This is a genomic window from Pseudoclavibacter sp. AY1F1 (assembly GCF_002931075.1).
GTDB lineage: Bacteria > Actinomycetota > Actinomycetes > Actinomycetales > Microbacteriaceae > Pseudoclavibacter.
The window spans coordinates 113,168-170,838 of sequence record NZ_PSTQ01000006.1; the positions used below are offsets into that span (position 1 = coordinate 113,168).

The following is a 57,671-nucleotide window of genomic DNA, read 5'->3' on the forward strand; positions in this document are numbered from 1 at the left end:
GCGCCGTTCGGTCCGAGGAGGGCGTGGACGGAACCGGCGGGGATCTCGAGGTCGACGCCGTCGAGCGCGGTGAAGTCGCCGAAGCGCTTGCGCAGGCCGCGAATCGAGATCACGAGACCGCCAGGTCGCGCTCGCGGACTGGCGTGATGTCCCGCCAGTTCTCGGTCACGTAGTCGAGGCAGGCCTGCTTGGGGGCCGGTCCGTAGACCACGACCCACCCTGCTGGGACGTCGGCGAAGTCTGGCCACAGGGAGTGCTGCTGCAGATCGTTGACAAGAACTCGGAACTCTGCGGATGTGTCATCGAACGGATTGGTCATGATGTTCCCTTCTCTCGTCACGCGGGGGTTCGTGATGGAGGTGGCGCGAATGGTTCTCCAAGTGCTTCGGAGCCCGTTCGCTATCGGTTGGGGAATTGCGCGTGTGAATCCGACATGAGGCGGTCGAGTTCCGGAGCGACCTCGCGCAGGGCGGCTTCGTCCAGGAGGGCGGAGTGGCGCGCGTGCACCGGGCTCGATGTCACCGTGCCGGTGGTGTGCGGTGCCCAGGCGTTGGGTCCTGGCCGGTCAGCCGGGACATCGACGTTCGCCTCGAACACGTGCAGGTCGCCGTCGAAGGTCGGCACGGGTGTCGTGTCGAGGAGGGCGCCCACGCGCAGGAAGCCGCGCACCATTCGCTCGATACTCGCCGAGGGGATGTCTGCGAGCGGGTTGCGTGCTCCTGCGAGCAGGGTGCGGACCGCATCCGCATCCAGCTTGTCGGCGGGCGCCTCCACCTCGTTCGCATCGAGGAAGGCTCGCCACATGCGGTCGCCACCGTCGACGCCAGCGACCGAGGAGTGCTCGGTCGGGTAGGCGTCGAGGATCGCGAGCAGCGCGACCTCGTCGCCGCGGCGCTGCAGGTGGGCGGCGAGGTGCTGCGCGAGGCGGCCGCCGAACGACCATCCGATGATCCGGTACGGGCCTTGGGGCTGCACGGTCTTCATCGCGTCGACGTACTCGTCCAGCAGTTCGGCGAGCGTGTTGTGGTCGGTCTGCTCCCCGTCGTCAGGGGCGATGCCGGGCAGCTGGAGTCCGTAGAGCGGGCGGTCGCCCTCGAGATGCGCGAGTAGCCCGGCGAACTTCCAGGAGATCCCGCTGGCTGGGTGCACGGCGAAGAGCGGTTCGGCGGCGGCTGACGCGCCCTGGTCGCGGGCGGCCCGCAACGGCAGGATCGTCCGGAGGCTCTCCGCGATGTTGCCACCTCCGCTGCTGGCGAGGGCAGCGAGCCCCTCGACCGAGGGTGCCTGGAACATGGCCTGCACGGGCAGGTCAGTGCCGAGGGCCTCGTTGATGGCCCGGACGGTCGGCTGCGCCACGAACGAGTGACCGCCGAGCGCGAAGAACGAGTCGTCTGCCCGCACGTCATCGACGCCAAGCACCTCGGCGAAGGCCGCCGCGACCGCCAGCTCGGCGCGCGTGCTCGGCTCGCGGCCGGCCCCGCCCGTCGTTTGGAACTGCGGCAGCGCATCCCGATCGAGTTTTCCGTTCGGGGTGAGGGGGATGCGCGGGATGATCTCGAGGCCCACGGGATGCATGTAGTCGGGCACCTTGCCGCGCACGGCATCGAGCACTCGGCTCGCGAGCTGTGCTCGGGCCTCGCGGTCTGCGTCCGGGTCGCCGCTTGCGATGCCAGGCGCGCTCGGCACGATCCAGGCACCGAGGGCGAGTTGCCCGGCCGAGTCGACGGGCAGGACCACGGCGTTCGCGACGCCCGGCTGGGCGCCGATCACGCGAGCCAGCTCCTCCGGCTCCACGCGGTGGCCGCGGATCTTGAGCTGGGCGTCGCTGCGGCCGAGTGACACGACCGGGCGCGGTTCGCCGTCGAGCGCGTCCCGCACGACGACGAGGTCGCCTGTGCGGTACATGCGACTGCCGTCGCGGGCGAACGGGTCGGCGACGAACCGCTCTGCGGTGGCCTCCGACCGGCCCGTGTAGCCGTCGGCGAGCTGGGTACCGGCGAGCCAGAGCTCGCCGACACTGCCGACGGGGCTGGGGTGCAAATGTCCGTCGAGCACGTAGCCGACGACGTCACCCGTCGTCGCCCCGAGCGACGGGGCCGCCGTCTCGCCGACGTCGGCGAGCATCGAGTCAACGCCGACCTCCGTCGGGCCGTAGAGGTTCCACGCCCGAACCGTCGCGCGTCCACGCAGCCAGGTCCACAGCTCAGCGGTGATCGCTTCGCCGCCGAGCAGCATCGTGAACCCGTCGGCATCTGGGAGGGCATCGAGCCAGCTCTCGAGCCGCGTCTGCTTCGTGAGCGCCTCGACGTAGCTCGGGGTCGTCTCCCACGCGCCGATTCGCCGATCGGCGAAGAGTTGCACGAGCGCCTCGGGGTCACGGCGCACGTCGTCGGCGATGATGTGCAGCTCGTGTCCGCTCGCGAGCCACAGGATCGGGTCCATGGCGGCGTCAAAGCCGACGCCCGTGGTGTGCGCCACGCGGATGCGCTGCTTCCGCGAGTCGGGCAGGAGGGTCGAGCGGTGGCTGCGGAGCAGGCTCGCGAGGGCGCGGTGGGGCACCTGGACGCCCTTCGGCACGCCGGTCGTTCCTGAGGTGAAGATCAGGTAGGCAGGGTCGTCGAGCGACACGTCGGTGAGATTGGCGGTCTCATGCTCCCCGGAGCCGTCTGCGAGCAGCTCCTCGAGCCCGCCGTCGAGGATCAGGGTCGGTTCTGCGGCCTCGATCATGGCGTCGACGCGCTCGCTCGGGTATTCGGGGTCGATCGGCATGGCGACGGCGCCGGCCCGCCACACGGCGAGCAGGGCGGCGGCGGTGTCGACCGAGCGCGGCAGGCGGTAGGCGACGACGTCGCCGCGGCCCACGCCGCGGCGGCGGAGCGCACCGGCGAGCTGGTCGACGCGAGCCGTGAGCGCACCGAAGTCGAGCGCTCCGTCTGGGGCCACGACCGCCAGTTCCGTGGGCGTGCGCGCGGCCGAGGCGGCGAGGGCGTCGAGTACGGTGCTCGGCTCGGACGTCGTGCCGCCGTCGCGCTCCGCCTGGATCTCCGCCTGCATCTCCGCCTGGAGGGGCCAGGCACGCAGATGCCCTGGCGTGCCCGGCACCTGGATCGCCTCGAGGGGCGCGTCCGGCGTCTCGGTGGCCGCCGCGAGGTAGGCGAGGAGCCGCTCGACGAGGCCGCTGGCCGCGGCTGCGCTGAAGAGCGCCGAGTTGTACTCGAGCACGCCTGGCACGTCGGCGCCGGCCTCTGCAGTGCGCAGCGTGAAGGACAAATCGAACTTCGCGCCGCCCGTGCTCTCCGGAGCGACCGGGGTGACGGCGACGCCTGGCAGGGCGAGGGGGAGCTCGCTCTGAGCCTCGACCGCGAGCATCGTCTGGAAGAGGGGGTGTCGTCCGAGGACACGCTCGGGGGCCATCGCCTCGACGATGCGCTCGAACGGCACCTGCTCGTGGTCGATGCCGAAGAGCGCGGCCGTGCGAGCCGCTTCGACGGCGTCGGCCAGCGTCGCCTCGTCGCCGAGCTGCACGCGGAGCGGCAGCGTGTTGACGAAGAATCCGACGAGGTCGCTGAGATCGGGGTCCTGGCGGCCGGCGGAGGGGGCCCCGATGACGAGGTCCGTGCCGGCACCGGTCCGCGCGAGGAAGCCGGCGATCGCGCCGAGCCAGCCGTGGAAGGCGCTCGCCGACCTGCCGGCCGCGACTGAGCCGAGCGCGCCCGCGACCTTCGCGGGGATGCTGAAGTCGAGCTGGCCAGCAGGCTGTGCGCTCTGCGCGGCCCGCGCGCCATCGGAGGGGAGCTGGAGTACCGACGGAGCGCCGTCGAGGTGGTCGGTCCACGCCGCGACCTGGCCTGCCTCATCCGCTGGCTCTTCGCTTGTCCGGAGCAGGCGCGCGAAGTCGGCGAACTGGGCGGGCAACGGGCGCTGGAGCGGCACCGAGCCGCTGCGCCGTGCCGTGTACGCCGTAGCGAGGTCGTGCGCCAGCGGCGCGAGCGACGCACCGTCCGTGGAGATGTGGTGGAGCACGAGCTCGAGCAGCCACGAGTCATCGCCGGCGGGGGTCAGGCCGGCGCGCAGCGGCAGCTGGCTCGTCAGGTCGAATCCGGCAGACGCGTCGACCGGCTTGTGCTGGAGCACACCCGCGGCGGGTTCGTGGATGCGCTGCACCGGAGCCCCATCGACTTCGGGGTAGGTGGTGCGCAGCACCTCGTGCCTGGCGACGAGGTCGTCAACCGCGCCGGACAGCGCCTCGAGGTCGAGGTCGCCGTCGAGGCGAGCGCTCAGCACGACGTTGTAGTCGCCGGATTCGGGGGCGAGCTGGTTCAGGAACCAGAGGCGTGCCTGGCCGGGCGAGAGCGGCAGGTGTTCGCCGTCGACGCGCGGGTTGGCTGCGGTCCACTCGTGGAGCGACGGGCGCGAGCTCGGCCCGCCGGCGGGGTCGGCGTCCGGGCGCTCGCCTGTGCGGCCGAGCACGGCAAGGAGGCCGGCCGGCGTGGGGGCGTCGAAGATCGCGCGCAGGGGAGGGGCGGCGCCGAAGCGCTGGCGCAGCTCTCCGGCGAGCGCCACGGCGAGCAGGGAGTGCCCACCGAGCCGGAAGAAGTCATCGTCGAGCCCGACCTCATCGAGGCCGATGACGGCGGCGAACGCCTCGCACATGCTGTGCTCGTCGGTCGTCTCGGGCGTGCGGGAACCCGCTGCCGACTCCGGGGCGGGGAGAGCGGCGTGGTCGACCTTGCCGTTCGGGGTCAGGGGGAGCCGCTCGAGCACCGTGACGGTGGCCGGAACCATGTAGTCCGGCAGCTCGGCGCGGGCGAGGGAGAGGACGGCCTCGGCGTTGGCTGCCCCGGCGACCCAGGCGACGAGCCTCGCGCTGTCCGGGCCGGCCGGCGCGTGGATGGTCGCGACGGCGGCCTCGACGCCTGCGGTGCGCTCGAGGCTGCGCTCGACGTCGCCGAGCTCGATGCGGTAGCCGCGGAGCTTCACCTGGTCGTCGTCGCGGTGGAGGAATTCGAGTTCGCCGGAGGGGTGGCGGCGGACGATGTCGCCGGTCCGGTAGAGGCGGGTGCCGTCTCCCGAGGGGTCGGCGATGAAGGCGCTTGCCGTCTCGGCGGCGCGTCCCAGGTAGCCGTGGGCCTCGGAGGCGCCGGCGAGGTGGAGCTCACCCGGCACGCCATCCGGCACGTCGCGGAGGTAGCCGTCGAGCACCCGAGCAGTCACGTTGGCGACCGGGCGGCCGATGCGGACACCTCCCGGCTCGGTCAGGCGCGTCACGACGGAGTCCACCGCGAACTCGCTCGGACCGTAGAGGTTCCAGGCCTCGATTCCGTCAGCACGGAGCAGGGCGTCCCAGAGGTCGGACGAGACGGCCTCGCCGCCGAGGGCGACGAGGAGCGGCGTCTCGCGTTCGGCGCTCTGCTCGAGGAGGCCGGTGCCGATGAGCTGGCGCACGTATGACGGCGTCGTCTCGAGTACGTCGATCGCGGAACCGGAGACTCGCTGCACGAGCTCGTCGGCGTTGCGCCGCGTGGCGTCGGATGCCATCACGAGGCTTGAGCCCGCGGCAAGCCAGAGGATCGGGTCCCAGGCGGCGTCGAAGCCGAGGCCGGCCACGTGCAGCACGCGCGGCGGGCGCCCGCCGAGGAGCTCGCGGAGCGGGGAGATCATCGCGTGCAGGTGCTGCGCAAGCACGTTCGCGAGGGCGGAGTGCGGCACCTGAACGCCCTTGGGGGCACCGGTGGTGCCGGAGGTGAACACGAGGTAGGCGGGCTGCTCGGGGAGTGGCGGGGCCGGCAGGTCGAGGTTCGACTCGCTGGAGCCCAGCTCGACGAGCGAGGTGGGGGCGACGGTGCGAGTCCCTGATTCCTCGGCGAGGGAGCCGAGGCGCGCCTCGTCGACCGCGACGAGCAGCACGGGGGTGCTGGCGTCGAGGATCTGCGTGATGCGGGCGTCCGGGTAGTCGATGTCGACGGGCACGGCAATGGCTCCGCTGCGGAGCGCCGCCAGCACGAGCGTCACGGCGTCGCCGGAGCGGGGCAGCGCGATGGCCACCCGGTCTCCGGGGCGCACGCCAGAGGCGACGAGGCCACGGGTTGCGGCGTTGATGCGCTCGCCGAGCTCGGCGAAGGTGAGGGGTTCCGCGTCGTCCTCGAGGGCCAGCTCTCCGGGGAGGCGGCGGATGCTCGTGGCGAGCTCATCGAGGATGGTCCCGTCCACGGGCAGGCGCTCGCCGTCGGCCTGCGCGTCGATCCGGCGCTGGGTCTCCCGGTCGAGGGCCGGAAGTTCGGAGAGGGTGAGCCCGACGGTGTCGATCATGGCGGAGAGCATGCGGTCGACGGTGTCGCGCATCCGCCCGATCGTCGACTCGTCGAAGAGGGCGAGGTCGTAGGCGAGGGCGGCCTCGAGCGGGCCTTCGTCGCCGGAGGGGGTCGAGAAGTCGAGCATGAGGTCGGTCTTCACGCCGGCGGTCGTGACCTGGCTCGGGACGGTGACGACGACCTCGCCGAGGTCGAGCTTCGCCGGCTCGGTGTTCTGGAGCGTGAGGAGCACCTGGAAGACGGGGTGGCGGTCGGCCACGCGCGGCGGCCGGAGGGCGTCGACGACGGCATCGAACGGCACGTCCTGGTGGGCGTACGACTCGGTGTTGCCCACGCGCACACGTTCGATGAGCTCGCCGAGCGTCGGGTTGCCCTCCAGCGAGGTGCGCAGCGCGACCGTGTTGACGAAGAAGCCGACGAGTCGCTCGAGCTTCGGGTCCACGCGTCCGGCCACGGGGGTGCCGACGACGATGTCCGCGCCGGCGCCGTGCTGGCCGAGCGCCGCGGCGACTGCCGCGTGCAGGACGATGAAGAGACTCGTCCGATGCTGCGCCGCGACCTCGCGAAGGGCGAGGTGGCGCTCCGTACCCAGTTCGAAGGCGAGGTGGCCGATGTCGCTCGGCCGTGCGCCGCGCTCGCGGTCTCGCGGCAGGGCGATCTCGTCGGGTGCGTCGGCAAGCGCGCGCCGCCAGAAGTCGAGCTGCGTGCTCATGGCGCTCGTGGGGTCGTCCTCGGAGCCGAGCGACTCCCGCTGCCAGAGCGTGTAGTCGGCGTAGGAGACGGAGAGCGCGGGCAGCACGTCGTTGGCCGAGGCGCGCCTCTCGCCGGTCGCCGCGGCGACGTGGCTCGAGTACGCCGCGGAGAGGTCGGCGGCGAAGGGGGCGAGCGACCAGCCATCCGAGGCGATGTGGTGCATCGTCGCCACGAGCACGTGGTTCGTCGGCGAGGTGCGCAGGAGCACGGCGCGCAGCGGCACCTCGCGGGTCACGTCGAAGGGGCGAAGCGACTCCTGGCGGACGATGTCGTCCACCCGGTCTGCTGGCACGTCGACGGAGGTGAAGGCGGGTGCGCCGCCGTCGATCGGGAGAATGCGCTGCCTCGGCTCACCATCGACGTAGGGGAAGATGGTGCGTAGCGGCTCGTGGCGCTCTGCGATGTCCCGGAAGGCAGCCCGGAGCGCGGCCTCGTCGAGGCGGCCATCGAGGTGCAGCACGATGGGGATGTTGTAGGCGCTGGAACCTGGCTCAAGGCTGTTCAGGAACCACAGGCGACGTTGGGCGAGGGAGACCTGGAGCTCGTCGCCGTGGGGCGTGGGGGCGAGGGGGAGGGTGCGGGCGGCGTCGGCGCTGTTGTCGTCGAGCGCGGCGAGCCCCGCGACGGTCGGGCGCTCGAAGACGTCGCGCACCGTGACCTGCCGGTCGAGACGCTCCGTGAGCTGCGAGGCGAGCTTGGTGGCGAGGAGCGAGTGGCCGCCCGCGCCGAAGAAGTCCTCGTCGACGCCGATCGACTCGATGCCGAGCACCTCGGCGAAGGCATCCGCGGTGACCCGCTCGGCGCGTGTGCGGGGTTGCTGCACCGGGTCGTTCGAGCGCTGCTCAGGGGCAGGGAGCGCCCGCCGGTCGAGCTTGCCGTTCGGGGTCATGGGCAGCTTGCTCAGGGCGAGCACGCTGCTCGGGACCATGTAGCCGGGCAGGTCCGCGGCGAGCGCCGACTTCGTCCGGGCCGCGAGGTCCGCCTGTTCGCCGTCGCCGGTCACGTACCCGACGATGCGGGCGGATGCGCCGTCGCCGACTACGATCGCCGCGGCGGCCGAGACTCCTGGCTGCCTGCGCAGCGCGGCTTCGACCTCCGCGAGCTCAACCCGGTATCCGCGGATCTTCACCTGCTCGTCGATGCGGCCGAGGAAGCGGAGCGAGCCGTTGCGACGGCGACGGACGACGTCGCCCGTGCGGTACATCCTGGTGCCGTCTCCAGCGAACGGATCAGCGAGGAAGCGCTCGGCGCTGAGACCGGGCTGGCCGACGTAACCGGACGCGACATTGGCACCGGCGAGATAGAGCTCGCCGATGGCGCCGTCCGGCACCGGGGTGAGGGAGGCGTCGAGGAGGTAGTGGCGCGTATTGCGCACCGAGCTGCCGATGTGTGGCTCAGAGCCCTGCTCGATGGGCGCGATGAGGCTGTCGACGGTCGTCTCGGTGGGGCCGTAGAGGTTAAGGGCGAAGACGTCGGGCTGGGCGGCGAGCGCGTCCCAGAGGGCGGGCCCCACGGCCTCCCCACCGAGCGCGATGTCGGTCGGGTACCTGTCCTGCTCGAAGAGCCCGCCAGCGATGAGCGCCTCGGCGAACGACGGGGTGGTCTCGATCGCGTCGATGCCCTGCTCGGCGAGGTAGGCGGCGAGGCGCTGCGGGTCGCGGCGCACGTCGTCGTCGATGAGGTGCAGCTCGTGGCCGGCGAAGAGCCAGAGCAGCGGGTCCCACGCGGCGTCGAAGGAGAGGCCTGCCGTGTGGGCGACCCTGACGGGCCGGCCGAGGCGCTCGGCCGCTGGGTCGAAGATCTCGGCGCGGTGGTGCTCGAAGAGGTTGCGCAACGCGAGGCGGTCGACGCCGACGCCCTTGGGTCGCCCGGTGCTTCCCGAGGTGAAGACGACGTAGGCGAGTTCAGAGGGTGAGACGGGCGAGAGGCCGCTCTGGTCGGCAGACCGCTTGCGCCAGGCGATGGAGGTGTCGGCGTCGATCGGCAGGGTCGCGACGCGCCAGGACGCACCATCGGCGAGGTCACGCTGCTCCTGGGCCTTGCTCGTCAGCAGGAGCGCGGGTGACGCATCCTCGATCATGTTGCCGACGCGGTCGATGGGGTACTCGGGGTCGAGGGGAACGTAGACGCCGCCCGCCTTGAGCACGGCCAGCACGAGCATCGGGAGGTACTTGCTGCGCTCGATGCGCACCGCAACGGTTCGCCCGGGACCGACGCCCTCGCCGACGAGGTGGTGCGCGAGGCGCGTCGACAGCTCGTCGAGTTCCGAGAAGGTGAGCGTGCCGTCTACTGCCACGACCGCAGGAGCCGTGTCGCGAACCGCGGCGATCTTCGAGAAGGCGCGCAGCACCGATTCCTGACCGATGGGCACATCGTCGCCGGAGCCCTGCTCGAGGAGACCGGCGATCTCGTCCGCTCGCACGACGTTGGCGTCGGTGACCGTGGTTGTGCCCGGCTCATCGAGCACCTGGGACAGCAGCTCGAGCATCCGCCTCGCGTGCTCTGTGAGGACCTCCGCCGAGTAGAGCTCGGCGTCGCCCTCGAGCTGGAGCGTGGGCTCGGCGGCATCGCTCGTCAGCCCGGAGATCACCACCGAGAGGTCATGCACGGGGCCGGTCGAGAGGATGTTGACCGTGCCGCGGGCGCGACCGAAGACGAGTTCGTCGATGACGGGGAGCAGGTTGACGGAGGGGCCCGCGAGGGCGTGCGTCTGCGCGACCTCCTCGACCCGGAACTGCTGGTGCGCGACGGCGCCGCGCACAGCGTCGCCGGCGTTGGCGATGACCTCAGAGAGGCTCAGCCCGGGGGAGACGTCGACGCGAAGGGGCAGGATGCTCGACAGCATGGACGGGGTCGTCTTGGCGACCTTGCCGCGCCTCGCCGTCACGGGGAGGCCAAGAGAGACCCGAACCTGGCCGGTCATCTTCGACAGGTACACGGCGACCAGGCCGACCGCCGTCTTCGGCATGTCACGACCGAGCGCGCGCAGATGCCGGGCATCGGCGTCCGGGATGCCCGTGGACACGCGCACGACGCGCCTTGCCGCCCGGCCGGTGGTTCCCTCGAGCCCGGTCACGACGCTGTCATCGGCGAGCTGACCGCGCCAGTAGTCGGCATCGGCCGCATGCTGCTCGGAGCTCGCGTACTCGTCGAGGTGGGCCTGGAGCTCCGCCAGCCCGGGAAGCGGCGACGCGGTGCGCGCGGCCAGGTGAGCGATCGGCGCGGCGAGCAGAGCGCCGAGCACCCCGCGAGGGGCGCTCTTCTCCAGCCGGGAGTACGCGCCGGCGAGGTAGCGGAGGCCTACGACGGCGGAGTAGCCGTCGAGGAGCACGTGGTGGACACGCTGAAAGAGCAGCCAGCGAGCATCCGCCACCCGGTACAGGGTCGTGCCGAGCAGGTCGCGTCCCGTCATCGACCTCGGCGTCTCGAGCTCGCGATCCATGCGCTCGAGGGCGACCTCGACCGCCTGCCCCTCGCCCAGCTCGCGCAGATCCGACACCGCAAGGAGGTCTGCGGTGGGCGATGGGCGGTCGAGGACGGCGTACGGCCCGTCACCGTCCTCGGCGAGCACGAGGCTCATCGCGTCGAGGTCGGCCACGGTCTTCGTGAACGCGATCCGCAGCAGGCGCTCGTCGAGCTGCCCGCGCAGATCCAGGTACTGCCCGATCTGGTAGCTCGGGTTGTCCGGGTCAAGCTGCTGGGCGTACCAGATGCCCAGCTGCGCCGGGGTGAGGCGCAGGCGATCCTCTTCCGCTCCGGCGCTGTGCTGGCGGCCCTGGGCCTGCTGACAGCTCTGCGCCCCCTGACCGGTCTGGATCTGCTGGCTCGCCTCGGCCTCTTGGCTCGCCTCGGGCTGCTGGCTGGTCTGCGTCTGCTGGCTGTTCTGCGTCTGCTGGCTGGCCTTCGTCACTGTGCGCTCCTCATAGCGGTGCCGAGGTCTCCCTCGGCACCTGGTCTCTTGCGGCTGCGGCTGTGCGCCGCGACGGGCCTCCCTCTGAGGAAGGCACGGTCGCTACTGGAACTGGCCGATCTGCAGGGAGTTGAGGAGGCCTCCGAGGTCGATGAGCGGGCCGTCGATGAGGGGGCCGTTGATGAGCGCGCCGCTCGCCGTCGTCGAGACGGAACTCGCAGGGGCGAGGTCGGTGGCGCTCGCGGGGGCGGCCGTCATGGCGACTGCGCCGAGAGAGAGGGCCGCGGCCGTGGAGAGGCTGGCGATGGTGCGAGTCGTCGTCTTCTTCATGTTGTGCTCCTCAGTTCGCTGTGTGCCGGGTTGGTCACAGGAAGTCGTTCGGAGCGCATCTGGCGGCGGTTTGGCAACAAACCCGCGCCTCTCGGCCATTTCACAGCTAGCCTGAACTCGTGTTCGACTGGCTTACCGCTATCCCCCCACTCCTGGTTGTCCTCCTCGTTGCTGGCATCGTCACGCTCGAGAGTCTCGGCCTGCCCCTCCCAGGCGAGAGCGTGCTCATCGCGGCCGTGCTCCTGAGCATCGCGGGCACGGGCGTTGATCCCTGGGTGCTCGCCGCCGCCGCTGCTGTTGGCGCCATCGTCGGCGACTCGATCGGCTACTACATAGGTAAACGCTGGGGAGCCCGCCTGCTGCGCTACCTCTCGCAGCGGTACCCGAAATACTTCGGCGTCGCCCGCATCAACGCGGCCGTCGGCCTCATGCAGAAGTGGGGTGCGTACGCCGTCTTCTTCGGGCGCTTCGTTGCACTGCTCCGCGTCTTCGCCGGCCCCCTCGCGGGCGCGATGGCCATGCCGTACGGACGCTTCCTCCTCGCGAACGCGCTCGGAGGAATCGCGTGGGCGGCCGGCGTCACCGCCATCACCGTCGCCCTGGGGAACAGCGCGCTCGCGATCATCCACGCGTTCGGCTGGGCTGCGCTTGCCGTCGCGGCCGTGCTGGTCGTCGTCCTCGTCGCGATTGTCGTCTACCGCGCCCGGCGCCGACCAGAAGGTGCGGATGCGGCCAGCGAGACAGAGCAAGAGCTTGACCTGCTCATCCCGGCCGCAAAGGACGCGCAGGACTCCACGCCAGGGGGCGCCGCCGTCCGAGACGCGCTGGCTGCTGCGGTTCGGCCGCTCGTCACGTTCGCGCGCCGCGCACCATTCACGACCGTCCTGGTGCTCGTGATCATCGTCGGAGGCATCGCCACGGGAGCCATGTGGCACCTGTCGCGGGCGCAGCCCTGGTACGGGGACGTCGCTTTCGGGCTTCCGCCGCTCGAAGCCGGAATGTGGTGGACGATCATCACCGGGTCGCTGCTCGGCAACGGCGCTTGGCACTACGCGCTGCTCATCGTGCAGCTGCTCATCGTCGGCGGCGTCTTCGAGTTCCGCTTCGGCTGGAAGCGCACCGCCCTCGTCTTCCTTGGCGGGCAGGCCCTCGCCGTGCTCGGCACACTCGCCATAGTCGCGGCCCTCGCGCCGACCGGGTGGGAGTGGGCGACGAGGCTCGCAGGCAGCCTCGATGTCGGCGCCTCCGGCGGCATCGCCGCCCTCACCGCCGCCCTCGTCTGGGTGCTGCGGCCGCCGTGGCGGCTCCGACTCGGGCTCGCGCTCGGATCTCTCGTGACCCTGCGGCTCCTGTACGTGGGCGACCTCGCCGACCTCGAGCATTTCCTGCCGGTCGCCGCCATCTTCGCGATCTATGCCGTGCAGCGCCATCGCAAGACGGGCTTCGCCACGAGCACACGCGAGGACCGCCTCATCGCGTTCACCGCCCTCATCGGGCTCGGCACCGCTCAGGTCGTGGCCGCCCTCTTCACGCTCGACGGGCCGCTCGGCAAGTCGACGGCCGAGACCGAGACCTGGGTGGGCGTCGCCATCGACGTCATCGTCATCCTCCTCGTCGCCAACGGCATCAGGCGCGGTCAGCGATTCGCATGGATCGTCGCGGTTGCGCTTGGCGTCTTCAACCTCCTTGAGCTTGCGCTCATCGTCGTCGACGTGGCGACCTCCGGCAGCCTCGAAGACGGGCTGACCATGAACTTCGCGGGGTCCCTGCTCTGGGTGCTTGTGGTCCTCTTCCTCATCATCGCGCGCCGATCGTTTGCGGTCCGCGTGCGTCCCTCGAAGAACTCCATCTCAGGTGAGCGGCGCGGCACGGTCGAGGAAGCTCGCGAGATCCTCCCGAAGGTCGGTGGCAGCACCATCTCGTGGATGACCGTCTGGCCTCGCAACCACTATCTGCTGAGCGAGAAGAAGGACGGCTACGTCGCCTACCAGGAGTACTCGGGCGTCGCCCTCGCGCTCGGTGACCCGGTCGCTCCCGCTGGGGAGCTCAGCGCGCTCATCCACGACTTCGCCTCCCGGGCGGAGCTCGCGGGTCACACTCCTGCGTTCTTCTCGGCGACCCAGGCGACGGTGGATGCGGCTCCCGCGAGCTGGCAGCGCGTGCAGGTTGCGGAGGACACGATCATCGATCTCCCCGGCCTCGAGCTCAAGGGGAAGCCATGGCAGCCCGTTCGCTCAGCCGTCAACCGGGCCGAACGCGAGGGGATCCGCTTCAAGATGACGACCCTGGCGGAGGAGCCGTGGGCCGTCCTCGCGCAGGTTCGCGCGATCTCGGAGGACTGGGTCGGCGACAAGGGGCTGCCCGAGATGGGCTTCACACTCGGCGGTGTCGACGAGGCGCTCGACCCGGCCGTTCGGCTCGGCATCGCCATCGACGACGACGGGAGCGTGCACGGGGTCACGTCCTGGTTGCCCGTCTACGGCAACGACGGCGAGGTCCGAGGGTGGACGCTCGACCTCATGCGCCGACGCGACGGCGGCTTCAAGGCCGTCATGGAGTTCCTCATCATCTCTTCTGCGCTGGCTTTCAGGGACGAGGGCGCCGCCTTCGCCTCCTTGTCCGGAGCTCCGCTCGCGGGTTCGGGACAGGCGGAGGCGACGCCGCTCGACCAGGTGCTGAGCCAGGTCTCAGAGCTCCTCGAGCCGCTGTACGGGTTCTCCTCGCTCCACAACTTCAAGATGAAGTTCAACCCGCGCTTCGAACCCATGTATCTGTTGTTCCGCGACGAGTCGGACCTCCCGCGCATCGGCATCGGACTGACGCGCGCGTACTTGCCGACGGCTACGACGGGTCAGCTCATCAGGGCGGGGCTCGGCGCCGGCAAGTAGCGTTTCGCGTCCTTCTCGCCGAGGCGGGCGGCGTCGGCGAGCCATCGCTCCCGGCGCTGCTTGCTCGAGGTCTTGACGGGGGAGTAGCGGGTCACCGAGATGGGTGCCAGGCCGACGAAGCCGAGCACGTGCGTCTTGAGTTGCCGAACGGGCGTGTTCCCGGTGAGCCGCAGGTAGGAGCCGGGGCTGTCCGCCGTCAGGATGATGCGGGCGCTGCGACCTTTGAGGAGGCCCTTGGGGAGGGTGCCCGAGGCATCGTAGGCCATGCGAGGCAGCAGGAGCCTGTCGAAGAACCCCTGCAGGAGCGACGGTACAGAGCCCCACCAGACCGGGGTGACAAGCACGATCCGCGTTGCCGTCTGGATCGCGGTCCAGGCCTCCTGCAGGTCGGGCTCCAGCTCCTGTCGCTTGGTGTAGCCGAAGTGCATGTTCTGGTCGAACGAGAGGTCTCGCACTGCGAGGATCCTCGCGTCGCCGTGCGCGTCAGCGTAGTGCGCCGCGAGCGCGGCGCAGAGGGAGTTCGGGTTGGGGTGGCCATCGATGACGAGGGTGTGCATTCGGGCTCCTGAGCCTTGAAGTGGACAGTGTCAAGATGTGACGAGAGTCAGCCTAGCTAGAATGTTGCTCATGTCAAGATCCGATGCGCCTTACCACCACGGCAACCTCGGCCCCGTCCTCGAGGCCGCCGGCATCGCGCTACTGGCACAGAAGCCGCACTCGTCGATCAGCCTGCGCGAGCTGGCGCGCGAGGCGGACGTCAGTCACAACGCGCCGTACCACCACTTCGGGGACAAGGCCGGGCTCTTCAAGCGACTCGGCGAAGTGAGCATGCAGCGACTCGTCGACCAGTTCCTGGCCGCGGATTCGCCGGGCCTCGACCCTGGCGAACGCGCGGTCGCACTCGGGGTCGCGTACGTCGAGTTCGCCATCGACAACCCGCATGCGTTCACGCTCATCTACGACCCTGAGGTGTGCGTGCCCGGGGCGCCGAGCGAGACCATGGCCCCGCTCATCAACCAGCTCGAGGTCACGCTCGGCGATGCGGCAGCCGGCCTCGACCCTGAGGCGGACCCCGGACGGATCGAGGCTCGCGCGACGGCGCTTTGGGCAACCGTGCAGGGCCTCTCGTACCTGGTGATCGCGGGACACCTCACCCGGGCCCAGATCAGGCCGGCCCTCGCCGAGTCGCTTCGACGCTACAGCGACCAGGCGATCGCCCCGATGTGAGGCTCGAGTCAGGCGAGCGATTCGACGACCGCGACGATCCGTCGTTCGCGCGTCGCCTCCGTCGTTCGCGGCTCCGTGTCGAGCGAGGATACCGTGATGGGGTCGCCACCCCCGATGCCGGTCTCCTCGTTCGTGGTGAATTCCATGATCAGGTTGTTCCACGGGATTCCCCGCTGCAATGCCTCGAAATGTCGGTCGTCTGTGCCACGATCGGACCGCGCGACGATGCTCGTCGTTGCCGTGAACGAAAGGCCTGAACCATGGCTGCACTGCTCAACCCCTACATTCACTTCAACGACAACGCGCGTGAGGCGCTCGAGTACTACAAGGGGGTCTTCGGCGGCGAGCTCACGATGAGCACCTTCGGTGCCGCCGGCATGCCGATGGATCCGTCCGAGTCGGAGAAGATCATGCACGGCCAGCTCACGACCTCAAGCGGCTTTACGATCATGGCTTCAGACACGCCCTCCTACATCGTGCCTTCGCCGGGGCGCACCATCGAGATCTCGCTCAGCGGAGACTCCGCCGACGAACTGCGCGGCTACTGGGACAAGCTCGCCGACGGCGGGGAGATCGAGCAGCCGCTCGTCCAGGCGCCATGGGGCGATACGTTCGGGATGCTCGTCGATCGCTTCGGCATCGCATGGATGGTCAACATCCTGGGAAGCTGACGAGTGCGCGGCATGCGATCAGCCTGACTGCGCCGTACACTTGACGCCGACCTACTGCGAGGTGAGTGACCCTGGTGCCATCGAGTTTCGACGTGACGTCGCTTGCTTCTCTCGACACTTCCGCGTTGCCGCGAATCGGACGAGCGGTTGGGCGTGGAAGCGCGCACGCCAAGCTCATCCTCTTCGGCGAGCACGTGGTCGTCTACGGGAAGCCTGCCGTCGCGCTTCCGCTCCGCGCTATGCGCATGCGAGCGACCGCCTGGCGCGAGGGCACCGAGCCTCGTTTCGAGTCGGACCATTACACGGGGCCACTTGCCGCTGCCCCGGAGATCGTCGAGGCGCCGAAGAAGGCGATCGAGGAGACGCTCCGGGCGATCGGGGGAGAACTCGAAGGCCTGACGGTCGCGGTCCGCGGGAACATCCCGCTGGGCCGTGGCCTGGGCTCGAGCGCGGCTGCCGCCGGCGCCATCGTCGACGCCGTCTCGCGCCTCCACAACGTGACGCTCTCCGGCGGCGAGCACTTCGCGCTTGTCCAGCTTGCCGAGCAGGTGGCCCACGGCAAGCCGAGCGGGCTCGATGCGCTGGCTACGACCATCCCGTCGCCCATCCGCTTCCAGAACGCGAGCGCCGTGCCGGTTCCCGTCGCCCTCGACGCGTGCTTCGTGATCGCCGACACGGGCGTGCACGGATCGACGCGGCAGGCAGTCGACGACGTCCGTACATCACTCGAGCGCGACCACGACGCCACGATGTCAATCATCGACGCCCTCGGCGAGCTGTCGGACCTGGCCATCACCGACCTCGAGACCAACGCGCCTCGCTCGCTCGGTGCCCGCATGACCCAGGCGCATGAGCTCCTGTCTGCGCTTGGTGTGAGCCACCCCGCACTCGACGAGCTCGTGATCGCGGCGACGCGTGCAGGGGCGCTCGGGGCCAAGCTCACGGGCGGAGGGCTCGGTGGGTGCATCGTCGCCGTCGTAGAGCGCGGCAACGCCTCGGCGGTCGCGTCCGCACTGCAGAGCGCGGGCGCCATCCAGACCTGGAGCATCACCACCACTGGCACGCCGCTGTGAGCGCGACAGCAATCGCCTTCCCGAACATCGCGCTCATCAAGTACTGGGGAAAGCGCGACGAGGCGCTCATCATCCCGCAGACCTCGAGTCTGTCGCTGACGCTCGCCGTCTACCCGACGACGACGACGGTCTCCCTCCTGTCTGAGAGCGCGCCGCACGAAGTCCTCCAGGACGGCGCCCCCATGCCGCAGGCAGCCGCCGCGAAGGTCGCCCGGTTCCTCGACCACGTCGCCGAGCTCGCAGGGACCACGCGGGCGGCGCGCGTCGAGACGAGCAACGCAGGACCGACCGGAGCCGGACTAGCCTCGTCAGCCTCAGGCTTCGCTGCCCTTGCAGCCGCGGCGTCCGCGGCGTACGGGCTCGACCTCTCGCCACGCGACCTGTCACGACTCGCGCGTCGTGGCTCAGGCTCCGCCTCGCGTTCCATCTTCGGCGGCTTCGCCGTCTGGAACGCCGGCAGCGACGACCTCACCTCGTACGCAGAACCCGTCGACGACGCGCGCATCGACGCGGCCATGGTGCTTGGCATCGTCAATGCCGGAGCGAAGCCGATCTCGAGTCGGGATGCGATGCGGCGCACCGTGGAGACTTCCCCGTACAACGCGCCCTGGGTTGCGACCAACCCGACCGAGCTGGCCTTCATGCGCGACGCCCTTCGGCGCGGAGATTTCACGGCAGTCGGCGAGATCTCCGAGCGCAACGCGCTCAGGATGCACGCCGCGATGCTCGGTGCAGTGCCACCTGTCCGCTACCTGACGGCCGGCAGCATGGCTCTGCTCGACGCGGTTGCCGAACTCCGGAACACCGGCCTGGAGGCCTACGCCACCATGGATGCTGGGCCGAACGTGAAGACACTCTGCAGGTCGGCCGAGGCCGCCTCGGTCCGAGACGCGCTCGCCGCGGCCGCCCCTGGCATCGAGTTCGTGATCGCCGAGGCAGGCCCGGGGGTCTCTGTCTCGGACCACGGGGTCTCCGTCTCCGGCCAGGGGCCGACTGCGATCGCTGGACCCGGAGCACCCCGGTGATCGTCGCCGAGGCCCCTGGCAAGCTCTTTGTCAACGGCGAGTACGCGGTGGTCGAACCAGGCAGGCACGCGATCATCGTCGGCGTCTCCAAATTCATCCGCGCCACGCTTCGCCCCGCCGTCCCCGCCGAGGGCAGCACCGTCAGCTCCCCGCACTTCGGGTCGCAACCGGTGCCGGTGCTCATCGAGGGCGACCTCGTGTCGATCGAGGCACCGGGCGCCGAGCTCGTGAGGGAGTGCATCCGCGTCGTCGTGCAGCTCGCTCGCGAGCGCGCCATCGACATCGCCCCGTTTGCGCTCGAGATCGAGAGCGAGCTCGACGACGAGAGCGGTCGCAAGTTCGGACTCGGGTCGAGTGGCGCCGTCGCCGTCGTGACGGTGCGCGCGCTCGCGCAGCACCTTGGTCTCGACGTCGACGACGAGGCGGTCTACCGACTCGCGAGCCTCGCCACGATCGAGCTGCGACCGGCCGCCTCCTGCGCCGACATCGCGACGAGCACGCTCGGGGGATGGGTCCACTACGCGTCACCGGACCGGCTTGCAGTGCGCGAACTTCGCCGCACGCGAGGGGTGGCGGCCAGCCTGAGCGACGCCTGGCCCGGTCTTGTGCTCGAAGCTCTGCCGGATCCGAGCTCCACGGTGCTGCACGTGGGGTGGACCTCGGCGCCGGCCTCGACGGCTGAGCTCGTCGGCACCCTCCACGCCGGCGACTGGCGCTCGAGCGCCGAATACGCGAGATTCCTCGAAGAGAGCGACCGCATCACCGCCGCCCTTGTCGTGGCCGTCAGGTCCGACACCGTCGACCACGCCCTCACGGCCATCCGCGACGCGGAAGCCAACCTCGAAGCGCTCGACGAGCTGAGCGGCATCGGCATCCGCACCAAGGCGCTCAAAGCCCTCATCGCGGCGGCCCGCTCCGTCGGCATCCCGGCGAAGACGTCCGGGGCAGGCGGCGGCGATTGCGGCATCGCGCTCGCGCCAGCCCGCAACGAAGCATTGGACGCCGCCTGGCGCGCCGCCGGCATCGAAGTCCTGAATCTGCACGTCGTACCGCACAGTCGAGTTGGAGTTCGCGAACATGGGTAACCGCAAGGACGAGCACGTCGACCTGGCCCTCGCGCAGCGGGCAGGTATCACGCGCAACGACTTCGACGATGTTCGCTTCGTGCACCACGCGCTCGGCGGTGTTGATCGCGCCTCCGTCTCCACCTCCGTCGAGGTTGCCGGCGCCACTTGGTCTGTGCCGTTCTACCTCAACGGTATGACGGGTGGCAGCGAGCGCACAGGTGTCATCAACCGCGACCTGGCGGTCGCCGCCCGCGAGACCGGCCTCGCCATGGCGGCGGGCTCCCTCTCGGCCTACCTCAAGGACGCATCGACCGCGCCCAGCTTCCGAGTCATCCGCGACGAGAACCCCACGGGCTTCGTCATGGCCAATGTGAACGCGACGGTCACCCCAGACGACGCTCAGCGCGCGGTCGACCTGCTCGAAGCCGACGCGCTGCAGATCCACATCAACTCGGTGCAGGAGACGGTCATGCCTGAGGGCGACCGTGACTTCGCGTCCTGGCCCTCGGCCATAGCGTCCATCGTGGAGCGGGTCGGCGTGCCGGTCATCGTCAAGGAGGTCGGCTTCGGGCTGAGCGCGAGCACGCTCGCGCGCCTCGCGGAGCTCGGCGTGCAGTACGCGGACGTGAGCGGACGAGGCGGCACCGACTTCGCCAGGATCGAGAACTCACGCCGACGCCTCGGCGACTACGCGTCGCTTGTCGGCTGGGGTCAGTCCACGCCAGAAGCGCTCATCGAGGCGGACGCCAGCACTGCGCAGCTGCCGGTCCTGCTCGCGTCCGGAGGAGTGCGCACGCCACTCGACGTCCTGCGCGCCCTTGCGCTCGGTGCGCGCGCCGTCGGCGTCTCCGGCCACTTCCTCGAGGTACTGGTCGAGCACGGCGTGGAGGCGCTTGTCGAGCACATCCGCTCCTGGCAGGAGCAGCTCGCCGCCCTGCAGACGATGCTCGGCGCATCCACCCCTGGCGCCCTCAGCCAGCAGGAGCTCATCCTCCACGGCACGCTCCTCGAGTTCTGCACTTCCCGCGGCATCAACCCGGCCGCCGTCTCGCGTGCACGCGGGCGCGGCACCCTCCCATCGAAAGGACAGCGATGAGCACCGAGCTCCTCGACCACGCACCAGTTCCGCTCAAGTGGGTCGGTCCGGTTCGCGTGACCGGAAACGTCATGGAGGGTGAGCAGCTTGTGCCGCTCGCGACCTACGAGCAGCCCCTCTGGCCGTCGGTCGGTCGCGGGGCCAAGATGTCCATGCTCGTCCCCGACGGCATCAAGGCGACCCTCATCGATGAGCGCATGAGCCGCTCCGTGCTCTTCGAGGCTGACGACGCCGGGGTCGCGCTCAAGGCGCTTCACGAGATCCAAGCGCACATGCACCTGCTGCAGGAGGTGGTTGCGACGAGCAGCCGCTTCGCACGCCTCATCGACCTGCATGCACAGATCGCCGGCAACCTGCTCTTCCTCAGGTTCGAGCTCACCACTGGCGACGCTTCCGGCCACAACATGGTGACGCTTGCCTCTGAGCGGCTCATGGACTTCATCCTGCGTCGTTGGCCTGAGCTGCGCTACGAGTCGATCTCCGGCAACTTCTGCTCAGACAAGAAGGCGACCGCCGTCAACGGCATCCTGGGACGCGGCAAGAACGTCGTCACGGAGCTTGTGCTCCCGCGGCGCACCGTCGAGCGCTGGCTACGGTCGACGCCAGAGAAGATCGCGCAGCTCAACGTGCGCAAGAACCTCATCGGCACGATGCTCGCGGGCGGACTTCGGACGGGCAACGCGCACTATGCGAACATGCTCCTCGGGTTTTACCTCGCCACGGGTCAGGACGCGGCAAACATCGTCGAGGGCTCACAGGGCATCACCCACGCCGAGGTCCGCGACGGCGACCTGTACTTCTCCTGCACCCTGCCGAACCTCATCGTCGGCAGTGTCGGCAACGGCAAGGGCCTCGACTTCATCGAGGCCAACCTCGGGCGGCTCGGCTGCAAGGAAGAGCGTGAGCCTGGGGCAAACGCTCGGCGACTGGCCGTACTCTGTGCGGCAACCGTTCTCTGCGGCGAGCTGTCCCTCATGGCAGCCCAGACGAACCAGGGCGAGCTCATGGCCTCGCACATCAAGCTGGAACGCGCCGCGAACTGAGCGACGCGCGGAAACGAGCGAACACTATGACTACACCAATCGGCATCCACGACCTCGCGTTCGCGACGGGGTCAAGAGTGCTCGACCTCTCGGTGATCGCCGAGCGGCTCGGCACCGAGATCGAGAAATACACCATCGGCATCGGCCAGGAGCGGATGAGCATCACGGCCGCGGACGAGGACATCGTCACGATGGGCGCGGCCGCCGCCAAGCAGATCATCGACCGCCACGGCGTCGAGGGCATCCGCACGGTCCTATTCGCGACCGAGACCGGCATTGACCAGTCGAAGGCAGCCGGCGTCTACGTGCACCAGCTGCTTGACCTGCCGGCTACCTGCAGGGTCGTCGAGCTCAAGCAGGCGTGCTACTCGGCGACCGCCGCGCTCCAATTCGCGACAGCTCTCGTCGCGAGGGACCCGCGGCAACGCGTCCTGGTCATCGCCAGCGACGTCGCGCGCTACGAGCTCGACTCGAGCGGTGAGCCGACGCAGGGTGCCGGTGCCGTCGCGATGCTCGTCGCTGCAGACCCAGACCTGGTTGTCATCGAGCCCGGCTCCGGGGTCTTCACGAGCGACATCATGGACTTCTGGCGTCCGAACGGTCGGGTTACGGCCCTCGTCGATGGTAAGTACTCGATTCGCGCGTACCTCCTTGCAGTTGAGAACGCGTGGAAGGATTACGCGGCACAGGGTGGATTCCCCATCACCGAATTCCATCGATTCTGCTATCACCAGCCGTTCACGAAGATGGCGTCGAAAGCACACCGCCATCTCATCAAGACGGCGGGCGGCGACCTCGACCCTTCTGCCCTCGACGCGCAGATCGCGCCGACGTTGAAATACAACAGAGTCATAGGAAATACCTACACGGCATCGATCTACCTTGCGCTCCTCAGCCTCCTGGACAGCGACGAAGAGCTGGATGGGACCAAAATCGGCTTCCTGAGCTACGGCTCCGGAAGTGTGGCCGAGTTCTTCGCTGGCACGGTTCAGCCGGGATATCGCAAGCATTTGCGCGCGGATGAGAATCGCGCAGTCCTCGCAGCACGAGTTCCCATCGATGCCGCCGAATATCTCGCGTGGCATGAGCGCCGCGATCCGAGCGAGCTCGGCGAGTTCGCACTGCCGAACGAGACGCCCGGCCCATTCCGTCTGGCAGGCTTCTCCGATCTCAAGCGGGAGTACGCCGTCACGCAGTAATTCCACTGGTGCGCGGGGCTAGCATTCGGGTATGAGCGAGAACATCACCGTCGGAGTCGCCGGAAATCTTCCTGGGATCGTCGCAACGCGGTGGGCGGCAGCCCGTGCGTCGCGAGGACGGAAGCGCCTGCGACTCGCGCACATCGTCGATCCGAGAATCGCCGGAGCTGGCAATCCCGACCTGCTCATAGAAGCGGAGAGCGCGGCGGCGCGCATCCTCGAGGAGGCGACGGATGCCGCGCTTGCAGTAGACCCCGCCCTCGACGTTGAGACCGTCGTCCTGACGGGCGCCATCATCGAGACGCTCGCGGACCTCTCGAAGTCGTCCAGCCTCCTCGTCGTGGGCAGCAATAGGGGAGACGCCCCCGGGCGGGCCAGCGGCACCCACAGCGTTCGTGTGGCGGCCGCAAGCGAGTCACCCGTTGCCGTCATCCCGGACGTGGACCTCGCTGCACGACGCGGCGTCGTCGTCGGGGTCGATGGTTCGGACCTCTCCGAGCACGCGCTCGCCGTGGCCGCGGAGGAGGCGAGCCGCCTCGGTGAGCCGCTCATCCCAGTCCACGCCTGGCACGCCCCGAACGTCTACGGAGGGGGAGTCATCGTCACGGGCGACTTCTTCGACGAGCTGCGCCTTGCGGCCGAGGAGACGCTGTCTCTGGCGCTCGCCGGGCTCAGGGGGCGCTACCCGGACCTCGAGATCACGCCGGTTGTCGTCGAGGGCATCCCTGACATGGCCATCCTCGATGCGGCCCACTCGGCATCGCTCGTGGTCGTCGGCAGCCGAGGTCGCGGGGCCTTCGTTCGCCTGCTGCTCGGTTCCGTGAGCCACGGCGTCCTCGCGCACCTCGAGACGCCGACGATCGTCGCGAAGTAGCCCGACACCGGGAAAGCTCGAAAGCGCAGAAAGAGGGCCGGGCGGCATTTGCCGTCTGGCCCTCTTCTCTGCGCGCGGTCTCCCGGTGATCCGGTGAGACTTCTCGAATTACGAGTTCGCGGCCTCGAAGTCCTCGATGATCGAACCGGGAATTCGTCCGCGATCTGAGATCTTGTGGCCTTCTGCACGAGCCCAGGCGCGAATAGCGGCAAGGTCGCGCTTCGGGCGGTTGGCAGCAGAGCCCGAGGACTTGGTCTTGCGGGTCTTGGCTACTGTGCGAGCCGCCGAGACGTAATCGGTGAGCGCGTCGCGCAGCTTCTTGGCGTTCTCGTCTGAGAGATCGATCTCGTAGTCGGTCCCGTCAAGCGCGAATTGCACGGTCTCGCCTTCGCCCTCGGCGAGTGAAGTCGAGTCGATGTCGTCGACGAGCTGATAGATGACTTTCCTGGCCATGGGGTCCCCTTCGTTAATTGCAGAGCGAATACATGCTAGATGATTCTCCGGTGATTTGAATCCAGGTTCGTTCAGGGGAGCGAGTTCAAGCCCGGATTAGCCCTCACGCTAGGTGTCGACACGGTGGACTAAGCCCTGCTCGAATGGATTTCGGTTGGCATCTGGGAAGCGTTCCAATTGGTTGGATGGCTGACGAGGGGCTTTGTGGGCGGGGGCCGGCGTCGCCGGGCAGGATACGATCTCGATAGCTATGAATGTTCTTCAGGGATTCGCGGTCATCGCTGTCATCGTGACGGTGGGAGTGTTCCTGGCACGGAGTGGCGTGCTCGGCCAGACGGGGCAAACGGGCCTGTCGAAGCTGGCCTTCAATGTCGCAACCCCCGCACTGCTCTTCACACTCATGGCCGATGCGCACCTCGAGGTGCTCTACTCGAGCCAGTTCGTCGTCACCGCCATCGCGATGACCGCGGTGGCACTCATCTACAGCGGGGTCGGCGCGCTCCGCCGCTGGGGTCTCGCGACGACGACTTCCGGCGCCATGGCGGCGAGCTACGTCAACGCAGGCAACCTCGGCATCCCGATCGCCGTCTACGTGCTCGGGGACGCGACTCTGGTCGCGCCGGTCATGCTCGGGCAGCAGCTCATCATGGGGCCGATCTTCATGACGCTCCTCGACATCGCCTCGAGAGACGCTGACGCGCCACGTCTCCGGTGGTGGCAGATCGTGCTGAGGCCGTTCAGGAATCCCATTGTCATCGGCGCGCTCGGCGGTATTGCCGTGAGTGCGTTCGGGATCACGATCCCACCGTTCCTCCTCGATCCGCTCGAGCTGCTCGGCGGCATGAGCGTCCCCGCCATGCTCCTCGCGTTCGGCATGTCCCTGTGGGGCAACGCCATACCGTTCCGTGACCCGGATCGGGCTCCTGCGATCGTCGCCACCGTCCTGAAGGTCTTCGTGCATCCGGCCCTCGCATGGCTCATCGGTGCGTGGCTGTTCGGTCTCGACGGTGCCGCGCTGCTCATCGTCGTCGTGACGGCTGCCCTCCCGTCGGCGCAGAACGTCTTCACCTATGCCAGCAACTACGGTGTCGGGATGCGCGTCGCGCGGGAGGCGATTCTCGCAACGACGTTCCTGTCCGTTCCGGTCATCTTCGTCGTCTCGCTGCTGCTCTCCACGTAGTTCGAAGAGATTGCCGCTGGCGCTTCGAATTCCGGCCGGGCTAGCTTTGTGACATGGACCTCTGGCGTGGTGATCTGCGATGGCCGATCAAGTCGTCCTTCGTCGAGTATGTTCGTCGCTCCGGCGGCGACGTGCACGTGGAGGGCGGTGCCTTCATCGACGACGAGGAGTTCGGCTATCCGCGCGGTGCCACCGACTCCGCGTGGCTTGCGGGAGACGCGCCCGTGGGGAGGGCAAGCTTCGTCGGCGCCGTCCGGCTGACTGGCCACGGCGGCATGCTCGATGTGACGTTCCGCGATCCTCAGCTCGTTTTCGACGGTGAAGACGCGAGGCTCGTTGTGCAGGGCCTGGATGGCGCACTCATCGACTTCGCGAGCTGCGAGATCGGCACACCGCTCGTGCGCGACGACGTCGCCGAATGGCTGGGCGTGCGTGTGATCCTCACCCCGGCCGGTTCTGAGGTCTTCAACGGGATGTACCGCCCATACTCGGAGATGGACTCCCTGAACTTCACGCTTGCCCTCGGGCGGGCGCAGTCGCCGCGCGAAGAGCGTGCCTAGCCGGAAGCGCTAGCACCGGGTCGAAGCGTTAGCGCGTCTCGTCTGGGGCCTTCTCCGGCGCCTGCGAGAGGTCAGGAATTATTCCACCTTCGGTGAGCTGCTTCGCGAGACCAGCGCCGTCGGGTGCGTAGACCCAGGGCACCGGCGCGTTCTTGCGCCAGTGCGCACTCGCGGCGCGGCCGCCTGCAAGCACCGCCTCGCTGGTCGACAGCTGCCTGATGGCGATGGCAAGCACCCGATCCGGGTGGCGGCTCGTGAACTCGCCGTAGATCTGCTCGTCGTGTTGTCCGTCATCGCCGACCAGGATCCACTTGATGTCGGGGAACTCGCGCGCGAGGCGATCGAGGTTCGAGACCTTGTGCTCGAGTCCCGACCTGAAGATTCGCTCAGGAGTCGGCCCCCAGTCGGTCAGGAGCAGCGGCCCCGCCGGGTAGAGGTTGCGTCCGAGGAAGCGCGCGAGCGTCGGGGCGACGTTCCATGGCCCGGTCGACAGGTAGACGACGGGCGTCTCGCTGCGTCCGAAGGTGGTCAGGATTCGCTCAGCGAGCACGCTCATGCCTGGCGTCGGCGTGCGGGCGTGCACGTCGAGCACAAACGTGTTCCAGGCTGCGAGCATGGGGCGGGGAAGTGCCGTGACCATCACCGTGTCATCGATGTCGGAGAGCAGACCGACGCGCTGGTCGTCGGCGACGATGAAGACGGGGGCCTCGCTGGTCTGCCGGTCGAAGCTCTCGAATGTGATGGTGTTCCACCCCGGAGCGAGGTTCGCGGGCAGGTTGATGTCGACGATGCCGCCACGGTCGGCCTTGACCGGGTGCCTGACGCCGTCGATGATGACCGTTGCGGGCACGTTTCCTGCCGAGACTCGGGCGAAACTGCGCCAGCCGCGGACGACGGACTCGCGGCGCTTGCGGCGCAGGAGGCGGGAGAGGCTGAATCTCCGACGGTTGCCAGGGGGTGCCATGTGCACGCGCGCGAGCGCCCGAACCCAGGTGGTGCTGCCGTACCCCGTGTACGGCTCGAGGACCGTGAGGTAGCCGCGCTTGCGCACGAGCTTGACGCGTACGAGGCGGACGCGGTCCTCTATTCGGAACGCGTTCGCAATGACGGCCCGCACGGGCCGGAGCCCAAGGAGCCAGCGTTCGAGCGGGGACTGGGCGTCGGAGGTCGGCGTCACCCGTTTATCCTCGCACGCCGGCGGTCTCGGCGTCTGTGCTGTCCGCGTCCCGACGCTCCGTCCCGCTCTGCTCGGCTGATGTCCGCTCGGCGTCGGCGGTCGCCTCGTCCAGGTCGCGGTTCATGACCTTACCGATCGAGCGCTTCACGAGCCACATGATGGCGAGGAAGACGACGATGACGCCGACGAACAGGTAACCGGCCCAGTGCAGTGACGACGAGAGCTCGCGGAAGCCAGCCGATGCCCCTGCGGCGGCGCTCACGTAGGCGGTCGACCAGATGACACAGGCCGGGACGGTCCAGGCGAGGAAGCGTCGGTAGCGCATTCCGCCCATGCCCGCGGTCAGGGGCACGAGCGAGTGGAGCACGGGCAGGAACCGGGAGATGAGGACGGCTGGCCCTCCGCGGCGCTGGATGAGGAGTTCGGCACGTTGCCAGCGCTCGTCGCCGAGCCATCGGCCGACACGGGAGGCGCGGATGCGGGGGCCGAACGTGCGGCCGAGCCAGAACCCGAACGATTCCCCGAGGAGGGCGCCGACGATGGATGCTGCGATGGTCAGGACCCAGGGGAGCGGAGCATCGATGCCGGTGCTGAGAGCCAGGAGCACGGTCTCGCCCGGCACGATCAGCCCGATGAGCACGCTCGTCTCGAGCAGGATCGCGACGCCGACCAGCACGATCCGCCAGACGGGTGGCACGGACTCGATGTACTGGAGCGCGGTCTCGATCAGCTCGTTCATGCTCTGTTCCCCGCATTCATGACCGCGACTCTAGGGCCCCAACTTTGGCGTCCCTGGGGATTCTGCTCCGTTATCATTTCGTTACATCCACTACATAATGTAGAAAAGCCTGATCCCCAGGCAAAAGCGAGCCGACTTAGGGTGGCCTATTCGACACGATGTAGTAGTCGAGCGGCGTAGCATTGTGCCCAGGAATCGCGCTGCGATCCCGGGGCCTCGCGCCCAACCCCAGACGCATCAGGAGGCCTTGTGGACGCCCTGCTGGATCCACTCATTCTTGCGCGGTGGCAATTCGCCACAACGACCGTCTACCACTTCCTGTTCGTGCCGGTCACGCTCGGGCTTGTGCTCGCCATCGCGATCTGGCAAACCGCCTGGGTCCGCACGGGCAAGGTGACGTACCTGCGCCTCACGAAGCTCTTCGGCAAGATGTTCCTCATCAACTTTGCAATGGGTGTCGTGACGGGCATCGTGCAGGAGTTCCAGTTCGGCATGAACTGGTCCGACTACTCGCGGTTCGTCGGCGACGTCTTCGGGGCTCCGCTGGCCTTCGAGGGTCTTGTCGCGTTCTTCCTCGAGGCGACGTTCATCGGCCTCTGGATCTTCGGCTGGGACAAGCTCCCGCCGAAGCTGCACCTCGCCACCATCTGGCTGACCATGATCGGCACGTGGGCCTCCGCCTACTTCATCCTCGCCGCCAACGCGTTCATGCAGAACCCGGTCGGCTACGAGATGAACGAGGCCAACGGTCGGGCTGAGCTCGTCGACTTCGGCGCTGTGCTCACCAACCCGGTCGCGCTGGCAGCCCTGCCGCACACGATCTTCGCGTCACTCATGGTCGGAGCCGCCGTCATCATCGCGACCGCGGCCTGGCATCTCAAGCGCGACCAGAACCACGACGTCATGCAGCCCGCCTTGAAGTTCGGCTTCTGGTTCATGCTCGTCGGCGGCGTCGGGACGATGCTCAGTGGTGACCAGCTCGGCCTCGCCATGGTCGAGGCTCAGCCCATGAAGATGGCGGCCGCCGAGGCCCTGTACACAACCGCGACAGGCGCGAACGCATCCTTCTCGATCTTCACGTGGGGAACGCCAGACGGTTCCTCCGAGCTGTTCTCCATCCGCATCCCGTACCTGCTCTCCTTCCTCTCGACCCACACCTTCGACGGCACTGTCGAGGGCATCAACGACCTTCAGGCGCAGTACACCGCGCTGTACGGGCCAGGCGACTACTCCCCGATTATCTGGGTGACCTACTGGTCCTTCCGCTGGATGATGGGCTTCGGCATGGCTTCCATCGCCGTCGCCATGGCCGGCCTGTGGGTGACACGCAAGAAGGCGAAGAACCCACCGAAGAAGTGGATGTTCAACGTCGCGATCCTCACGGTGCTGTTCCCGACGCTCGGCATCACCGTCGGCTGGATCTTCACCGAGATGGGACGCCAGCCCTGGCTCGTCTTCGGCCTCCTGCGGACCGAAGACGGCGTATCGCCGAACGTGAGCGGCCTGAGTGTCCTCATCTCGCTCGTCGCCTTCACGCTCGTCTACGCGATCCTCGCGGTCGTCGAGGTCAAGCTGCTGCTGAAAGCCGCGCAGTCCGACCCACCCAGTTTCGATTCCAACGCAGACGGCACCGTCGACGACGTTGCCGACGTCAAGGTGAAAGCGAGCGTCTACTGATGGACCTGCCCGTCCTCTGGTTCTGGATCGTCGCCTTCTTCTTCATCGGGTACTTCGTGCTCGACGGCTTCGACTTCGGCGTCGGCATCGCCCTCCCGTTCATCGGCAAGGACGACACCGACCGGCGAGTGCTCATCAACACGATCGGCCCGATCTGGGACCTCAACGAGACCTGGGTGATCGTCGCAGGGGCCGTGCTCTTCGCGTCGTTCCCCGAGTGGTACGCGACAATATTCTCCGGTTTCTACCTGCCACTCCTGCTCATCCTGCTGGCGCTCATCGTTCGAGGTGTCTCGTTCGAGTACCGCCACCAGGGCAAGGGCGTCGAGTGGACCAGATGGTTCGACTGGATGATCTTCGTGGGCTCCGCGGTCCCGGCGCTCCTGTGGGGCGTGGCGTTCGCCAACATCACGCAGGGGCTCGCGCTCGACGAGAACTTCAACTACGTCGGGTCGTTCTTCGACCTGCTGAATCCGTACGCGCTGCTCGGCGGGCTCACCACGCTCACGCTGTTCTTCTACCATGGGCTGGTGTTCATCACTCGGAAGACCGAAGGTGACATCCGCGACCGTGCGCGATCCCTGGCGCTCAAGGTCGGTGCCGTCGTCGCGGTCCTCGCGATCGCGTTCCTCGGCTGGACGGTCGTCGCGCACTTCTCGGTCGCGGGGCTCATCCTCGCGCTCGTCGCAGTGCTGGCCTTCGTCGGCTCGTACGTGAGCACCCTGCTCCGACGCGACGGCATCGCGTTCGCGCTCGGCGCGCTCACCGTGGCCGCAGCTGTACTGACACTCTTCGCGTCGCTCTTCCCGAACCTTGTGCCGAACACGCTCGACCCTTCCAACCCGTTGACGGTCACGAACGGCTCATCGAGCGACTACACGCTCGGCATCATGAGCTGGGCGGCGCTGATCATCGTCCCGTTTGTGCTCGGCTACCAGGCATGGACCTTCTGGGTGTTCCGCAAGCGGATCAGTCGGAAGACGATCCTCGGCGACGCACACGAGGAGCCAGCGGCCGTCGCCGCCTGACACGTGAAACCTCTCGACCCCCGACTCCTGAGCCACGCCGCGTCGGCACGAAGCTTCTTCGTGCTCGGCGCGGCGCTCGGCGCGGTGCAGACTGCCTCGATCATCGGCTTCGCCTGGCTGGTCACACACCTCATAGTGTCGGCCATCGCCGGCGAGCGCGTCGAAGACCTGCTCCCGTGGTTCGGCGCGCTGCTCGCGGTCATCGCGGTGCGCAGCGCCGCGACGTGGGGAATGGAGGCCGTCTCTGCTCGCGCCGCCGCGAAGGTCAAGAGCGAGTTGCGGTCGAAGCTGCTCGCATCCGTCGCGAAGCTCGGCCCCGCCTGGCTCGCGGGCACGTCGAGCGCGCGACTCACGACGCTCGCGGGGCCCGGCCTCGGCACGCTCGACACGTACTTCGCGAAGTACCTGCCGCAACTCATCCTGACGGCCATCGCGACGCCCGTGCTGATCGTCGTCATGGCGTTGTGGGATCTCCCATCCGCCATCACCGTCATCATCACGCTGCCCCTCATCCCGATCTTCATGATCCTCATCGGCTGGGCGACCGAGAAGGTGCAGCAGCGGCAGTGGACGGCGCTGTCGACGCTCGCGACGGGGTTCCTGGAAGTCGTCGAGGGTCTTTCGACGCTCAAGATCTTCGGCCGGGCGCAGCGGCAGCCGGAGCGCATCAGACGGGTCACCGACGACTACAGAGTCGCGACCATGAAGGTGCTGCGGCTCTCGTTCATGTCGGGGTTCGCGCTCGAACTGCTCGCGAGCCTCTCCGTCGCCCTCATCGCGGTCACGATCGGTATCCAGCTCATCAACCGCGACATGACGCTCGAGGTCGGGCTCTTCGTGTTGCTGCTTGCCCCGGAGGTCTACCTCCCGCTGCGGCAGGTCGGCGCGCAGTTCCACGCGGCGGCAGACGGCGTCGCGGCCTCGGAAGACGTGTTCTCGGTGATCGAGGAGGCGGACGCAGGCCCAGGGGGCGCGCGGCCCAGGGCAGTGAGCGACGCCCGGCCAGAACCCGCTCAGAGGCGCAGAGCCACGGGCGACCTCGTGTTCCGCGACGTGACGGTCGGCTACGAAGGCCGGACGGTCCTGCGCGACTACAGCCTGGAGGCCCATGCCGGGCAGGTGACCGCCCTCGTCGGCCCGTCCGGCGCCGGCAAATCGACGTTGCTCGCGGTCGCTCGAGGAGGCCTCGAATTCGCCGGCAGCGTGACCTTCGGCGGCGAGCAGCTGACCGGAGAGGCGCGAAGGGCGGCCATAGCCTGGATGGGCCAGTCGGCGTCCCTGGTCGAGGGGACCGTCGCCGAGAACGTGGCGCTCGGACAGCCGAATGCGAGCCCGAACGAAGTGCGCGCCGCCCTCGCCTCCGCTGGCCTTGGGGACCTCGAAGGCGAGCGGATGCTGGGAGTCGCCGGCGCAGGTCTCTCTGGCGGGCAAGCCCAACGAGTCGCCCTCGCGCGGACGCTGTTGCGCGCGCGTCGACTGGACTGCGCGGTTGTGCTCTTCGACGAGCCGAGCTCAGCGCTCGACGCCGAGACCGAACGGCGTATCGCTGCCGCCTTCAGGAGCCTCGCCGAGGAGGGGCGTGTTGTCCTGATCGTCAGCCACCGGCGCGCGCTCGTCGCGTCCGCCGACTCCGTGCACACGATCGAGCGGCTCGAGGCGGTGACGCGCGCGTGACCCGCATCCAAGAGCGACCGTCCGCTGACGAGCGACGCATTCTTCGCCTCGCGATGCCGTCCGCTCGACGTCTGTGGCCGTCGATCGCCATCGGCTTGCTGAGCGCCATCTGCGCGGTTGCGCTCCTGGCGACAAGCGCATACCTGCTCACGCGGGCATCAGAGATCATCCACATCCTGCTGCTCGGCATTGCCATCGTCGGGGTCCGGGCGTTTGCCATCGGGCGCGCTGTGTTCCGCTACGTCGAGCGACTCCTCGGCCACGATGCCTCGTTCAGGCAACTCGCCGAACTGCGAGTCGGGGTGCTCAAGCGACTCATCCCGCTGGCGCCGGCCGGACTCGCGACGCACCGCCGCGGCGACCTGCTGACGCGACTTGTCAGCGACGTCGACGAGCTGCAGTTCCTGCCGCTCCGGGTCGCCCAGCCCCTCATCATCGCCGGCCTCACTTCAACCCTCGCCGTCATCGGCATCTGGCTCGTGAGCGCGCCCGCGGCGATCGTGCTCGCCATCTGCCTCCTGCTCGCGGGCATCGTCGCAACGATGACGAACCTCGCCATCTCTGGGCGTGCCGATCGCGAGGCCGCGCCGCTGCGTGCCGAGCTCAACGACCGCATCTACGAGACCGTCTCCAACTTCGAGACGCTCGAGGCCTACGGAGCCCTCGACGCCAAACTGGCCGAGGTCGACGCCGCAGACGCCAGGCTGCGTGACGCGCTCGTCTCCAGGGCCCGCGGGAGCGGCGCCGTCGCGGGTCTCGTGATGCTCTTCTCGGGTCTCGCGACTGCCGGAGCGCTGGCCGTCGGCATCAACCCGACCGTCGATGGCGCCCTGCTCGCCCCAATGCTCACCCTCATCGCTCTGGTGCCAATGGCCTTGTTCGAGATCTTCGCTCAGGTTCCCCAGGCGGTGGCTGCCTGGCGCCAGGTCCGGGCCAGCGCTGCCCGGGTCGCGGACGTCGCGCCTGGCGAGGCACCGCGCGTTCTGCCCGACGCCCAGCCGCTGCCCGCACCTCGCGCCGACCCGAGCGCTCCGGTGACGCTGTCCCTCGGCAACATCTCCGCGTCCTGGCCCGGCGCGCTGGAACCGGCCATCAGGGGGCTCTCGCTCGAGCTGGCTCCCGGCGACCGACTGCTCGTCGAAGGGGAGTCGGGCGCCGGCAAGACGACCCTCGCGAACGTGCTGGTACGGTTCCTCGACTACGAGGGCTCCTACCTCCTCAACGGCGTCGAGGCGAAAGCCTACGAGCCGTCGCAAGTGCGTTCCGCAGTTGGCCTCATCGAACAGCGGCCCCACATCTTCGACGAGAGCATCAGGCAGAACCTGCTGTTCGCCAAGCCTGACGCCGACGACAGCGAACTCGAAGCGGTCCTCGACCGTGTTGGGCTCGGGGAGTGGCTGGAGGAGCGGGGCGGCCTCGAGGCCCGGGTCGGGGAACACGGGGCCCTCGTCTCCGGCGGACAGGCGCAGCGCATCGCACTCGCGCGCGGGATCCTCGCGGACTTCCCGGTGCTGGTGCTCGACGAACCGACCGCCAATGTCGACCCAGAACTCGCCGACCGGCTCGTCGCCGAGCTGCTTGATGCATCCGGTGCGGAGCGCTCCGTCGTGATCATCTCGCACACCCCCGTCGACCCCGCCCTCGTCACACGCGCGCTTCGCCTCGACGGCGAGTAGTCTTGGGCGTTGGTGTCGAACGCGGGGAGCCCCGCGCTTCGCGAAGAACCCCGTCGAACACGACGAGACCCACCCTCCGTGCAGCAACCGGCGACGCGATGAGACCTCCTCACCGCCAAGCAAGCTGCAAGAAATTGGAAGAGGAAATCTGTGACAGAAGCGACAGGCGCTGAGCCCCAGGAATACGACTTCAAGGCTCTCGAAGCGAAGTGGTCGGCTGAGTGGGACCAGCTTCAGCCTTTCGCGACGAACCTCGAGGGCGACGACCGCCCTCGAAAGTACGTCCTCGACATGTTCCCGTACCCGTCCGGCGACCTGCACATGGGCCACGCCGAGCAGTACGCGCTCGGTGACGCCGTCGCACGCTACTGGCGCCACCAGGGGTTCAACGTCCTGCACCCCATCGGCTGGGACTCGTTCGGTCTGCCGGCAGAGAACGCCGCCATCAAGAACGGCGGCGACCCCAAGGACTGGACGTACGAGAACATCTCGCAGCAGCGCGCGTCCATGAAGCGCTACGCGGCGTCCTTCGACTGGGACCGTGTCATCCACACCTCTGACCCCGAGTACTACCGCTGGAATCAGTGGCTGTTCCTGCAGATGTACGAGCGTGGCCTCGCCTACCGCAAGTACTCGGACGTGAACTGGTGCCCGAACGACCAGACCGTGCTCGCGAACGAGCAGGTCATCGACGGCCACTGCGAACGCTGCGACGCGATCGTCGTGAAGAAGAAGCTCAACCAGTGGTATTTCAAGATCACCGACTACGCAGACCGCCTCATCGACGACCTGAACCAGCTCGAGGGGCACTGGCCGCAGAAGGTCATCACGATGCAGCGCAACTGGATCGGGCGCTCGCTCGGTGCGGACGTCGACTTCGTCGTCGAGGGCCGGGATGAGCCAGTCACGGTCTTCACGACTCGGCCGGACACGCTGTACGGCGCGACCTTCATGGTCGTCGCCCCAGACTCCGACCTCGCCTCCGAGCTGGCCGAGGGTGCAAGCGACGAGGTCCGCGAACGCTTCGCGAAGTACCTCGCCGACACTCGCGCGCTCGATTCCATCGACCGCCAGTCGAGCGACCGCCCGAAGACGGGTGTCGACCTCGGTCGCTTCGCCATCAACCCGCTGAGCGGCGAGCGGCTGCCGATCTGGGCAGCCGACTACGTGCTCGCCGACTACGGCACCGGCGCGATCATGGCTGTGCCCGCGCACGACCAGCGAGACCTCGACTTCGCGCGCGCCTTCGATCTGCCGGTCAAGGTGGTTGTCGACGTCACGCAGGCTGTCACTGGCGTCATCCCGATCATTCCCGAGGACGGGTCGATGCCCGAGTTCGAGGACCTGCACCCCGCCAAGACCGGCGAGGCGTTGTCCGGCGACGGTCGGCTCACCAACTCGGGGTCGCTCGACGGCCTCTCGAAGCGCTCCGGCATCCAGGCCGCCATCGAACTGCTCGACGAGCGTGGCACCGGCCGCGCCGCCAAGAACTACCGACTGCGCGACTGGCTCATCTCGCGCCAGCGCTACTGGGGCACGCCCATCCCGATCCTCCACGGCGAGGACGGCAAGGAAGTGCCGGTGCCGCTCGACCAGTTGCCGGTGCGCCTGCCGGAAGCCGAAGGCCTCGACCTGCGCCCGAAGGGAGCCTCGCCACTCGGCGGCGCAACCGACTGGGTGAACACCGTCGACCCCGAGACGGGCGAGCCCATGCTGCGCGACACGGACACGATGGACACGTTCGTCGACAGCTCCTGGTACTTCCTCCGCTTCCTCTCACCGAACAATGAGCTCGCGGCGTTCGATGAGAAGACGGCGGCGAGCTGGGCGCCCGTCGACCAGTACGTCGGTGGCGTCGAGCACGCCATCCTGCACCTGCTGTACGCCCGCTTCATCACGAAGGTGCTCTACGACCTCGGACACGTCGACTTCACGGAACCGTTCTCCGCGCTGCTCAATCAGGGCATGGTCGTCATGGACGGCAAGAAGATGTCGAAGTCGAAGGGCAACGTCGTGAGCCTCTCGGCAGAGCTCGACCAGTACGGTGTTGACGCTGTACGGCTGACGATGCTCTTCGCGAGCCCGCCGGAGGACGACGTCGATTGGGCCGACGTGTCGGTCGCCGGTTCCGGCAAGTTCCTGGCACGCGCCTGGCGCATCTCGGGCGAGGTCACGAGCCCGCTCGGAGTCGACTTCGGGGAGGGCGACCGGGGACTGCGCCGAGAGACGCACCGCTTCCTCGCCGACATCCCGCAGCTCGCAAGCGGCTTCAAGTTCAACGTCGTCATCGCGCGCCTCATGGAGCTCACGAACGCGACCCGCAAGGCCATCGACTCTGGCGCGGGCCCTGCCGACCCCGCCGTGCGCGAGGCCGCAGAGGCCATCGCGGTTGTCCTCGACATGTACGCACCGCACACCGCGGAGGACATGTGGGAGCGACTCGGCCACGAGGGCAGCATCTCGCACGTCAAGTGGCCCACTGCGGCCCGCTCGCTGCTCACGCAGGACCAGGTGACGGCGGTCGTGCAGATCAACGGCAAGGTCAGGCACCGCCTCGACGTGCCGCCGACCATCGACGAGGCGTCGCTCGAGCAGCTCGCGATCTCGTCGCCGAAGGTGCAGGCAGCACTCGACGGGCGCGAGATCGTCAAGATCATCGTGCGCGCCCCGAAGCTCGTCAACATCGCCGTCAAGGGCTAGCCGCCGCCCTCCTGCCAGACGCGCCCCCGCTCAGCCGAGCGGGGGCGCGTTGGCGATTGGCTTCGTCTTTCGAGACTGGCGATCGAGGGCTTCCGCAGCAGTGTCGGTTGATGGGCGTCGGGCGTGGTGCGTTGTGCGTCGGGCGTGGTGCGTCAGCGGGCCACTCTGTAGTCACCTGCCCTGTGTGAGAGCCGCTCTCCACAGGACACGACTTCGCAGGCAGGCGGATGCACCTGCCGTCGTAGCGTCCGAGGGTGTCCCAATCCGAGCTGGCCGACCTTTTCGAGCGTCCGCCCCGACCCCGTCTGCGGATCGGGGTCGGTGCGGCCGTGGTGCTGGTCCTGGCCGTGCTCGCCGGTGCGATCGCGATCGCCGCCTTCCGGCCGACGCCGAGCCTCGGTGCCATCGGAGATGCATCGCCGACTTCGAGTATCGAGCTCGGCTCGACGAACGCCCCGGCAGCGGAGGCGGGGGCGACGCCAAGCGGTGAGATGCTGCTGGTGCACGTCGTCGGGGCGGTCGCGAACCCGGGTGTCTACGAGGTTTCGCCTGGCGCGCGCGTGGTCGACGGCATCGCGGCGGCTGGGGGCCTCGCTGGCGACGCCGACCCCTCGCTCCTCAACATGGCTCGCACGCTTGTCGACGGTGAGCAGCTGCGGGTCCCGCGCATCGGTGAGGCACCGGCTGCGCCCGTGGCCACGGGAGGCGCCCCGCCCGTCGGTGGGGGAGCATCCGCCGCGAGCGGGCTCGTGAACCTCAACACGGCGACCGCGGCGGAGCTCGAGGAGCTTCCCCGCATCGGGCCAGCGATGTCCTCGCGCATCATCGATTACCGAGAGCAGAACGGCGGCTTCGCGTCCGTCGAAGACCTCAAGGAGGTTGCAGGCGTCGGGGACGCGACGTACGAGGGCCTCGTCGATCTGGTCACGGTATGAAGGCGGGCGGCGCAGCAGAGACGCAGGGTGGACGCGGTGGTGCGCTCGTGCCGCCCGAAGTCGCAGACCGCCTCGGGATGCGGGATGCCAGGCTCGTGCCCGCCGCGTGCGCGGTCTGGGCCGTGGCGTGGCTCTGCGTGTCATGCCCACCCGCCGCCTGGGGTATTGCGGCCGCCGCGACGGCCCTGTCCCTCTGCGCGCTGGGTGCTGGGGTGCTTGTCCGCAGACGGAAGCGGACCCGCGCAGCCGAGGTCTTCGCGATCCTGGCGGTGCTGGCCGCAGCGGCGTCACTGGTGGCAGTGAGCGTCGGGGCCCAGCTCCCTGTCCGAGCACCGGAGGTGCTCCGGGCCGCGGCAGCCGAGGGTGCACCGCTGACGGCGACGGGAACGCTCACCTCGCTCGTGGGGGAGAACGGAGTTGCCCAGAGCGAGGAGGGTGGTGGGTGGTCCGGAGCGCACGTCGAGGAGGTGCCGCATTTCGAGGTGCTCCTCGACTCGTTCGAGGTGAACGGGGCTGCGGGAGGCGGCGGCGCTTCGCTGCTTGTCTTCGGACGGCTGAGCGTGCAGGACGGCGGAGAGATTCCGGGCATCGGTTCTCGGGTTGAGCTCGAGGGCAAGCTCGGTCCGGCCGACGCCGGCGACAGCGTCGCGGCCATGCTCTTCCTCGACGGGCCTGCGGGTGTCGTCGAGGCTCCCAACGGTTTCCTTGAGGCGACAGCCGGGGCGCGCGACACCATCGTGAGCGCGGCTCGCGGGCTGCCTGGGCCCGGTGCACAACTGCTCCCGGGCCTCGCGGTCGGCGACACGCGCCTGGTGACACCCGAGCTGGACAGTCAGATGAAGGCCGCCGTGCTGACGCACCTCACTGCTGTCTCCGGTGCGAACTGTGCCGTCGTCGTCGCCGCCGTGCTCGTGATCGGGCGTCTCCTCGGGCTTCGGCGCGGCGGACGACTTGTGCTCGCCTCGGTGCTGCTGGCCTCTTTCGTCGCGCTCGTCACGCCAGAGGGCAGCGTCATCAGGGCCAGCATCATGGCGGCAGTTGTGCTGGCGCTCGAGGCCACGTCGCGTCGGGTGAGCGGACTGGCGCTCCTGGCGCTGGCGACGCTTGTTGTGCTGGTCGTCGATCCGTGGCGGAGCCGCGACTACGGTTTCGCGCTCTCGGTGCTCGCCACGCTTGGCCTCTTGACCCTCGCGACCCCGATCGGCGATCGCCTCGCGCGCGTCATGCCGCGCGCGTTGGCCCTTTTCCTGGCATTGCCCGCCGCGGCGCAACTCGCGTGCCAGCCGGTTCTTCTCCTCCTGACGCCCGAGCTGCCGCTCTACGGTGTGGCCGCGAACGTGCTCGCCGCCCCGGCGGCGCCAGTCGCGACCCTGGTCGGGCTTGTCGGCGGTCTGCTCCTGGAGCTCGCTCCCTGGCTCGGGCAGGCGCTCCTGTGGCTGGCGTGGCTGCCTGCGCAGTGGATCGGGCTCGTCGCCGTGTCCGTCAGCGGCTGGCCAGGCGCGCTCCTGCCGTGGCCGGGCGGCCTGCCAGGCGCCATCCTGTGCCTTGTCGCGGTTGTCGCCCTTGTGCTGCTCATCCATCGCTGGCGAGCCTGGCTCGCGCTGCTGCTGTGCGTGGCGCTTGTCTCCTACGTCGGCACGCTCGTTGGCCAGGCCATGCACCTGAGCCGCAGCATCCCGAGCAATTGGCGGTACGCGGCCTGCGACATCGGGCAAGGGGATGCGCTGATCGTTCGCACGACTCAGGGCTCGGCTCTTATCGACACCGGAGCAGAACCGGAGGCCCTGCTGGCCTGTCTCGAGGCGCTTGGCATCGGTGACCTGTCGTTGCTTGTGCTGTCTCACTTTGATCTCGACCACACCGGCGCCGCGATTGCGATGGTGGAGTCCGGAGTTCGAGTTGCGGCTGTAGTGGTGCCCGACACGGACGAGGCGAGAGCGGAGCCCCTCGTGGCAGACCTCCGAGCATCCGGGGCCCAGGTGCTTTTCGCCGCCAGCGGCGACTCATGGGCGCTCGGGGACCTCACCTGGAGTGCCCTGTGGCCGAAGCGCGGCCCAGGTGGCGAGCCCGCGACCACCGGCGGCAATGATGGCAGCCTCGTGACAATGCTTGAGCCTGCGGCGTCGTGTGTCGCCGTGTGCCTGTCACTTGCGGCTCTGGGCGACTTGGGAGAGGAGGCCCAGCGCGACCTGCTGCGCGAGCACCCGCATCTGCGCGCCGACGTCGTCAAGATGGCGCACCACGGCTCGCGCGACCAGAGCGCACAGCTGTACCAACAGCTCGGGGCGTCGGTCGGGCTCGTCTCGGTTGGGGCGGACAACGGCTACGGTCATCCGACGGATGCCGCCCTCGGCATGCTCGCAGACGCGGGCACGCCGGCGCTGCGCACTGACGAACTCGGCACAATCGTGATCGGCGCTGGGGATGGCGGCCAGCCTGACGCCCCAGTGATCGCTAGCATTGCCACATGGCACAGGCGAAGCGGGCGAGCACCCCCAAGAGGGCGATCCCCGTCCTCACCCACCGGGAAGTGCGGCCAGCAGGCATCGTGCTCGTCAGCGGTCCCGAAGACTACTTCGCGGAGACCGCCATCACAAGGCTCCGCGACGTACTGCGCGCCGAGGCGCCCGACCTCGAGATCACAGAGCTCGACGCATCCGGCTACTCCAGCGGCCACCTCACCACGCTGGTCAGCCCATCGCTTTTCTTCGAGCCGAGGCTTGTCATCATCCGTGGAGTGCAGCAGTGCACCGATGCGCTCATCGCCGACGTCGTCGACTACACGAAAATGCCCGTCGAGGGTGCCACGCTGGTGCTCAGGCACGGTGGGGGAGTCCGCGGCAAGAAGATGCTCGACGCGGTGCGCGCCGCCAAGGACGTCGCAATCGAGGTCGACTGCCAGAAGCCGAAGCCGAGCGAACTCATCGACGTCGTCGTCGCCGAGGTTCGGAACGCCGGCCGACGCATCGAGCCCCAGGCGGCAGCCCTCCTCGTCGCCGCCTTCAACACCGATCTGGCGGAGCTCATCGGAGCTGCCCGCCAGCTGCTGACGGTCACGAGCGACACCATCACCGACGAGCACGTCGACAAGTACTTCGGCGGCCGCGTCGAGACGACCGGCTTCAAGATCGCGGACGCGGCCCTCGCCGGCCGGGTTCGCGACGCACTGGCGCTCGTGCGGCACGGCTTCTCGACAGGCCTGCATCCCGTGCCCATCGTGTCGGCCGTCGCGTCGAAGCTGCGCATCATGGCGAAGGTGCAGGGGCTCAGCGGCTCGGACGCGCAGATCGCGAGCCGCGCCGGCGCTTCCCCCTGGCAGGTCGGGCAGGCACGCCGCGAGCTCCGCGACTGGGACGACGCCTCGCTCGGCCGGGCCATCACGCTGGTCGCCGAGACCGACCACGCCGTCAAGGGCGCAGGCAAGGACCCGCAGTTCGCCGTCGAGCGCATGCTGCGCTGCATCGCCCTCCGAGACGTCTGACCGCCGCCGTACACGCTGACCAACTTCCGTGTTGCGTCTGCGGGCCATCAGCGTCGCGAAGCGCTTCTGATCACGCAAGTTGGTCGCACGAGGTCGGGCCGTCGCCTGGAGGCGGGCCTGAGCTGCGTTGGGCCTAGAGCTTTGCGGCGACCCGCAGGACGGTACCCCAGGTGCGAACCGTCGCCGGTCCGCTCGACTTGTCAGAGCTCTTGGGGCGCCCGAGCCGCTGCAGAACGGGCGACTGGATCTGCCCGTTCGGGCAGAAGACGTAGATCTCGCGACCGTGCACGGCCCAGCGGTCCTCCGCGAGGTCGACGCCCTCGAGCGCGGCCGCCACGCGCTCCTGCGGTGACTCCGCGCAGAACACGACGACGTAGCGGCTCGGATGCGGGTCGAGGGCCCTGAACGGGTCATGGGCGACGACTGCCCGCCACTCGGGAGCGTCGCGCACGAGCGTGGGGACGTCGAGGTCGAAGGCGGCCGCCATCTCTGCGCGGAGCCTCGTCTCGAGCTGCGCGTTCGTGACCTCTGCCGGAGCGTCGAACAGCACGTTGCCCGTCTGCAGCACCGTCGCGAGATTGGTGTGCCCGGCGGCCTCGAGTGCGACCTTGAGATCTGCCATCGGCAGCTTTCGATGCTGGCCTAGGTTGATGCTCTGCAGGAGCGCGATACGACGAATCGACCCCCGCACCTCGGACGAGGACGCGGGGGTCGATGTCGGCATGACGGGAGGCTTAGAGCGCTGCGACCGTCTTGGCGATGGCCGACTTGCGGTTCGCTGCCTGGTTCTTGTGGATGACGCCCTTGGAGACGGCCTTGTCGAGCTTCTTGGCAGCGAAGGTGAGCGCGAGCTCAGCCTGCTCCTTGTTGCCCTCGGAGACTGCCGAACGAACGCGACGGATAGCCGTGCGGAGTTCGCTCTTGTAGGCGCGGTTGCGCTCGGTCGCCTTGCGGTTGGTGCCGATGCGCTTGATCTGCGACTTGATATTTGCCACGTTGCTTCTTTCTTACAGGAAGGTGTACTGGAACGGTGCCGCACGGAAGAGGGCCGTGCCGCCAATCCGCGCCGAGTGGGCGACGCGTAAGCCAAACAGAGAGTCTACCAGGCTTCAGACGATGCTGGTACCCGGCAGTGTTTATACCGAATCCGCGATGGTGATCGCGAGCTCGGCCGGTGCGTCCGTGTTCGCGCCGAAGATGACCGTTCCCGTGGCGACCTTGTCGATGAAGAACCGGTCGTGGCTGACGACGATGACCGCGCCAGGGAAGTGTACTAGCGCGCGTTCCATGACCTGTGTGCTCGGCAGGTCCAGGTGGTTGGTCGGCTCGTCGAGCACGAGCACGGATGCGCCAGACAGCAGGCACTGGGCCATCGCTACCCTGGCCCGCTGGCCGCCGGACAGCGTCCCGATGCGGGACTTCAGTTCGGCCTCGCTGAAGCGGAACATGCTGAGGAAGCGTGCGACGGACTTCTTCGTAGCTCGGAGCGCGATGCTGTCCGGCATGGCGTTCACCGAATGCGAGACACTGTCCGATTCGTCGAGCTCGTCGAGCACCTGGTTGTAGGAAACGACCTTGACGCCGTTCGGCCAGTCGACGCGGCCGATGTCAGCCTTCTCCTCGCCCGTCAGGACTCGCAGGAGCGTCGACTTGCCGCTGCCGTTCGGGCCGATGACCGCGATGCGGTCGCCGCGGTGCACCTCGAAGGTGACGTCATCGAACAGCGTGCGCTCGCCGTAGCTCTTGCCGAGGCCTGAGACGCGCGCGAGCACATCCTTCACGTGCAGCGAGCCGTAGATCTCGGTGACGATCTCGTCGACGGGACGAGGTGCCCGCTTCTTCTTGATGTTCGACAGCCGCTTCCCGAGTCCCTTGCCGCCCGCCTTCGCGGCCTCGCGGCGGTCGGAGATGCCTTCAGCCTCGAATGCGAGCAGCTCGGCCTCGTGGACGAACTGCGCCTGGAGCGTCTTGAGCCTGAACTGCTTCTGGATGATGTACTCGCCGAAGTCGCCCGGATACTCGTGCAGGTGCAGGTTCTCGACCTCGAGGATGCGCGTGACAACAGCATCCAGGAACGTGCGGTCGTGCGAGACGATGATCGCGGCGCCGCGGAACGAGCGGAACCAGGTCTCGAGCCATTCGACGCCGGCTACGTCGAGGAAGTTCGTGGGCTCGTCGAGGAGGAGCACGTCTGGCTGCTCGAGGAGGAGCTTGGCGAGGGCCGCGCGGTTGCGCCAGCCGCCGGAGAGCTTCTCGATGGGGCTCGTCCTGTGGGCGTCGTTGAAGCCGAGCTTCGTGAGTGCGGTGTCGATGTGGCGCTTGTAGTCCCAGCCGTCCGCGCGGTCCATCTCCTCGAAGAGCTCGGACTGGCGAAGGATGAGGCGGTCGAGCGTGCCGGCGTCCGGTTCGGCGGCGATGGCGGCGTCGATCTCGGCGAGCTCCGCCTCCATCTCGTGGACGTGCGAGAACAGCGTCTCGAGCGTCTCGAGGATCGTGGCCGATCCGTCGAGTTCGGAGAACTGCGAGAAGTAGCCGATGCGCACACCGTCGTCGATCGACACGGTTCCGGTGTCTGGCGACACCTGCTCGAGGATGAGCTTCAGCAGCGTGGACTTGCCCGAGCCGTTCTGTCCGATGAGCCCGACGCGGTCGCCCCGGTCGAGCGTGAGGAAGACCTCCTTGAGTACGGGGGAGGGGCCGAAGCTGACCTCGACGTCGTTGAGGCGGATGAGACTCATGCAGTTGTGCCTTCCTGGGCCGTTCTCCGGCGGTGCGTGTGGTGGCTGCGCGCTCGGGCACCGAGCGATGAACGCTCAGCTCGCGGCTCATGGGAGAATAGGCGACACCATGTCACCACGCGCCTCCACTCCGCTCGAGCCGGCTCAGACCGACCCCGCCCGGATCCGCAATTTCTGCATCATCGCTCACATCGACCACGGCAAGTCCACCCTGGCCGACCGGATGCTGCAGCTCACGGGCTCAGTCGACGAGCGCGCCATGCGTGCACAGTACCTCGACCGCATGGACATCGAACGCGAGCGCGGCATCACGATCAAGAGCCAGGCCGTCCGCATGCCGTGGGCCGTCGAGGGCGACACGTACGCGCTCAACATGATCGACACGCCCGGCCACGTCGACTTCTCCTACGAGGTCTCGCGTTCGCTCGCCGCCTGCGAGGGCGCCATCCTGCTGGTGGACGCGGCGCAGGGCATCGAAGCCCAGACGCTCGCGAACCTGTACCTCGCGATGGAGAACGACCTCGAGATCATCCCGGTCCTCAACAAGATCGACCTGCCCGCGGCTGACCCCGACCGTTTCGCGGCTGAGATCGCGAACCTTATCGGCGGCGACCCCGACGACGTGCTGCGGGTCAGCGGCAAGACGGGCATGGGTGTCGAGGAGCTCCTCGACCGCGTGGTCGAGCGCATCCCTGCCCCTGTCGGAGTCGCGGATGCGCCTGCCCGCGCGATGATCTTCGACTCGGTCTACGACGCGTACCGTGGCGTCGTCACCTACGTCCGCGTCGTTGACGGCGAGCTCAAGGCGCGCGACAAGATCAAGATGATGTCGACCGGCTCGACCCACGAGATGCTCGAGATCGGCGTCTCGTCGCCGGAGCCGACCGTGGCCAAGGGGCTCGGCGTCGGCGAGGTCGGCTACCTCATCACGGGAGTGAAGGACGTGCGCCTCTCGAAGGTGGGCGACACCGTCACAGGCAGCACCCGCCCATCCGAGGACCCGCTGCCTGGCTACACCGAGCCGAAGCCCATGGTCTTCTCGGGCCTCTACCCGATCGATGCCGGCGACTACCCGGAGCTGCGTGAGGCGCTCGACAAGCTCAAGCTCTCCGACGCCGCCCTCAACTACGAGCCAGAGACGTCTGTGGCCCTCGGCTTCGGCTTCCGGGTCGGCTTCCTCGGCCTCCTGCACCTCGAGATCGTCACCGAGCGCCTCATGCGCGAGTTCGACCTCGACCTCATCACGACCGCGCCTTCGGTCGTCTACGAGGTGAAGACGGAAGACAAGCAGCTGCACACGGTCACGAACCCCAGCGAGTACCCGGAGGGCAAGATCCTCGAGGTGCGTGAGCCGATGATGCGTGCGGCGATCCTCGCGCCGAAGGACTACGTCGGCAAGATCATGGAGCTCTGCGAGAGCAAGCGCGGGACGCTCATCAGCATGGACTACCTCAGCGAGGAGCGCGTCGAGCTCCGCTACTCGATGCCGCTCGGCGAGATCGTGTTCGACTTCTTCGACCAGCTCAAGAGTCGGACGCAAGGGTACGCGTCCCTCGACTACGAGCCGATGGGCGACCAGGTCGCCGATCTCGTGAAGGTCGACATTCTCCTGCAGGGCGAGCGCGTCGACGCGTTCAGTGCCGTCATCCACAAGGACAAGGCCTACGCCTACGGGCTGCTCATGACCGAGCGTCTGCGCAAGCTCATCCCGCGCCAGCAGTTCGAGGTGCCGATCCAGGCAGCGATCGGCGCCCGCATCATCGCTCGAGAGACGATCCGCGCCATCCGCAAGGACGTACTCGCGAAGTGCTACGGCGGAGACATCTCGCGTAAGCGCAAGCTGCTCGAGAAGCAGAAGGCCGGCAAGAAGCGCATGAAGATGGTCGGCCGCGTGGAAGTGCCGCAGGAAGCGTTCATCGCCGCGCTCAGCGGCGATGTAGAGAAGAAAAAGTAGCAAGCAGAAGCAGTCTTTACCTAGTGGAAGTAGCCTGAGAGACGTGATGGAACAGGACAACCCTTTCGGCCAGGTGCTCGTGGCACTCGTGACCCCGATGACGCACGACGGAGAAGTCGATTGGGCGGGCGTCGAGAAGCACATTGACGACGTCATCTCGGCTGGCGCTGACGGCATCGTCGTCACGGGAACGACCGGCGAGACGTCGACGCTCACTGACGCCGAGAAGCTCAAGCTCGTCGTTGTCGGCAAGGAGGTCTCGGCCGGGCGCGCGAAGATCATCACCGGCGGCCCCTCGAACGAGACGGCGCACGCCATCCAGCTCGCGAAGCAGTCGGCGGATGCAGGCGCGGACGGCGTCATGGCCGTCACCCCGTACTACAACAAGCCGACGCAGGCCGGTGTGCTCACGCACTTCCGCATGATCGCCGACGCGACCGATCTGCCGCTCATCCTCTACGACATCCCGGGCCGCACCGGCATCCCGATCACGTACGAGACGATCCTGCGACTCGCGAAGCACCCGAACATCATCGCCGTGAAGGACGCCAAGGGCGACCTCGCGCAGGTGTCGCGTGTGCTCAACCAGACCGAGCTGCTCTACTTCTCGGGCGATGACGCCAACACCCTCCCGCTCCTCTCGATCGGTGCAACCGGCCTCATCGGCGTGACCGCCAACATCGCGTCGCAGCCGTACCGAATGATGGTCGACGCGGTCAACGCGGGCGACCTCCGCACGGCGACGGATGCGCACAAGCGCCTCGAGCCGCTCGTTCGGGCGACCATGACCCACGTGCCAGGCACCGTGGCGACCAAGTACATCCTGCACGGCCTCGGCCGCATCCAGTCCCCACGTGTCCGGCTCCCACTTGTCGGACCGGAGGAGTGGGAAGCCGCCCTCATCGAGGATGAGCTCGACCTGGTTCGCGACGTCGAAGGCGCGAGCTTCACGAACTTCCGGCCTGACCGCAACGCGGCCGCGGGTGGTGCGCTCCCGCGCATCCCAGGCACAACCCGCTGAATCGACCCTCACCTCACCAGCGGCAACGCTGAATCCCTAAGGCACATATGACAAAGTCCGAACACCTTCCCAAGCTCGCTCCAGGCTCGATGCGGATCATCCCGCTCGGCGGCCTCGGCGAGGTCGGCCGCAACATGGCCACCTTCGAGATCGACGGCAAGATCCTCATCGTCGACTGCGGCGTGCTCTTCCCGGAGGAGACCCAGCCGGGCGTCGATCTCATCCTCCCCGACTTCGACTCGATCCGTGCTCGTCTGAACGACGTCGTCGGCATCGTGCTGACCCACGGCCACGAGGATCACATCGGAGCAGTGCCGTACATCTTGCGGCTCAAGCCGGACATCCCGCTCATCGGCTCCACGCTGACGCTTGCGCTCGTCGAAGCGAAGCTCAAAGAGCACCGCATCAAGCCATACACGCTCACGGTCGCGGAAGGACAGGTCGAGGAGCTCGGCCCGTTCTCGCTCGAGTTCGTGGCTGTCAACCACTCGATCCCGGATGCGCTCGCCGTCCACATCACGACGGACGCCGGCACCGTTCTTCACACGGGTGACTTCAAGATGGACCAGCTGCCGCTCGACGGCCGCCTCACCGACCTCCGCGCGTTCGCGCGTCTCGGCGAGGAGGGTATCGACCTCTTCATGGCCGACTCGACCAACGCGGAGGTCCCCGGCTTCACGCCGACGGAGCGCAACATCGGTCCGGTCATCGAGGACGTCATCTCGCGGACCAAGGGCAAGGTCGTCGTGGCGAGCTTCTCGAGCCACGTGCACCGTGTGCAGCAGGTCATCGACGCGGCAGCGGCCAACGGTCGTCGCGTCGCGCTCATGGGGCGTTCGATGGTTCGCAACATGGGCATCGCATCCGAGCTCGGCTATCTCAACGTGCCGCAGGGTGTGCTCATCGACCACAAGAAGGCGCTGAAGCTCCCCGACGACCAGATCGTCTTCATGTCGACGGGCTCGCAGGGCGAGCCGATGGCAGTCCTCAGCCGCATCGCGTCGAAGACTCACGCCATCGAGGTGGGGGAGGACGACACCGTCATCCTCGCCTCGAGCCTCATCCCCGGCAACGAGAACTCGGTGTTCCGCGTCATCAACGCGCTCATCAAGCTCGGCGCAAACGTCGTGCACAAGGCCAACGCCAACGTCCACGTCTCGGGTCACGCCGCCGCGGGCGAGCTGCTCTACTGCTACAACATCCTTCAGCCGCGACAGGTCATGCCCGTCCACGGTGAGATCCGCCACCTCGTCGCCAACGCCGAGATCGCGAAGAAGTCCGGCATCGCCGACGAGAACGTGCTTGTCGTCGAGAACGGTGCCGTCATCGACATGAAGGATGGCATCGCGCGGCAGGTCGCCCAGCTCGACATCGGCTTCATCTACGTCGACGGCTCGACTGTCGGCACGATCACGGATGCTGACCTCAAGGATCGCCGCATCCTCGCGGAAGAGGGATTCATCTCGATCTTCACCGTCGTCGAGGCAGCGACGGGCAACATCCTTGTCGGGCCCGAGATCCACGCTCGCGGGTTCGCGCCGGACGAGGCCGTCTTCGACGACATCATCCCTGGCATCCAGAAGGCGCTCAAGGAGGCTGTCGAGGCGGGCAACTCGAACTCCTACCAGCTCTCGCAGGTCGTGCGGCGCACGATCGGCCGCTGGGTCAACACGAAGCACCGTCGTCACCCGATGATCATCCCGGTGGTCATCGAAGCCTGACACTCGACCTCGAGAGCCGCCGATCTCGGCGGCTCTCGGGGCGTCATCCTCGATCCTGTCGGTGGCCGCAGGTACCTTGGGCACCATGGCCACAACTCCGTCCAACACCAAGCGAACCCCAGCGCCCAAGAAGCGGGCGAGCGCGGCAGCTGCGAAGGCTCCGGCGGAGACCGAGAAGCCGGGCATCGCGACGAGGGCCTGGATGGCCGCGGCGAACGTCGCAGGCCAAACCGCCCGCGCGCTCGGGCCGGAGACGCTCGAGAAAGACCAGCGGCGCGACGGTTTCCCGTTCCTCCTGTTCCTGCTTGCAGTCATCGGCGGCGTGGTCGTCTGGTTCTTCCCTGGCAACGATGTGGCCATGGGCCTCAACGACTTCACGTTCGGCGGGTTGTTCGGACGCGTCTCCTATGCGCTCCCCGTCGTGCTCGCCTTCTTCGCCCTGTGGCTCTTCAGGCACCCGTCCTCGGTGAGCGACAACGGCCGCATCGGGGTCGGCCTCTTCCTCGGGCTCGTCTCGAGCTCGGCGATCTGCCACGTCATCGCCGGCAACCCCGACCCGGCCAACGGCATGCCGGCGCTCGCACTCGGCGGGGGAGTCTTCGGCTGGCTGCTTGGGGGCACCCTCGGGCTGGTCATCACCCCGATCGGCGCGGCTATCGTCGCCGGGCTCCTTGTCCTGCTTTCGATCTTCATCATCACCAAGACGCCGCCGCACAAGGTCGTCTCGCGACTCCGCGAACTGTGGGCGTGGATGTTCGGCATCGACGAGGAGTCCGCTGCCCACGCGCGTTCCGCGAAGCCGAGCAAAGCCGAGGCGAGTGACGCGGAGAGCCTCCTCGGCGACGACGACCGCAGTCGCGCCTCGGAGTCGGAGCGCCTCCCGTGGTGGCGTCGCAACGAATCAGGGCGCGAAGAGGACGTCGACTACGAAGAGCAGCCGTACGACACGGCGGTCACCGAAGGCAAGAAGCACGAGCATCACCGCATCGACCCGGAAGCGACGACAACCGTGCTGCGGGGACTCACCTCCGAAGACCCGGACAACATCGTCACGGGTCCGCAACCCACGGCCGTGCTCCCGGGGCTCCGGATGGACGACGCCACCGACATCATCGACGTCGCCGAGCCGACGCTGTTCTCCGCCACGGGCATCCAGGACGACTCCTCGCCGACCGACCCAGACGAGTTCGCCGATCTCTTCGGCGCTCCGGCCGCCCCGGCGCCGGCTCCCGTGACGACCCCTTCGGCCGAAGCGCCTCCCGCCGCGGCCGAGGACGAGGGCGAGCAGTGGGACTCCCGCGACGCGGACGCGTCAGGGCAGGGCTACAGCCTTCCCGTGCAGACGATGCTGTCGCGGGGTGCGCCAGCGCTCGCCCGCACTGAGGCGAACGACCTCATCGTCGAAGCGCTCAACTCCACCTTCACCCAGTTCAAGGTCGACGCGAAGGTCACCGGCTTCTCCCGCGGGCCGACCGTGACCCGCTACGAGGTCGAGGTCGCTCCAGGCGTGAAGGTCGAGCGGGTCACGCAGCTCTCGAACAACATCGCGTACGCCGTCAAGAGCAATCAGGTGCGCATCCTCTCGCCGATTCCAGGCAAGAGCGCGATCGGTGTCGAGATTCCCAACTCCGACCGTGAGGTGGTGTCGCTCGGCGACGTGCTGCAGTCGCCGGAGTCGATCGCCGCCCGCCACCCCATGACGATCGGCGTGGGCAAGGACGTCGAGGGCGGGTTCGTGCTCGCCAACCTCGCGAAGATGCCCCACCTCCTGGTGGCGGGCGCCACCGGTGCCGGCAAGTCGAGCTTCGTGAACTCGATGATCGTCTCGCTGCTCATGCGGGCCACGCCCGCCGAGGTCCGAATGGTGCTGGTCGACCCGAAGCGCGTCGAGCTCACCCCATACAGCGGCGTCCCACACCTCATCACCCCCATCATCACGAACCCCAAGAAGGCAGCCGAGGCGCTGCAGTGGGTCGTGAAGGAGATGGAGATGCGCTACGACGACCTGGAGAGCTTCGGCTACCGGCACGTTGACGACTTCAACGCAGCGATCCGCTCCGGCGGCATCATCCTGCCTGAAGGGTCGAAGCGAAAGCTCAAGCCGTACCCGTACCTCCTCGTCGTGGTCGACGAGCTCGCCGAGCTCATGATGGTCGCGCCACGAGACGTCGAAGACTCGATCGTGCGCATCACTCAGCTCGCGCGTGCGGCTGGAATCCACCTCGTGCTCGCTACCCAGCGCCCGAGCGTGGACGTCGTCACGGGGCTCATCAAGGCCAACGTGCCGAGCCGTCTCGCGTTCGCCGTAACCAGCTCTACCGACTCTCGCGTCATCCTCGACCAAGTCGGTGCTGAGGCGCTCATCGGTCAGGGAGACGCGCTCTTCCTGCCGTCCGGGGCGAACAAGGCCGCCCGCGTCCAGGGTGCGTGGGTGAACGACAAGGAGATCACGGAGATCGTGGCCCACGTCAAGCGCCAGGCGCAGCCCGAATACCGGGCCGACGTCGCGCAGGTCGTCGAGAAGAAGGAGATCGACGCCGACATCGGAGATGACCTCGAGCTCCTGCTCGCCGCGGCTGAACTCGTCGTGAACTCGCAGTTCGGCTCCACTTCGATGCTGCAGCGAAAACTGCGCGTCGGCTTCGCGAAAGCCGGGCGCCTCATGGACCTCATGGAGTCGCGCGAGATCGTCGGACCCTCCGAGGGGTCCAAAGCCAGGGACGTGCTGGTCACGGCTGAAGAGCTTCCCGGCGTCCTCGCCCGTATCCGTGGTCAGGACACGGCGGCGCACGCCCCAGCGGCCACAGCGGCTCCTGCTGCAGAGCACGACGGAATGGCCGCGTCCTTCGACGCCGTCGCAGCCCAATACGATGGCCTGGAAGAAGTCGAAGGCGAGAGCGGCGACGAAGACGCCTGGGGTCTGACCGGGCGCGACTAGCGAGAGGCAGCACGATGACCGGTCGAATACTCCGTGGGGGCGACGGTCCGGTGAGCAACTGGTGCGTGCCGAACCTCATCACCATCGCGCGCATCCTGCTCGTGCCAGTGTTCGTCTGGTTCCTCCTGCTGGATAACAGCAGCGACGGCCCGTGGCGATGGGTGGCCGCTGTGCTGTTCATCGTGGCGATCGCGACGGACAGCCTCGACGGGCACATCGCACGCAGCCGGAACCTCATCACCGACCTGGGCAAGCTGCTCGATCCGATCGCCGACAAGGCGCTCACCGGCACGGCGCTTGTCATGCTCTCCGTGCTGGGCGAGCTCCCCTGGTGGGTCACGATCATCATCCTCGTGCGCGAACTCGGCATCACCTTCTGGCGTCTTGCCGTCGCCAAGAAGCGCGTCCTTCCCGCAGGTCGCGGAGGCAAGCTCAAGACCCTCGTGCAGGCCATCGCGATCTCGCTGGCTCTCCTGCCGCTCTGGGTTGTCTTCGGGGACTGGGTGCATTGGCTCAATGTCGTCCTGATGTCCGCAGCATTTATCCTGACCGTGTGGTCGGGGATCGACTACCTGTGGGAGGCCTACCGCCCACAGAAGAAGAAGGCACCCGAGCTTCGGGCCGACGACGGGAGAACCCAGCGATGACCGGTGGAATCGCACCAGCACTCCCACAGACCATCGAGCTGGGTCGCGTGCTGCTCGAAGCTGGGCTGAGCATCGGTATCGCGGAGTCACTCACGGGAGGGGCGCTTGTCGCCGAGCTCGTGAAGATTCCCGGCATCTCTGCGTCTCTCGCGGGCGGCATCGTCGCGTACCGCACAGAGCTGAAGCACACGCTGCTCGGCGTCGACGAGGACCTCCTGGCGGAGCGAGGCCCCGTTGACCCAGATGTCGCCGTCGCCATGGCTCTCGGGATCAGGACCGCGCTCTCCACCGAGCGTGGTGAACGACTCGATATCGGGCTCTCGACGACCGGGGTGGCCGGGCCGCAGGCGCAGGCAGGAAGAGCGCCGGGCATCGTGTTCGTCGGCATCTCCTCGCTCTTCGGCGACAAGGTCGTGGAACTCGACTTCTCTTCGCTGGTCCGGCTCGATGACCCGGCCGGCAGTCGCCAACGAGTGCGCGGGGCGACGGTTGAGGCGGCTGTCCACAACGTGCTCGAAATGCTCGTGGAACACTGACCGGGTATCGTGATCGAAGCCGCTTCGAAGGTTGAGTCGAAGAGCCTCAACATTCGGCGTTTTTTCAGGAATACCATCGATGTTTGCTTGGTTGTTCTCAGCGTGACGAAGTCTCCACGAAGTCTCGTAAGTTACAGTTCTTGGCACACGGCAGTAAGGAGGACCCCGCTATGGTCCTAGCGCGTCAAGAGATCGGTGAAGTCCTGCGTGATGTGCGCCTGCGTAAGGGGCACACGCTCCGGCAGGTCGCGGGTCGCGCCTCGGTTGCACTCGGGTACCTGAGTGAAGTCGAGCGCGGGCAGAAGGAAGCCTCAAGCGAGATCCTCGCTTCGGTGGCAGAAGCCCTCGAGACCCCCCTCTCCATCATCTATCGCGAAGTGGGCGACCGTCTGGCCGTCCATGAACGCTTCGACACGAGCATCCCGGACACGGTTCCGGACGACCTCCTGCTCGGAATGCGCAAGCCACTCGTCACGCGTTAGCGAGACGGGTTCGCACGCCTGCCCTTCCACTGGAGGAGTGTCCCACGGCGTCGCAGCATCAGCTGCGGCGCCGTCGGCGTAGGCTTGAGGGATGCGCAAGAGCGAATTCGACAGGGCCGTGGTCGCTGAGTTCGGTGACGCCTACGGACGTTCGCTGATGCGAGATCTCGTGCTCGGCGCAATCGGCGACCGCACCGCGCAGCAGGCGCTGGATGACGGTGTCGAGCCGCGCGAGATCTGGATGGCGCTCTGCGTGGATACCGGCGTCCCCGACTCCAGGCGCCACGGCGTCGGCACGATCGATCCACGCTCTCAGGACTGAAACACGGGGTCAGGCCGCGCATCTTCCATTCGACACGCCTGTCGAATGTTCGAAGTCGTGTTCGAAGCGCGTAGGGTGTTTACGTCGGACTCCTCGGAGACTTGTCCACAGGTGAACAGGTTCGATCATCGAATGTCGGTGGTCGCCTCTACCGTGAATGTCGAGTAGCCAAGGAAGCCGATCCGCCTTGTCGTCAGCGCTCTCCATCAGCGCGCGACAGCCGAGAGGCGACCGCCACATTCCGAGAGGACATCACCATGCCAAACCCAGCAGACCGCGAAAAAGCACTTGACGCCGCACTCGCCCAGATCGACCGACAGTTCGGCAAGGGGTCGGTCATGCGCCTCGGAAGCGATGAGCGTGCCCCCGTCGAGACGATTCCAACCGGTTCGGTTGCGCTCGACGTCGCCCTCGGCATCGGGGGACTCCCGCGTGGCCGCATCGTCGAAATCTACGGCCCTGAGTCCTCGGGTAAGACGACACTGACGCTCCACGCGATCGCGAACGCGCAGCGTGCCGGAGGCATCGCAGCCTTCATCGATGCTGAGCACGCGCTCGACCCGGAATACGCGAAGAAGCTTGGCGTCGACATCGACGCTCTCCTCGTCGCCCAGCCAGACACGGGTGAGCAGGCGCTCGAGATCACGGACATGCTCATCCGTTCTGGCTCTGTCGACCTCGTTGTCATCGACTCCGTCGCCGCACTCGTGCCCAAGGCCGAGATCGAGGGTGAGATGGGTGACAGCCACGTCGGTCTCCAGGCGCGCCTCATGTCGCAGGCGCTCCGCAAGCTCACTGGTGGCCTCAGCCAGACGAAGACCACCGCGATCTTCATCAACCAGCTGCGCGAGAAGATCGGTGTCTTCTTCGGCAGCCCGGAAACGACCGCAGGTGGTAAGGCGCTGAAGTTCTACGCGTCGGTTCGCCTCGACATCCGTCGCATCGAGACGCTGAAGGACGGTACGGACGCGGTGGGAAACCGCACACGCGTCAAGGTCGTCAAGAACAAGATGGCGCCGCCCTTCAAGCAGGCCGAGTTCGACATTCTGTACGGTGTCGGCATCTCCCGTGAAGGGTCGCTCATCGACTTCGGCGTGGAGCACGGCCTCGTGCGCAAATCAGGCTCTTGGTTCACCTATGAGGGTGACCAGCTTGGCCAGGGCAAGGAGAACGCCCGCAACTTCCTGATCCAGCACCCGGAGATCGCCGAGGAGATCGAGCGGAAGATCCTCGCGAAGCTTGGTGTCGGCCAGCCCGCCGAGGCTCCGGCGGAGGTAGCCGAGACGCCAATCGCGCCCGTCGCCGAGGCGAAGGTCGCTCAACGGCGCGGCGCATGACCGAGGAACTCGCTCCGGTGACGCCACTGTTCGGTGCGTCGCCCGCGGGACGCCAGCGGGCAGCGGGAGCTGACGCTGACCTCGGCGCTGTCCCGTCGAGCACGATTCCCGCGGCTGCGGATTCCGCCGCCTCGGGTGTGGACGGGCCGGAAACCCGGCCCTCATCGTCGGCGAACGGCAGCCCAAGACTCGTTTCCATTCCCGGCGGGCAAGGCGATGCACAGGCTTTCACGGCCGTCGTGCCCGCTGGGATGGACGCGGAATCGCGTGAGCGACTCATCGGTGAAGCGCAGGAGACACTGGTCCGTGCGCTTGCTCGCAGCGACAGGTCCACGGAGGAGGCACGTCGCCTCCTTCGTGACTGGCGCGGCGAGGATCCCAAGGGTGCGCAGGCACCTGAGGATGGCACTGAAGAAGCGGCCGAGTACGAGGAATCCCTCCGGCTCGACGACACCGAGATCGAGCAGGTCATCGACCGCTGCACCGAGCTCGGCTACCTCGACGACCTGCGCCTCGCCGAGCTGGTTGTCCATAAGTCACGGGACAAGAAGCGATCCGGCATCCAGGGCGTGGAGCGCGCGCTTCGTGACCGCCACATCGCGGCGGAGGCGATGCAAGAAGTGCTCGCTGAGGTCGACCGCGACGACGAGCTCGAGCGTGCCAGAGAGCTTGCCGTCGAGCGCGCTCGACGCGTCAAGGGCGTCGAGCCGGACGCCGCAATCCGGCGTATTGCCGGGTTCCTCTCGAGGCGCGGCTACTCCTCTGGTGTCGCCTTCACAGCAGCACGCGAAGCAGTCCAGGGCGGGTCGAGGCCGAGCCGATCCTCGAACGGGTCAGCTGGCGTGTTCTTCGGCGCCAGTCCCGTCGAGTAGGGCAAGCGCAACGCGCTGCCCCTCAGCATCGCGAGTCACCTCGAGGCGGACAAGCGCCTCCTCGAGGGCTCGCCGCGCTGCGGCGGGAGCGCCGGCTCGGGTGTGCGCCTCGGCAAGCACGAAGCCGACGCGACCCGCAGCACGCAGGTCCCGTTCTGCTTCGAGCGCTGAGATGGCAGTCATGGCAAGCGCCGAAGCCGCCGCCGGATCGCCATCCCTGAGGGCCGCGCGGGCTCGACGAACCGCGACAACCGCGGCCTCCAGCTCGCGCTCCGCAACGGGCGCAAGGTGCAGCGCCGCGATCTGCAGGTTCGCATCGAATCCAGCGAAGACCGCGGCACCAGAGGGGAATGAACTCGACGCGAGCGCCAGGAGCGTTTCCTGTCGGCCCGCGAACGGGAGGGCGACCGCCGCCTGGCCGCTCGAAACCGATGCCGGAGCCACCACCTCGTCGACCCACCGGTCCCACGCGAAGTCGCTCTGGCGGTACTGGTCACGCAACCCGGCGTCGCAGACGATCAGCAGACCGTGGCGCGGTTCGACGACCGGCACCTCACCCTGCAGCTCGCTGGGCAGCGAATGCCAGTACGCCTCGTCTCGAGGAGCGTCGCGCCAACGTTCCGGCTCGTCGTTCGTGGAGATGGTCAAGGCTTCGACCCTGGACGAGCCCGAACCATCAGAAACGAGCGTCGTCGTCGCAGCCAACAGGCCACCACCGACCCGCAGCACAAGACCGTCGACACCGTTCTCGCCCCCGGCCGGACCCACATACAGGGCGCCACTCGGCGCGGAGATCGACGCCACCCGCTCCCCGTGCGCCTCGACACGGCCTCCATCGGTCTGCAGCAGACCTCGCTGAAGAGCAAGGGAAGTCGCCGGCGTGACGCCGTCATCCGTGGTCATGGCTCGCATCCCGCCAGCGTAGCGGTGGGAGTGCCCCCTCGTGAAGCGAACGTAGAATTGGCGGATCATGAGCGAGACAGCCACACCCATAGCGTCCTCTCCAGCGGCACTGAAGCCAGACGGGTCACCAAGAAGCTACGAGGTGCGCACGCTCGGTTGCCAGATGAACGTGCACGACTCCGAGCGCATGTCCGGCTCGCTGCGTGCCGCCGGCTACGTGGAAGCCGATGGCGTCCAGCCCGACATCGTCGTTATCAACACCTGCGCGGTGCGCGAGAACGCCGACAACAGGCTGTACGGAAACCTCGGCCAGCTCGCCGCGATCAAGCGCGAGCACGAAGGCATGCAGATCGCCGTCGGCGGCTGCCTCGCCCAGAAGGACCGCGGCACCATCCTGGAGAAGGCGCCGTGGGTCGACGTGGTCTTCGGCACGCACAACATGGGAGCCCTACCCAGCCTGCTCGAGCGCGCTCGTCACAACGAGGAAGCCCAGCTCGAGATCCTGGAATCGCTCGACGTGTTCCCTTCGACGCTCCCCACGAAACGCGACTCCACATACTCGGGATGGGTGTCCATCTCCGTCGGGTGCAACAACACGTGCACCTTCTGCATCGTGCCGTCCCTCCGAGGTAAGGAGAAGGATCGGCGGCCGGGGGACGTGCTCGGCGAGATCCGCGCGCTTGTCGACGACGGCGCGATCGAGGTCACGCTCCTCGGACAGAACGTCAACTCCTACGGCGTCGAATTCGGCGACCGGCAGGCCTTCAGCAAGCTGCTGCGCGCGGCCGGCGCGATCGACGGCCTCGAACGAGTGCGCTTCACCAGCCCCCACCCCGCCGCCTTCACGCAGGACGTCATCGACGCGATGGCAGAGACGCCCAACGTCATGCCACAGCTGCACATGCCGCTGCAGTCGGGCTCGGACCGCATCCTCAGGGCCATGAGGCGCTCCTACCGCAGCACGAAGTTCCTCGGCATCCTCGACAGCGTCAGAGAGCAGATGCCGCACGCCGCCATCACGACGGACATCATCGTCGGCTTCCCAGGGGAGACGGAGGAGGATTTCGCGGAGACCATGCGGGTCGTGGAGGCTTCCAGGTTCGCGAGCGCGTTCACCTTCCAGTACTCGATCCGCCCAGGGACGCCGGCCGCGACGATGCCAGACCAGGTGCCCAAGGCGGTTGTGCAGGAGCGTTACGAGCGACTCATGAAGCTGCAAGACCGCATCAGCCGCGAAGAGAACGAAAAGCTCGTCGGCTCAGTGCAGCGAATTCTGGTGAGCGCAGCGGAAGGCAAGAAGGACGACGAGACGCACCGGATGTCGGGACGGTCAGAGGACAACAGGCTGGTGCACTTCTCGGTCCCGGAGGGTGCAGCACGCCCACGCCCCGGCGACGTCGTCACCGCCGAGATCACGGCAGCGGCGTCGTTCCACCTCGTGGCCGACGCACGG

At 67.9% G+C, this 57,671-nt stretch carries 44 protein-coding genes and 1 pseudogene (2 of these 45 running past the window's edge); 31 read left to right on the forward strand and 14 right to left on the reverse strand.

The window, feature by feature from the left end; translation table 11 throughout:
* From C5B85_RS11130 to C5B85_RS11145, 4 genes are all read right to left on the reverse strand, one after another.
* Nucleotides 1–113, reverse strand: the start of a protein-coding gene (locus tag C5B85_RS11130; RefSeq protein ID WP_104286107.1) for an ATP-binding cassette domain-containing protein. The gene continues 871 nt to the left of window position 1, outside the view; 113 of the gene's 984 nt are visible here — the first part of the coding sequence; it begins with the start codon at nt 111–113; its stop codon lies off the left edge, out of view.
* Entirely contained in the window at nt 110–319 is a 210-nt protein-coding gene (locus tag C5B85_RS11135; RefSeq protein WP_218855261.1) for an MbtH family protein, read from the reverse strand. The genes C5B85_RS11130 and C5B85_RS11135 overlap by 4 nt, the downstream gene beginning before the upstream one ends.
* A gap of 80 nt (nt 320–399) precedes the next feature.
* On the reverse strand, nt 400–10,974 hold the full coding sequence (locus C5B85_RS11140) for a non-ribosomal peptide synthetase (protein WP_258070734.1): 10,575 nt from the start codon (nt 10,972–10,974) through the stop codon (nt 400–402).
* 102 nt (nt 10,975–11,076) lie between these two features.
* Nucleotides 11,077–11,304, reverse strand: coding sequence for a hypothetical protein (locus C5B85_RS11145; protein WP_104286108.1), 228 nt, complete (start codon nt 11,302–11,304; stop codon nt 11,077–11,079).
* Between the two features lie 119 nt (nt 11,305–11,423).
* Here C5B85_RS11145 and C5B85_RS11150 point away from each other — a divergent pair, with 119 nt between their 5' ends.
* Nucleotides 11,424–14,192, forward strand: coding sequence for a rhomboid family intramembrane serine protease (locus C5B85_RS11150; protein WP_104286109.1), 2,769 nt, complete (start codon nt 11,424–11,426; stop codon nt 14,190–14,192).
* On the opposite strand, the gene C5B85_RS11155 is transcribed toward C5B85_RS11150, so the two are convergent.
* Complete coding sequence (locus C5B85_RS11155) at nt 14,156–14,749, reverse strand: NAD(P)H-dependent oxidoreductase (protein WP_104286110.1); 594 nt, start codon at nt 14,747–14,749, stop codon at nt 14,156–14,158. The two genes, C5B85_RS11150 and C5B85_RS11155, sit on opposite strands and share 37 nt — an antisense overlap.
* A 70-nt stretch (nt 14,750–14,819) precedes the next feature.
* On the opposite strand from C5B85_RS11155, the gene C5B85_RS11160 reads away from it, so the two are divergent.
* Nucleotides 14,820–15,419, forward strand: a complete 600-nt coding sequence (locus C5B85_RS11160; protein WP_104286183.1) for a TetR/AcrR family transcriptional regulator — start codon at nt 14,820–14,822, stop codon at nt 15,417–15,419.
* A gap of 8 nt (nt 15,420–15,427) precedes the next feature.
* Here the strand turns inward: C5B85_RS11160 and C5B85_RS19210 are convergent, their stop codons facing one another.
* A complete protein-coding gene (locus C5B85_RS19210; protein WP_181064402.1) occupies nt 15,428–15,565 on the reverse strand; it encodes a hypothetical protein in 138 nt (45 codons plus the stop codon).
* A 114-nt stretch (nt 15,566–15,679) separates the two neighbouring features.
* Between C5B85_RS19210 and C5B85_RS11165 the strand changes: the two genes are divergently transcribed.
* From C5B85_RS11165 to C5B85_RS11200, 8 genes are all read left to right on the forward strand, one after another.
* Nucleotides 15,680–16,090, forward strand: a complete 411-nt coding sequence (locus tag C5B85_RS11165; protein ID WP_104286111.1) for a VOC family protein — start codon at nt 15,680–15,682, stop codon at nt 16,088–16,090.
* A gap of 125 nt (nt 16,091–16,215) precedes the next feature.
* Complete coding sequence (mvk, locus tag C5B85_RS11170) at nt 16,216–17,163, forward strand: mevalonate kinase (RefSeq protein WP_181064403.1); 948 nt, start codon at nt 16,216–16,218, stop codon at nt 17,161–17,163.
* A complete protein-coding gene (mvaD, locus tag C5B85_RS11175; RefSeq protein WP_219819397.1) occupies nt 17,160–18,188 on the forward strand; it encodes a diphosphomevalonate decarboxylase in 1,029 nt (342 codons plus the stop codon). Before mvk ends, mvaD begins: the two co-directional genes overlap by 4 nt.
* On the forward strand, nt 18,185–19,273 hold the full coding sequence (locus C5B85_RS11180; protein ID WP_104286113.1) for a phosphomevalonate kinase: 1,089 nt from the start codon (nt 18,185–18,187) through the stop codon (nt 19,271–19,273). Before mvaD ends, C5B85_RS11180 begins: the two co-directional genes overlap by 4 nt.
* Nucleotides 19,266–20,351, forward strand: coding sequence for a type 2 isopentenyl-diphosphate Delta-isomerase (gene fni, locus C5B85_RS11185; RefSeq protein WP_104286114.1), 1,086 nt, complete (start codon nt 19,266–19,268; stop codon nt 20,349–20,351). The genes C5B85_RS11180 and fni overlap by 8 nt, the downstream gene beginning before the upstream one ends.
* Nucleotides 20,348–21,394 (forward strand): hydroxymethylglutaryl-CoA reductase, encoded by a 1,047-nt coding sequence (locus C5B85_RS11190; RefSeq protein WP_104286115.1) that lies wholly within the window; start codon nt 20,348–20,350, stop codon nt 21,392–21,394. Before fni ends, C5B85_RS11190 begins: the two co-directional genes overlap by 4 nt.
* Before the next feature lie 26 nt (nt 21,395–21,420).
* On the forward strand, nt 21,421–22,593 hold the full coding sequence (locus tag C5B85_RS11195; RefSeq protein WP_104286116.1) for a hydroxymethylglutaryl-CoA synthase: 1,173 nt from the start codon (nt 21,421–21,423) through the stop codon (nt 22,591–22,593).
* 31 nt (nt 22,594–22,624) lie between these two features.
* Nucleotides 22,625–23,467, forward strand: coding sequence for a universal stress protein (locus C5B85_RS11200; RefSeq protein ID WP_104286117.1), 843 nt, complete (start codon nt 22,625–22,627; stop codon nt 23,465–23,467).
* A 108-nt stretch (nt 23,468–23,575) separates the two neighbouring features.
* Here the strand turns inward: C5B85_RS11200 and C5B85_RS11205 are convergent, their stop codons facing one another.
* Nucleotides 23,576–23,920 carry an Lsr2 family protein gene (locus C5B85_RS11205; RefSeq protein WP_104286118.1) on the reverse strand — a complete coding sequence of 115 codons (345 nt, stop codon included), beginning with the start codon at nt 23,918–23,920 and terminating at the stop codon, nt 23,576–23,578.
* Between the two features lie 250 nt (nt 23,921–24,170).
* Between C5B85_RS11205 and C5B85_RS11210 the strand changes: the two genes are divergently transcribed.
* Both C5B85_RS11210 and C5B85_RS11215 read left to right on the forward strand, forming a co-directional pair.
* Nucleotides 24,171–25,100: an AEC family transporter gene (locus tag C5B85_RS11210; RefSeq protein WP_104286119.1), complete on the forward strand. Its 930-nt coding sequence runs from the start codon at nt 24,171–24,173 to the stop codon at nt 25,098–25,100.
* A 53-nt stretch (nt 25,101–25,153) separates the two neighbouring features.
* Complete coding sequence (locus tag C5B85_RS11215) at nt 25,154–25,660, forward strand: HtaA domain-containing protein (RefSeq protein ID WP_104286120.1); 507 nt, start codon at nt 25,154–25,156, stop codon at nt 25,658–25,660.
* A gap of 28 nt (nt 25,661–25,688) precedes the next feature.
* Here C5B85_RS11215 and C5B85_RS11220 read toward each other — a convergent pair whose 3' ends face one another.
* Together C5B85_RS11220 and C5B85_RS11225 are read right to left on the reverse strand one after the other, a co-directional pair.
* The gene (locus C5B85_RS11220) at nt 25,689–26,837 is read right to left on the reverse strand and encodes an App1 family protein (RefSeq protein ID WP_181064404.1); all 1,149 of its coding nucleotides are present in this window, start codon (nt 26,835–26,837) and stop codon (nt 25,689–25,691) included.
* A gap of 4 nt (nt 26,838–26,841) precedes the next feature.
* Nucleotides 26,842–27,576: a DedA family protein gene (locus tag C5B85_RS11225; protein WP_104286121.1), complete on the reverse strand. Its 735-nt coding sequence runs from the start codon at nt 27,574–27,576 to the stop codon at nt 26,842–26,844.
* 249 nt (nt 27,577–27,825) lie between these two features.
* Between C5B85_RS11225 and C5B85_RS11230 the strand changes: the two genes are divergently transcribed.
* The 7 genes and pseudogenes from C5B85_RS11230 to C5B85_RS19795 all read left to right on the forward strand — a co-directional run.
* Complete coding sequence (locus tag C5B85_RS11230; RefSeq protein WP_104286122.1) at nt 27,826–29,253, forward strand: cytochrome ubiquinol oxidase subunit I; 1,428 nt, start codon at nt 27,826–27,828, stop codon at nt 29,251–29,253.
* Complete coding sequence (gene cydB / locus C5B85_RS11235; protein WP_104286123.1) at nt 29,253–30,281, forward strand: cytochrome d ubiquinol oxidase subunit II; 1,029 nt, start codon at nt 29,253–29,255, stop codon at nt 30,279–30,281. Before C5B85_RS11230 ends, cydB begins: the two co-directional genes overlap by 1 nt.
* A 3-nt stretch (nt 30,282–30,284) precedes the next feature.
* A complete protein-coding gene (gene cydD, locus C5B85_RS11240) occupies nt 30,285–31,955 on the forward strand; it encodes a thiol reductant ABC exporter subunit CydD (protein ID WP_104286124.1) in 1,671 nt (556 codons plus the stop codon).
* A complete protein-coding gene (gene cydC, locus C5B85_RS11245; protein ID WP_258070735.1) occupies nt 31,952–33,631 on the forward strand; it encodes a thiol reductant ABC exporter subunit CydC in 1,680 nt (559 codons plus the stop codon). The genes cydD and cydC overlap by 4 nt, the downstream gene beginning before the upstream one ends.
* A 150-nt stretch (nt 33,632–33,781) precedes the next feature.
* A complete protein-coding gene (gene leuS, locus C5B85_RS11250; RefSeq protein ID WP_104286125.1) occupies nt 33,782–36,331 on the forward strand; it encodes a leucine--tRNA ligase in 2,550 nt (849 codons plus the stop codon).
* A gap of 254 nt (nt 36,332–36,585) precedes the next feature.
* Complete coding sequence (locus tag C5B85_RS11255; protein ID WP_258070736.1) at nt 36,586–37,266, forward strand: ComEA family DNA-binding protein; 681 nt, start codon at nt 36,586–36,588, stop codon at nt 37,264–37,266.
* A gap of 836 nt (nt 37,267–38,102) precedes the next feature.
* Nucleotides 38,103–39,152: pseudogene (locus C5B85_RS19795) on the forward strand (ComEC/Rec2 family competence protein); the annotation flags it as partial.
* Nucleotides 39,153–39,410: 258 nt separating this feature from the next.
* On the opposite strand, the gene C5B85_RS11270 reads toward C5B85_RS19795, so the two are convergent.
* Nucleotides 39,411–39,599, reverse strand: coding sequence for a hypothetical protein (locus C5B85_RS11270; RefSeq protein ID WP_104286126.1), 189 nt, complete (start codon nt 39,597–39,599; stop codon nt 39,411–39,413).
* 134 nt (nt 39,600–39,733) lie between these two features.
* Between C5B85_RS11270 and holA the strand changes: the two genes are divergently transcribed.
* Nucleotides 39,734–40,747, forward strand: a complete 1,014-nt coding sequence (gene holA / locus C5B85_RS11275) for a DNA polymerase III subunit delta (protein ID WP_104286127.1) — start codon at nt 39,734–39,736, stop codon at nt 40,745–40,747.
* Between the two features lie 133 nt (nt 40,748–40,880).
* Here holA and C5B85_RS11280 read toward each other — a convergent pair whose 3' ends face one another.
* The 3 genes from C5B85_RS11280 to C5B85_RS11290 form a co-directional block, all read right to left on the reverse strand.
* Nucleotides 40,881–41,471, reverse strand: a complete 591-nt coding sequence (locus C5B85_RS11280; protein ID WP_104286128.1) for a DUF1697 domain-containing protein — start codon at nt 41,469–41,471, stop codon at nt 40,881–40,883.
* 10 nt (nt 41,472–41,481) lie between these two features.
* Nucleotides 41,482–41,742, reverse strand: a complete 261-nt coding sequence (gene rpsT / locus C5B85_RS11285) for a 30S ribosomal protein S20 (RefSeq protein ID WP_068493103.1) — start codon at nt 41,740–41,742, stop codon at nt 41,482–41,484.
* A gap of 141 nt (nt 41,743–41,883) precedes the next feature.
* Nucleotides 41,884–43,485: an ABC-F family ATP-binding cassette domain-containing protein gene (locus C5B85_RS11290; protein ID WP_104286129.1), complete on the reverse strand. Its 1,602-nt coding sequence runs from the start codon at nt 43,483–43,485 to the stop codon at nt 41,884–41,886.
* 109 nt (nt 43,486–43,594) lie between these two features.
* Between C5B85_RS11290 and lepA the strand changes: the two genes are divergently transcribed.
* From lepA to C5B85_RS11340, 10 genes are all read left to right on the forward strand, one after another.
* Entirely contained in the window at nt 43,595–45,439 is a 1,845-nt protein-coding gene (gene lepA / locus C5B85_RS11295; protein WP_104286130.1) for a translation elongation factor 4, read from the forward strand.
* A gap of 46 nt (nt 45,440–45,485) precedes the next feature.
* The gene (gene dapA / locus C5B85_RS11300) at nt 45,486–46,460 is read left to right on the forward strand and encodes a 4-hydroxy-tetrahydrodipicolinate synthase (protein WP_068481187.1); all 975 of its coding nucleotides are present in this window, start codon (nt 45,486–45,488) and stop codon (nt 46,458–46,460) included.
* A gap of 47 nt (nt 46,461–46,507) precedes the next feature.
* Nucleotides 46,508–48,181: a ribonuclease J gene (locus tag C5B85_RS11305; protein ID WP_104286131.1), complete on the forward strand. Its 1,674-nt coding sequence runs from the start codon at nt 46,508–46,510 to the stop codon at nt 48,179–48,181.
* A gap of 85 nt (nt 48,182–48,266) precedes the next feature.
* Entirely contained in the window at nt 48,267–51,119 is a 2,853-nt protein-coding gene (locus C5B85_RS11310; protein WP_104286132.1) for a DNA translocase FtsK, read from the forward strand.
* 14 nt (nt 51,120–51,133) lie between these two features.
* Entirely contained in the window at nt 51,134–51,766 is a 633-nt protein-coding gene (pgsA, locus tag C5B85_RS11315; RefSeq protein WP_104286133.1) for a CDP-diacylglycerol--glycerol-3-phosphate 3-phosphatidyltransferase, read from the forward strand.
* A complete protein-coding gene (locus tag C5B85_RS11320; RefSeq protein WP_104286134.1) occupies nt 51,763–52,302 on the forward strand; it encodes a CinA family protein in 540 nt (179 codons plus the stop codon). Before pgsA ends, C5B85_RS11320 begins: the two co-directional genes overlap by 4 nt.
* A gap of 170 nt (nt 52,303–52,472) precedes the next feature.
* Nucleotides 52,473–52,784: a helix-turn-helix domain-containing protein gene (locus C5B85_RS11325; RefSeq protein ID WP_104286135.1), complete on the forward strand. Its 312-nt coding sequence runs from the start codon at nt 52,473–52,475 to the stop codon at nt 52,782–52,784.
* Between the two features lie 91 nt (nt 52,785–52,875).
* On the forward strand, nt 52,876–53,106 hold the full coding sequence (locus C5B85_RS11330; RefSeq protein WP_104286136.1) for a DUF3046 domain-containing protein: 231 nt from the start codon (nt 52,876–52,878) through the stop codon (nt 53,104–53,106).
* A gap of 257 nt (nt 53,107–53,363) precedes the next feature.
* Nucleotides 53,364–54,443: a recombinase RecA gene (recA, locus tag C5B85_RS11335; RefSeq protein ID WP_104286137.1), complete on the forward strand. Its 1,080-nt coding sequence runs from the start codon at nt 53,364–53,366 to the stop codon at nt 54,441–54,443.
* On the forward strand, nt 54,440–55,315 hold the full coding sequence (locus C5B85_RS11340; RefSeq protein ID WP_104286138.1) for a regulatory protein RecX: 876 nt from the start codon (nt 54,440–54,442) through the stop codon (nt 55,313–55,315). Before recA ends, C5B85_RS11340 begins: the two co-directional genes overlap by 4 nt.
* Here the strand turns inward: C5B85_RS11340 and C5B85_RS11345 are convergent.
* The gene (locus C5B85_RS11345; protein WP_146077939.1) at nt 55,277–56,227 is read right to left on the reverse strand and encodes a hypothetical protein; all 951 of its coding nucleotides are present in this window, start codon (nt 56,225–56,227) and stop codon (nt 55,277–55,279) included. The genes C5B85_RS11340 and C5B85_RS11345 overlap by 39 nt on opposite strands.
* 58 nt (nt 56,228–56,285) lie before the next feature.
* Here C5B85_RS11345 and miaB point away from each other — a divergent pair, with 58 nt between their 5' ends.
* Nucleotides 56,286–57,671 carry the 5' portion of a tRNA (N6-isopentenyl adenosine(37)-C2)-methylthiotransferase MiaB gene (gene miaB, locus C5B85_RS11350; protein WP_104286140.1) on the forward strand. Its footprint extends 138 nt past the window's final position, so only the first 1,386 of its 1,524 coding nucleotides appear in the window; the start codon lies at nt 56,286–56,288; the stop codon falls past the right edge of the window.

What these genes read in the sequence shown, in the direction of transcription:
- C5B85_RS11290 (WP_104286129.1), bottom strand. Translation starts at nt 43,485, where the DNA reads ATGAGTCTCATCCGCCTCAACGACGTCGAGGTCAGCTTCGGCCCCTCC.
- C5B85_RS11225 (WP_104286121.1), bottom strand. Translation starts at nt 27,576, where the DNA reads ATGAACGAGCTGATCGAGACCGCGCTCCAGTACATCGAGTCCGTGCCA.
- pgsA (WP_104286133.1), top strand. Translation starts at nt 51,134, where the DNA reads ATGACCGGTCGAATACTCCGTGGGGGCGACGGTCCGGTGAGCAACTGG.
- C5B85_RS11345 (WP_146077939.1), bottom strand. Translation starts at nt 56,227, where the DNA reads ATGCGAGCCATGACCACGGATGACGGCGTCACGCCGGCGACTTCCCTT.
- C5B85_RS11215 (WP_104286120.1), top strand. Translation starts at nt 25,154, where the DNA reads ATGGACCTCTGGCGTGGTGATCTGCGATGGCCGATCAAGTCGTCCTTC.
- fni (WP_104286114.1), top strand. Translation starts at nt 19,266, where the DNA reads ATGGGTAACCGCAAGGACGAGCACGTCGACCTGGCCCTCGCGCAGCGG.
- recA (WP_104286137.1), top strand. Translation starts at nt 53,364, where the DNA reads ATGCCAAACCCAGCAGACCGCGAAAAAGCACTTGACGCCGCACTCGCC.
- C5B85_RS11340 (WP_104286138.1), top strand. Translation starts at nt 54,440, where the DNA reads ATGACCGAGGAACTCGCTCCGGTGACGCCACTGTTCGGTGCGTCGCCC.
- C5B85_RS11330 (WP_104286136.1), top strand. Translation starts at nt 52,876, where the DNA reads ATGCGCAAGAGCGAATTCGACAGGGCCGTGGTCGCTGAGTTCGGTGAC.
- C5B85_RS11210 (WP_104286119.1), top strand. Translation starts at nt 24,171, where the DNA reads ATGAATGTTCTTCAGGGATTCGCGGTCATCGCTGTCATCGTGACGGTG.
- C5B85_RS11205 (WP_104286118.1), bottom strand. Translation starts at nt 23,920, where the DNA reads ATGGCCAGGAAAGTCATCTATCAGCTCGTCGACGACATCGACTCGACT.
- C5B85_RS11135 (WP_218855261.1), bottom strand. Translation starts at nt 319, where the DNA reads ATGACCAATCCGTTCGATGACACATCCGCAGAGTTCCGAGTTCTTGTC.
- C5B85_RS11305 (WP_104286131.1), top strand. Translation starts at nt 46,508, where the DNA reads ATGACAAAGTCCGAACACCTTCCCAAGCTCGCTCCAGGCTCGATGCGG.
- holA (WP_104286127.1), top strand. Translation starts at nt 39,734, where the DNA reads ATGGCACAGGCGAAGCGGGCGAGCACCCCCAAGAGGGCGATCCCCGTC.
- C5B85_RS11160 (WP_104286183.1), top strand. Translation starts at nt 14,820, where the DNA reads ATGTCAAGATCCGATGCGCCTTACCACCACGGCAACCTCGGCCCCGTC.
- cydB (WP_104286123.1), top strand. Translation starts at nt 29,253, where the DNA reads ATGGACCTGCCCGTCCTCTGGTTCTGGATCGTCGCCTTCTTCTTCATC.
- C5B85_RS11195 (WP_104286116.1), top strand. Translation starts at nt 21,421, where the DNA reads ATGACTACACCAATCGGCATCCACGACCTCGCGTTCGCGACGGGGTCA.
- C5B85_RS11325 (WP_104286135.1), top strand. Translation starts at nt 52,473, where the DNA reads ATGGTCCTAGCGCGTCAAGAGATCGGTGAAGTCCTGCGTGATGTGCGC.
- C5B85_RS11280 (WP_104286128.1), bottom strand. Translation starts at nt 41,471, where the DNA reads ATGCCGACATCGACCCCCGCGTCCTCGTCCGAGGTGCGGGGGTCGATT.
- C5B85_RS11155 (WP_104286110.1), bottom strand. Translation starts at nt 14,749, where the DNA reads ATGCACACCCTCGTCATCGATGGCCACCCCAACCCGAACTCCCTCTGC.
- lepA (WP_104286130.1), top strand. Translation starts at nt 43,595, where the DNA reads ATGTCACCACGCGCCTCCACTCCGCTCGAGCCGGCTCAGACCGACCCC.
- C5B85_RS11320 (WP_104286134.1), top strand. Translation starts at nt 51,763, where the DNA reads ATGACCGGTGGAATCGCACCAGCACTCCCACAGACCATCGAGCTGGGT.
- C5B85_RS11165 (WP_104286111.1), top strand. Translation starts at nt 15,680, where the DNA reads ATGGCTGCACTGCTCAACCCCTACATTCACTTCAACGACAACGCGCGT.
- C5B85_RS11310 (WP_104286132.1), top strand. Translation starts at nt 48,267, where the DNA reads ATGGCCACAACTCCGTCCAACACCAAGCGAACCCCAGCGCCCAAGAAG.
- C5B85_RS11190 (WP_104286115.1), top strand. Translation starts at nt 20,348, where the DNA reads ATGAGCACCGAGCTCCTCGACCACGCACCAGTTCCGCTCAAGTGGGTC.
- C5B85_RS11270 (WP_104286126.1), bottom strand. Translation starts at nt 39,599, where the DNA reads ATGACCGTAGCCGTTGTCCGCCCCAACCGAGACGAGCCCGACCGACGC.
- C5B85_RS19210 (WP_181064402.1), bottom strand. Translation starts at nt 15,565, where the DNA reads ATGGAATTCACCACGAACGAGGAGACCGGCATCGGGGGTGGCGACCCC.
- C5B85_RS11200 (WP_104286117.1), top strand. Translation starts at nt 22,625, where the DNA reads ATGAGCGAGAACATCACCGTCGGAGTCGCCGGAAATCTTCCTGGGATC.
- dapA (WP_068481187.1), top strand. Translation starts at nt 45,486, where the DNA reads ATGGAACAGGACAACCCTTTCGGCCAGGTGCTCGTGGCACTCGTGACC.
- C5B85_RS11145 (WP_104286108.1), bottom strand. Translation starts at nt 11,304, where the DNA reads ATGAAGAAGACGACGACTCGCACCATCGCCAGCCTCTCCACGGCCGCG.